Consider the following 54,952-nt stretch of genomic DNA (forward strand, 5'->3'; position numbering starts at 1 on the left):
TGGGCGCTGCGATCGCACCGGGTGGCAGCGGTCTGCTCGGCGCACTGATCGGCGGCGCTGCGGGTGCCGCGGGTGGCGAGGCGATCGATCGCCGCAACGTGCGCTGCCGCTAAGGGATTTGGGGTCGTCGCGTCGTTCAGACGCGGCGGCCCGTTCTCCGTATAACCATATCGGTTATTTGCTTCTGTCAAAGTTGGAATTTTACGGTTAGATGGTCCGCCCTCTGCAACAGGAGGGCAATATGGACATCGACCAGTTGATCGACGCGGTCATCGACCGTGAGGGCGGGTATAGCGACCACCCCGCCGACCGTGGCGGGCCGACCCGCTGGGGTATCACTCAGGCTACCGCGCGCACGCATAGCTATGATGGCGACATGCGCCACCTGCCGCGCACGACAGCGGTGACGATCTATCGCCGAATATACTGGCAGCGCCCAGGCTTCGACCGTGTCGCCGAACGCGCGCCGACGCTGGCGGCCGAGATGTTCGATACCGGCGTCAACATGGGGCCGGCAGTCGCGACCGGCTTTCTCCAGCGTGCGCTCAATGCGCTGAACCGCGGTGCGCGCGACTATCCCGACATCACCACCGACGGCCGCATCGGTCCCCGTACGCTCGGCGCGCTCGACGGCTTCCTGCGGGTTCGGGAGGGGGCGGGCGAGCCTGTCCTGCTGAAGGCGGTCGAGGCGCTGCAGGGCGAGCGCTATTTGCATCTGGCCGAGCGGCGGCCGGCGAACGAGGCGTTCCTTTACGGCTGGCTCGCGAACCGGATCGGTGAAACGCAATAGCGTTTTGGTGTGAACTTCATGAACTTCGACAGGAGCGGAAACATGGGCATTATCGACGGAATCATCGGCCCCATCGCAGGGCTGCTCGACAAGATCATCCCCGACCCCAAGGCGCGCGACGCCGCCAAGCTGGAACTGCTGCGCCTGCAGGGCACGCAGGACATGGAACGGGCCAAGGCGCAGATGGCGGCGATCGTCGCCGAGGCGCAATCTATCGACCCCTGGACCAGCCGTGCGCGGCCGAGCTTTCTCTACGTGATGTACGCGCTGTTGTTATGGGCGATCCCGATGGGGCTGATCTCGGCCGTGCGGCCGGAAATGGCGGAGGCGATCGCAAGGGGCATGAATGCGTATCTGAACGGGATTCCCGAGCCGCTCTATGCGCTCTTCGGGACGGGGTATCTCGGGTACACGGTGGCGAGAGAATGGGGGAAAGCGCGGGCGGCCTGAGCTAGCCAAAGCAAGCTCAGGGCTCGTCACGGCGGGCAGCGGGGTCGGCGCAGTCGGCCCCGTCTGACGGCGTGGCGTCGGGCGTCGTGACCCCTTGTCCCCACCCCGCGTCACCCCCAAATGCCGCCGCATGAGCAAGACACCGGTGTGGCACGGCACCACGATCCTATCCGTGCGCAAGGGGGGCAAAGTCGTCGTCATCGGCGACGGACAGGTCAGCCAGGGCCAGACGGTCATGAAGCCCAACGCCCGCAAGGTCCGCCCGCTGGGTGACGGCAAGGTCATCGCCGGGTTCGCGGGCGCGACGGCGGATGCCTTCACCCTGTTCGAACGGCTCGAGGCGAAGCTGGAACGGCACCAGGGCCAGTTGCTGCGCGCCGCGGTCGAGCTCGCCAAGGACTGGCGGACGGACAAATACCTCCGCAACCTGGAGGCGATGCTGATCGTCGCCGACAAGGACGTGACGCTGGTCGTGACAGGGAACGGCGACGTGCTGGAGCCCGAGGCAGGGATCGCCGCGATCGGCTCCGGCGGGAACTTCGCGCTGGCGGCGGCGCGCGCGCTGACGGATTATGAGCCGGATGCCGAGACACTGGCGAAGAAGGCAATGAAGATCGCCGCCGACCTGTGTGTCTACACTAACGATCGGACGACGATCGAGGTGCTGGACAGCGCGACTTAATCTGCAAGCCCCTCTCCTTCAGGGGGAGGGGGTGGGGTGGGACGGTGCCGCAGGCGTCCCACTCTGCGAGACATCCCCCACCCCAACCCCTTCCCCTGAAGGGGAGGGGCTTGAGAGTTGAAATGAACGACGCCCTGACCCCCAAGACCATCGTCCGCGCGCTCGACGAGCACATCATCGGCCAATCCGACGCCAAGCGCGCGGTCGCGGTCGCATTGCGCAATCGCTGGCGTCGCCAGCAGCTCAGCCCCGACCTGCGCGACGAAGTATCCCCCAAGAACATCCTGATGATCGGGCCGACCGGCTGCGGCAAGACCGAGATCAGCAGACGCCTGGCGAAGCTCGCCGACGCGCCTTTCGTGAAGGTCGAGGCGACCAAGTTCACCGAGGTCGGCTATGTCGGTCGCGATGTCGAACAGATCGCCCGCGACCTGGTCGAGGAAGCGATCCGGCTGGAGAAGGAGCGTCGCCGCCTGTCGGTGAAGGACAAGGCGGAGGCCGCGGCGATGACGCGCCTGCTCGACGCGCTGACCGGCAAGGACGCCAGTCAGGCGACGCGCGAGGCGTTCCGCCAGCGGCTGAACGAAGGGCATCTCGACAACACCGAGATCGAGATCGAGCTCGAGGCGGCACCGTCGACCCCGTTCGAGATCCCCGGCGGCGCGCCGCAGATGATCAACATCGGCGAACTGATGAAGGGTTTCGGGGGCCCGCAACTCAAGCGCCGCAAGCTGAACGTCCACGCCGCCTGGGCCAAGCTGGTCGAGGAAGAAGCCGACAAGCGCCTCGACCAGGACGACGTCAGCCGCGTCGCGCTGGCGGATGCGGAGGCGAACGGCATCGTCTTCCTCGATGAGATCGACAAGATCGCGGTGTCCGATGTCCGCGGTGGCTCGGTCAGCCGCGAGGGCGTTCAGCGCGACCTGCTGCCGCTGATCGAGGGAACGACCGTCGCAACCAAATACGGGCCGATGAAGACCGATCACATCCTCTTCATCGCGTCGGGCGCGTTCCACGTCGCCAAGCCGAGCGACCTGTTGCCCGAACTCCAGGGCCGTCTGCCGATCCGGGTCGAGCTGAAGGGCCTGACCGAGGAGGACTTCGTGTCCATCCTGAGCGACACCAAATCGTCGCTGCCCGAGCAGTACAAGGCGCTGATCGGCACCGAAGGTGTGACGATCGACTTCACCGCCGACGGCATCCGTGCGGTCGCCAAGATCGCCGCGGAAGTGAACGCCGAAGTCGAGAACATCGGCGCGCGGCGGTTGCAGACGGTGATGGAAAAGCTGCTGGAGGAAGTCAGCTTCGACGCCGAGGACCGCGGTGGATCGACGCTGACGATCGACGCCGCGTACGTCGAAAAACAGCTGTCGAGCATCGCGCGAAATACGGATCTCAGCCGCTACGTGTTGTAACTCTTCTCGTCGTCATCCCCGCGGAGGCGGGGATCAATTCGGGCTGAAGGCCGTGAGTTTCGCCGAATTCAGCGACCATTGATCCCCGCCTCCGCGGGGATGACGATTAGGAAGAGGGGGGCTCACTTCGCCCGCGTGTGCGGCACGAAGTCACCGAACCGGCAGTACGGCCCCGGAATACTTGCCCCCCGCGGCACCGTGCGGAAACGGTCGTTGCGGCAGAGGTTGCTGCCATAGACCTCGACGATCAGCAGCGGATCGCCGGCGAGCGAGGGGCAGCCATCCTCTGCGCGGGTCGTCCACAGCCGACCGCCCTGACGGTAGACGAGCGTCTCGCCGATGATCCGCGGTGCCTCCAGGTTCGACGCGTTGATGCACCGCTGTGGCGTGCCCGCCGTCCGGCCCTTCACTGCATCGGCGAGTTCGGCGGCGTCGCTCTGCCCGCCCGTCGCTCCCGGCGCGGCGCAGCCGGCCAGAACAAGCAGCGGGACAAGCAGCGCGGCCTTCATCGCCGAACGCGCGTGTAGGGGACAAAGTCGCCGAACGAGCACGCCCCCGACGGGAAGCCCGCGGTGCGATCGACCGTGCGGACCAGGTCGCCGCGACACAGCTGGCTGCCGAAGCTCTGCGTCACGATGATGTCGTCGCGCCGCAGCCCGAAGCAACCGCCGTTCGTATCCGTCCGATAGCGCCGGGCGCCGTCGTCATAGACCAACGTGTCACCATAGATCTTCACATTGGCGTTTCTCGGCTGGATGCAGCTTTGCGGCTGGCCGGGCGTCCAACCGGCGAGATCGCGGTTCAGCCGCGCGGCGTCTCGCGCGTCGCGGGCTGCCTCTCGGGCGGTCTCCTGCGGGGTGGCGGCGCAGCCGGCGGTCAGGGCCAGCAGCGTGAGGGGAAGGATCATGCGCATCGTCGGGACCTCCGTCTGACAAAGGATAACGCGTCAGCCGCGAAATGCATCCTTGCCGGCGCGCCTTTCGGTAAATTCCTCAAGGCTTTGCGCCCGCAGGAACGGATTGGTCGCGCGTTCCAGCCCGATCGTCGTCGGCAGCGTCGCGTCGCCGGCATCGCGCAGCCGTTCCACCTCGACCATCCGCGCCCGAAGCGCCGTATTGTCGGGCTCGACGGTCAGCGCGAAGCGGCCGTTCGACAGCGTATATTCATGAGCGCCATAGACGATCGTCTCGTCCGGCATCGCGGCGAAGCGCGCCATGTTGGCAAACATCTGTGCCGCCGTCCCCTCGAACAGGCGACCGCAGCCCATCGCGAACAGCGTATCGCCGCTGAACAAAAGACCATCGTCGGCGAAATGGAACACGATGTGTCCCGCGGTGTGGCCGGGTGTCTCCAATACGGTCGCGACATGATCGCCGATCCGCACGGTGTCCCCTTCGCCGATGCCGTGGTCGAGCGTCGCGATCTTCGCGCGTTCGGCCTCGGGACCCGTCACCGCGCAGCCGAAGCGTGCCTTCAGCTCGGCATTGCCGCCGGTGTGGTCGGGGTGCCAGTGGGTCGTCCAGATCGCATCCGCCTGCCATCCGCGCGCGTCGAGCGCGGCGAGGACGGGTCCCGCCTCACCAGGATCGACCACCACCGTTCGGTCGGCGGCGGCATCGTGGATCAGCCAGACGTAATTGTCGCTCAGCGCGGCGATCCGGACGACCTCCAGCATCTTACCACTCGCCGACGTTGGGCATCGACGTCCAGGGTTCGGCCGGCTCCAGCTCCCCCTTCTGCAGCAGCTCGATCGAGATGTTGTCGGGGGTGCGGACGAACGCCATGTGGCCGTCGCGCGGCGGGCGGTTGATCGTGTAGCCGGCGTCGATCAGCCGCTGGCAGGTGTCGTAGATATTGTCGACGCGGTAGGCGAGGTGTCCGAAGTTGCGCCCGCCGGTGTAGGTTTCAGGTGCGGAGCCATCTTCCGCCGGCCAATTGTAGGTCAGCTCGACCTCCGCCTTGGCGCGCTCGCCAGGCGCGTTCATGTCTTCGTCGGCGGCAAGGAATATCAGGGTGAAGCGACCTTTCTCATTCTCCATCCGGCGGACCTCCTTCAGGCCAAGTACCTCGAAGAATTTGATGGTCGCGTCCGGATCGGTCACCCGGATCATGGTGTGGAGATAGTGCATGTGCGGCCCCTTGGTTGGGAATAGGTCAGGCCGCCGAAGATAGGGATGGGGGCACTATTTGCCAGCCTCGAACTGCGCGAGCGCGGCCTTTGCCGATGCGGCGACGGCGCCCTGGCCGATCGCGGCCGCACGCGTCCAGCCGGCCCGTGCGCCGGCCTCGTCGCCCGACAGCGCGGCGATGTTGCCCGCCTCCAGCTGGACCGATGCGTCGTCGTCGGCGCGCTCCAGCGCCTTGGCAATATCGGTACGGGCGCGGGGCAGGTCGCCCATTCGCCGTGCCAGCGTTGCGGAAAGCAGCCATGCCAGCGGATCGTCGCCGGCATCGACCAGCGCGGCGTCGATATCCTTGCGCGCTGCGGCGGTATCGCCTGCTGCGACCAGTGCGCGGGCGCGGTCTAGGTGCGCTTCGCCCAGCGCGAGCCCGCTCAGACTGTTCCCGGTAAGTGCCGAATCAAGTGCCGCCTTGGCTTTCGCCGCGTCGCCGGCCGCCAGCCAGGCATTGCCGGCCTGCGCCCAGAAACTTGCCGCCCGCGCATCCTTGGCATCTGCCGCGCCGCGCGCCGATTCCGCGAACGCCGTCGCCGCCGCGTCGTAGCGCTTCAGGCCGGTGTGCGCTCGCCCGAGACATTGCTGCGCACGGAAACCGCCGCCCGCCAGCACCCAGCGCGAGGCCTCCGTTTGCGCCGCCGCCGCATCACCGATCGCCAAGTCCACGCAGCGCTGCATCCGTGCATCGGCTGAATCGGTGATCGCCGGAGTCACTGCGGTCTGGAGGGCGAGGGCAAGCAGGATCATGACGTCAGCATCTCGATGGTGCTGAGGAGCGTGCCGATATCGGCATCGCGCGACAGCCGGTGGTCGCCGTCCTTGACCAGCACCGTCTGCACATCGGCTGAACGGATGGCGCGTGCGAGCTGGACGCTCAGCTCCCAGGGCACATCTTCGTCCTTCTGGCCGTGGATCAGGCGGACGGGGCAGTCGATCGCGATGCTCGGCCAGATCACGCGGAGGCTCTCGCCCGATTCCCAGAACGCGCGTGTGAAGACCGTCGGCTGATCGGAATAGGGGGAGGGTTGTTCGAGGCGCCCGGCGCGGGCGAGCGTCGATTTCTCGTCCTCGGTAAATCCCCAGCTGGTGAAATCGGGGGCGGCGGCGATGCCGACCATGTTCGCCACCCGTTCGGGCCGGGCGAGGGCGACGAGCAGCATGATCCATCCGCCCATCGACGACCCGACCAGCGTGACCGGCCCTTCGATCAGGTGATCGATCACCGCCAGCGCGTCGTCGCGCCACATCTCCAGCGTCCCGTCCTCGAACCGGCCGGGACTCGCGCCGCAGCCCGAATAGTCGAACCGCAGACAGGCGCGGCCATGGGTCTTGGCCCAGGCCTCAAGCGCCAGCGCTTTCGTGCCGGTCATGTCGCTGGCATAGCCGGGCAGGAACACCAGGGTCGGCCCGCGGCCGGGGGTGTGATGATAGGCAAGGGGTCGGTCGGACATTCGCGGCCTATGGCATTGAAGCCGCGTTAGCGAAACCGTCGCAATGCCGTCGCCGACGCGTCACGCCGTCGTCGCGTTCCCGTAACGATCGACGCCTATTGGAGCGCTCGTCCGACGGGTGCCCGCAATTTCACGAGGCGCCTGCGGGCTCGCTGGACGATCGATGGTCGATCGCTTTCGCGCAGGAGATTTCCCATGAAGTTCGTCATCCCCGCCGCCCTCGCGGCGGTCGCTTCGCTGTGCCCGGTCGTTGTTCAAGCGCAGGACCGCGACGTCGTCACCGTTCGCGTTTCGCGCAGCGGCCTGAACCTTGCCGACGCCGACCACCGCGCGCAGTTCGACGCGCGCGTTCGCCGGGCGGCCTATCGCGCGTGCCAGTTCAATGGGACGCGCCTGATCGAGCAACAGATCGCCAACCGCTGCGTTGCCGAGATGCGCCGCGATGCCGAACAGCAGGTTGCCATGATCGTCGATCGCCAGCAGCGCCAGCTCGCAGCCCGTTGATTCAGAGGGTGGGCGCGGGCGGCCCGATTCTGCCCGCGCCCGTCCGTCACATCGCGAGGAACGCCTCGAGCGCGCGAGCGAAGGCTGCCGGCTGGTCGAGCATGATGAAGTGCCAGCTGTCCGCGATCGGAACCAGTCTGGCGCTCGAACCGGCATAGTCGCGCTCCCAAATTGCCTTCGCCTGCGGGCCCGCGCCGGTTGCGTAGAGTATGTCGAACGGTTTGGCGGTGATCTTGCCGAGATCGGGCCGCAGGTCGGTCGTCATATCCTCGTACATCGCCTGTGCGACGACGCGGGGGTCGGCCTGGCGGCTCCATTCGGCGACCTGGATGCGGCCGGCGGGGGTGATCGACCAGATGCCGCCGGGGTCGGTCGTCACCGGTGTCTTGACGGCCGGCGTAGCGGCGATCATGTCGCGCATCCGTGCGGCATTCGCGGTCACGCTTGCGACGGTCGCATCGGGCTGAAAGATCGTGCCGATGAAGGGCAGGGCATCGACCACCATCACCCGGCCGACGCTGTCCGGGTGCCGCACCGCCAGCATCATCGCGACGAGCCCGCCCATCGAATGGCCGACGACTGCGGGCTTTGTGATCCTGTGATCGCGGACATAGCCATCCACCTCCGCGACGATACCGTCGAGGATGCCGGGCTTCAGGTTCGCCCGCGGCTCGTCGCCACCGAAGCCGTTGACCTGCACCGTCAGCACGTGGTGGCGTGCCTTCAGCCCCGGCACGACGCCGTCCCAGACAGAACGCGGCGAGGACAGGCCGGGGATCAGGATGATGGTCGGCCCGCTGCCGCCCTCGTCGCGGATCGAGATATGGTCGCGCTGGACCAGAGCGGGGCTCTGCCCCTTCGCCGCCATCGGGATGATGACCGCGGCTAGGATCAGGAAGAACAGGCTGGGGCGTCTCATTGGTCGGCATCCTTCGGGTTGACGAAGATCACTTCGATCGGCTGGCCGAACACGTCGGCGATCTTGAAGGCGAGGGGGAGGGACGGGTCGTAACGGCCGGTCTCGATCGCGTTGACGCTTTGACGCGACACCTCGAGCAGGTCGGCCAGATGCTGCTGGCTCCACCCGCGCTCGGCCCGCAGCGCGCGCATGTGGTTGTTCATGCGTCGTCGCCGCTGCCGCCCATCCGGTCGCGCAGCGATTGCACGCATTGCGCGATGCCCCAGCCCATGCACCACAGTATGAATGCCCAATAGGCCGGCGCATGCGGTACCACGCCACCGTCCTCCAGGAACCCCCAGGCGCTGGCGACCGCGAGCATGAAGCCCATGCCGATCAGCATCGCCTGCACCACGCGAGCGCGGATGAATTCGTCGCGTTCCTCGACGATGTACAGGCCGATGACGCCGATCACAGCAATGATCGGCAGCGCCGGCAGGATCGACAGGGTGACGAGCAGCACACCCTCGGGCCGCCAGGTCTTGATCGCCCAGACCGCGAAGAACAGCGTGGCGACATAGGCAAGCATCGTCGGCCAGAAGCGGCGCAGATAGCGCCGCCCGGCGGGAGTGTTCGAACGCATCTCAGACGCCCTCTCATGTGATTCGGTGACAAGCTCACTTTACGTAAAGCGAGCTTGTCATGTCAAGGCCGCTTTCCAATTGCCTCGCGCCAGGCGTCCGGTATGTGCCGCACGACAGTCTTTCGGAGTTTCCCCATGGCCAACACCGCCGGCGGCGTGCCCGTCGTGTCCAACCCGTTTGTGTCCGATGTCTTCGCCGACGAGGCGATCGCTTTTGACGTCCAGTCGGGCACGGTGCGCATCACGCTGGCGACACTGAAGATGGCGGAGCCGGCGGCGCCGTCGCCGATGCAGTTCGTCGCCAATAGTCGCGTCGTCATGACCGTGCCGGGTGCGCAGCGTCTGGCGATCGCGCTGTTCGATTTTCTGAAGAAAAACGGCCTCGACCCCGCCGAGGTCGTTGGTGGCGGTGGCGATACGGCGAAGAATTAGCGGCCGTCTCCGATCACCGATCGTTCGAGCCGAACACCGTTGAAGCGCTGATCGAAGGGCTGCTCTTCGCCTTCGCTCGGCGCGAGCGGGCAAAGTCCGACCGAGGCGCGCCCGCGTCGTGCGCCTACCCTCGCAGCCGCTCCACCATCTCCGCGGCAAGGAGGCTGAGCGTGTCGTCACGCGCACCCATCACGACGATGCGGTCACCGGGGCGGGCCTGTGCAACCAGATGGGCCGCCGCCGCCGCGCGATCGGGGATATGCATCGCCTGACCGCCGCCGACCATCACGTCGCCGACGAATTCCGCGCTGCCGACCTCGCGCGCCACGGTGCCGCCCTGATAGACCGGGTCGGGCAGGACGAGCAGGTCGCCGACCTTCAGCCCCTGGAGGAAGGTTGCGACGAGCTCGCGGCGCATGACCTTCAGCGGGCCGTAGCCATGCGGCTGAAACAGGACGAGCAGGCGGCCGGGGAAGGCGTGAAGCGTCGCCAGCGTGGCGGCGATCTTGTCCGGGTTGTGGCCGAAATCGTCGATGACCGCGACTCCGCCCGCTTCGCCGACCAGATCGAAGCGCCGACGAAGCCCCGTGAAATCGGCGATGGCGGCAATCGCATCGCCCAGCGGCACGCCGGCCGCGCGCACAGCGCCCAGCGCTGCCAGCGCGTTGGCGACATTGTGTCGGCCGGGGACGGCCAGGCGGACAGGGTAGGTTTTTCCGTCGGCCGTCAGCTCGAACGACACGGCAAAGGCCTGCTCGATCAGATTGCGGGCGCTCAGGTCCGCATCACGCGCGACCGCGAAGGTCACCAGCCTGTCGCGATCGAGCGATGTCGCCAGCGCCGCAGCCTCCGCATCGCCGATATTGAGTATCGTCGTCCGCGCCTTGCCCGCGAAATCGCCGAAGAGTTGGCGGAGCTCGTCGAGCGATTTGTGATCGAGACTGACGTTGTTCAGAACGGCGATCGTCGGCCGGTAAAGCGCGATCGACCCGTCGCTCTCGTCGACCTCGCTGACATAGCTTGTCTCGCTGCCGACCAGAGCGCTGGCGAAGGCCCGATCGGGGCGGACGAAATTCTTCATCACCGCCCCGTTCATGACGGTGGGATTGCGGCCGACGCGGTCGAGGATCCAGGCAATCATCCCGGTCACGGTCGATTTGCCGCTGGTCCCGGCAACGCCGATCGACAGTTCGGCCACGTTGAACAGGCCGGCATTCAACTCCGCCCGCGTCATACGCGTCGCGCCCACGCGGGTCGCAGCGACGATGTCGGCGACCGTGTCCTCGACCGCGGCGGAGGCGACGACGGTCTGCTCCGCCGAGACGATCCCGCTGCCGTCCTGGGGATGCAGCGCGATGCCCAATGCTTCCAGCGCGGCGAACTTGGCGGGCACGCGGCCCTGATCGAGCCCACGGTCGGAGCCGGCGACGATCGCACCGCGCGCGGCCAGGATCATCGCGAGCGACATCATGCCGGATCCGCCGATGCCGACGAAGAAGAAGCGTTTGCCGGAAACCATGCGCCCGCGCTATCGACCTGCGCGTACGGGAGCAAGACACGGAACGCCCGTCGATGGGCGATCCAGGACTGAGCGACGAGCGAGGGGCGTTAGGAATGAAGATTGCCGTCTGCGCGCCCGCGCGGTCCATCACCCCGGCCGGTGCCGCTCGCGTTTCCGCCTTTACCGCGCTGTATTACCCGCAGGTCGACCTGATCATCGATCCGCAATGCTTCGCCCAGGCCGGACATTTCGCCGGGTCGGACGAGCTGCGGGCCGAGGCGTTCCTGCGCCACGCCAACGATCCCGGCATCGACGCGATCTGGTTCGCGCGCGGCGGCTACGGATCGAATCGTATCCTCAAGATGGTGATGCCCGAACTGAAGTCGGCAGCGCGCGAGAAGAGCTATATGGGCTTTTCCGACATGGGCTTCCTGCTCGGCGCGCTCTACGCCCGGCGGATCGGGCGGCCGGTGCACGGGCCGATGGCGTCGAACGTCAGCGAGGCGTCGAAGGGAATGCCGGTCGGCCGCGCGCTCAGCTGGCTGGTCAACCGCGACCGGTCGGTGCTGGAGCCGACTTTGGGCGGTCAGCCTGCGGCGGCGTTCAACCTCGTCATCCTGTGCGCCCTCATCGGCACGCCCTGGATGCCCGATCTGACAGACCACGTCCTCTACATCGAGGAAGTGGGCGAGGCCTATTATCGGATTGACCGCTTGCTGTTCCAGATGGCGAATGCGACCCAGTTGAAGGGCATCGCCGGCGTCCGGTTGGGCGCGGTCACCGACGTGCCGGATGGCGATACCGAAACGGATTTCGGCGAATCGCTTGAAGTGATGATGGCGCGCTGGTGCCGCGACATGGGCGTGCCCTATCTCGGCCGCGCGCGGATCGGGCATGCCAGCGACAATCTGGTCATCCCCTTCGGTCTTGCCTGAGCACGCCCTATCGCCCGCCTGGAGCCCAGCAGGATTCGGAAGCCGTCGACGCGCCTTGCCTAAGCCCCCCTCTCCGCGGCATAGGCGCGCCTTCCATTCATCGAAGGTTTTTCCGACATGTCCGCGCATTTCCGCATCTCGCTGCCCGACGGTTCCGTCCGTGAGGTAGCCCCGGGGACTACCCCGGCGGATGTCGCCGCGGCGATCGGGCCGGGGCTCGCCAAGGCGGCGATCGCTGCGCGGGTCGACGGCGAGTTGCGCGACATCATGCGTCCATTCGAGGGCGACGCCCAGCTGGCGCTGGTGACGTCGAAGGACGAGGCCGATGCGCTGGAGCTTGCCCGGCACGATTTCGCGCATGTCCTTGCCGAAGCGGTACAGGCGCTGTTCCCCGGCACGCAGATCACCTTCGGCCCCGCGACCGACGACGGCTTCTACTATGACTTCGCGCCGAAGGACCGGCCCTTTACCGAAGAGGACCTGCCGGCGATCGAAGCGAAGATGCGCGAGATCATTGCGAAGGACGAGCCGCTGATCCGCGAAGTGTGGAGCCGCGCCGACCTGATCGCGCGGTGGCAGCAGCAGGGCGAGACGTTCAAGGCCGAGTGGGCTGCCGAACTGCCCGAGGGCGAAGAGCTGACCGTCTATCGCGCGGGGAAGGGCGAGGACGCCTGGCTCGACATGTGCCGCGGGCCGCACCTGGCCTCGACGGGCAAGCTCGATCCGCAGGCGTTCAAGTTGACCCGCGTGTCGGGCGCCTATTGGCGCGGCGACCAGAAGAACGCGATGCTCAGCCGCATCTACGGCACCGGCTGGCTGAACAAGAAGCAGCTCGACGCGCATCTCCACATGCTGGAGGAGGCCGCGAAGCGCGATCACCGCAAGATCGGGCAGGAAATGGACCTGTTCCACCTTCAGTCGGAAGCGCAGGGGTCGGTCTTCTGGCACCCCAACGGCTTCATCCTGTGGCGCCAGATGGAGGCGTATATGCGCCGCCGCCTCGACGCGGCCGACTATGCCGAAGTGAAGACGCCGCAGCTGATGGATGCGCGCCAGTGGGAACAGTCGGGCCATTGGGGCAAGTATCGCGAGAATATGTTCGTGGTGCCCGACGAGGTGCCCAATACCGAGGACGAGGGCGCGATCGTCTCCGGCGACGCCGACATGATGGCGCTGAAGCCGATGAACTGCCCCGCGCACGTCCTGATCTTCAAGCAGGGCATCAAGTCGTACCGCGACCTGCCGATCCGCATGGCCGAATTCGGCTGCTGCCACCGCAACGAGCCGCACGGCGCGCTGCACGGCATCATGCGCGTGCGCCAGTTCACGCAGGACGATGCGCATATCTTCGTCCGCGAGGATCAGCTGGTCGAGGAGGTGCGCAAGTTCTGCGAGCTGCTGCACTCGGTGTACCAGGATCTGGGTTTCACCGACTATGCCGTAAAGCTGGCGCTGCGCCCCGAGAAGCGGTTCGGTTCCGACGAGATGTGGGACAAGTCCGAACAGGAGCTGCGCGATGCGGTCCAGGCGTCGAACCTGCCGCAGGAGATCAAGGACAAGTTCGAGGAACTGCCGGGCGAGGGTGCTTTCTACGCCCCGAAGCTCGAATTCCACCTGACCGACGCGATCGGGCGGACGTGGCAGGTCGGCACGATCCAGTCGGACCGCGTCCTGCCGGATCGTCTCGATGCGAGCTACGTCGGTGAGGATGGCGAACGTCACCGCCCGGTGATGCTCCACCGCGCGATCCTCGGCACGTTCGAACGCTTCATCGGGATTTTGATCGAACACCATGCGGGGCGCTTCCCGATGTGGCTGGCACCGGTCCAGGCAGTCGTCGCGACCATCGTGTCGGATGCCGACGATTATGCCCGCGAGGTCGCGGCACGCCTGCGCGCGGCGGGCATTCGCGTCGACACCGACCTGCGCAACGAGAAGATCAACTACAAGGTCCGCGAACATTCGCTCGCCAAGGTCCCCGCGCTGCTGGTCGTCGGCAAGCGCGAAGCGGAAGAGGGCAAGGTCGCGGTCCGCCGCCTTGGGTCGGATCGTCAGGAATTCGTGAGCCTCGACGAGATCGTGAGCCGTCTGCGCGACGAGGCGTCGCCACCCGATCTGCGCGGCTGAGCGACACCTTTCGTTCAGACGCGAGTTTCACTATATAGACGTCGGAACAATAACAGGAGAACACCCTATCCGTCCGCCCATGATGCGCCGGCCGATGCAGGCGCCGCCGATGAACGGCCCCCGGTTCAACGAATGGATCCAGTCCCCCAAGGTCCGCGTGATCGATCACGAGGGCGAGAATCTGGGGGTCATGTACACGCGCGCCGCGATCGAGGCTGCCGCGGAGGTCGGGCTCGACCTCGTCGAAGTCTCGCCGAACGCCGATCCGCCGGTCGCCAAGTTCCTCGATGTCGGCAAGTACAAGTACGAGGCGCAGAAAAAGGCGAACCTCGCCCGCAAGTCGCAGAAGACGCAGGAGATCAAGGAGATCAAGATGCGTCCGAACATCGACGATCACGACTATGATACCAAGATGAAGAAGGTCGTGGAGTTCATTGAGGAAGGCGACAAGGTGAAGGTCACCATGCGTTTCCGCGGTCGCGAGCTCAGCCACGGCCAGCTCGGCATGGCAGTGCTTCAACGCGTGGCCGAGCAGGTCGCCGAGGTCGCGAAAGTCGAGGCCTATCCGCGGATGGAGGGGCGTCAGATGCTGATGGTGCTCGCGCCGAAATAAATTTTCGAAAGCTGGGTATCTAATTGCGGCTGTCGACGGGAACCCCGTCGGCGGCCGTTTTCTTTTTTCGGTCGGAAAAAATCCTGTGTTCCCTAGGGGAAGCCTGGCGTCGATCGAAAATCAGTCCTGTCTTGCAACTGTGTCCTCTGCGCACGCCTGTCTCGAAAAAAACGCGTTCGGGTATGGCGGGGGCTAGGCAAGGACGCGGCTTTTTGTCAGCTTGTTCGACAGACGAGGATGGCGAACGATAATGCCATCCCGCAGGAGAGGATTGCCGACCATGCGTAAGCTCGCGCTGCTGATCTCTGTCGCGTCCACTGCAATCGCTTTGCCGGCGATGGCGCAGAGCACGACGACCTCCCCCCAGACGGCCGACGCCAACCAGGCGCAGAGCGATGCCGCGCAGGATGGGGCGCTCGTCAGCCAGGGTGACATTGTCGTAACCGCCACCCGCCGCGCCGAGCGTCTGGCCGATGTGCCGGTCGCGGTGTCGGCGGTGTCGACCGAACAGCTCCAGCTTTCCGGCGCGAACGACATCCGCCAGCTCAACCAGCTCGCGCCCTCGCTGCTGGTTTCGTCGACCGGCACGGAGGCCAACACCTCGGCCCGTATCCGCGGCATCGGCACGGTCGGCGACAACCCGGGCCTCGAAAGCTCGGTCGCGGTGTTCATCGACGGCGTGTATCGCTCGCGCTCGGGCGTCGGCATGAACGAACTCGGCGAAGTCGAGCGTGTCGAAGTGCTGCGCGGGCCGCAGGGAACGCTGTCGGGCCGTAACGCGTCGGCCGGCGTCATCAATATCATCACAAAGCAGCCGAGCTTCTCGGGCCTGAGCGGCATGGCCGAGGCGACCTACGGCAACTACGACCTGTGGCGCTTCCAGGGCGCGCTGAACGTGCCGCTCGGCGAAACCCTCGCGGCGCGTGTCGACGGCGTCTACACCAAGCGCGACGGCTTCTATTACGATCCGACGAACAACGTCGACGTCAACAATCGCGACCGCTATTTCGTCCGGGGCCAGCTGCGCTTCGAACCGTCGAGTGACCTCAGCATCCGCATCATCGGCGACTATACCAAGCGCGACGAGGCGTGCTGCGCTGCGACATATGTGGATCGGCGGACCAACCCCTACGTCGGTGACCTGAACGAATTGGCGACGCTGCCGACGACCGCGGCGACGCCCAGCGCCAACGGCAACAACATCGTCAACGTCATCCGCGACCTCGGCCAGAATCTGTCACTGGTGAACGCGCCGGGATACAGCCGGACGATTTCGTCCAGCCGGGGACGCAGCTTCGACGGGATCACCAAGGACTGGGGCGTGTCGGGGCAGGTCGACCTGAACCTGGGCCCGGCAACTCTGACGTCGATCACCGCGTATCGCGACTATAACTCGACGCAGGGATCGGACACCGATTATTCGAGCGTCGATATCCTCTACCGCGCCGCCAACGGCTTGTCGGGTCGCGCGTTCAAGACCTTCAGCCAGGAACTGCGTCTGCAGGGCGAAGCCTTCGGCGGCAAGCTCGACTGGCTGATCGGCGGCTATTACGCTGATGAAAAGCTCGACGTGGTCGACAATTTGCGCTTCGGCAACCAGTACGGCCGCTTCGCGACCTGCCGTATCGTATCCGGCAGTGCACTCGCCCAATTCTATTCACCCGGCAGCACCGCCTGTCTGTCGGCGACGGGGAACGCCGTCCTGCGTGGTCAGGTCCCAGGTGTCACGTCTAGGTTCGGGCCCGCCGGCAACATCGTCGTCAACGCCCTCACCACGCTGGACGGGATCAACGACAAGGGCTCGATCGCCGATCGCTATCGCCAGAGCAGCCGCAACTATGCGTTCTTCACGCACAACATCATTCACTTCACCGACACGCTCGATCTGACGCTGGGTGCGCGCTACACCAACGAACGCAAGCGGCTGAACGCCAGCTTCACCAACGACAACGTCGGTTGCGTCACCAATCAGCAGAATCTGGGCGCGGCAGGCCTGCTCAACCCGGCGAGCCCCTTGTTCGCGACCGCCGCTGGCATCGTGGGCCTGAGCTGCCAGGGCAATTCGACGTCGGAATTGAACGGCGTCAGCATCAACAGCCAGCGCAATGAGGATGAGTTCACCGGCACCGCAGTCCTGTCTTGGAAGCCAACCGACGCGTTGCTGGTCTACGGCTCCTATTCGCGCGGCTACAAGGCCGGTGGTTTCAACCTCGACCGGTCGGCACTCAAGAATCCGGTCGCAAGCTTCGCGTCGCTCGGTGGGGCGCAGGCGCTGACCGGAAACCTTCAGTTCGATCCGGAGAAGGTCAACGCCTTCGAAATCGGCGCGAAATACGCTCGTGGACCGGTGACGATCACCGCCGCTGCCTTCCGTCAGGAATTCGAGAATTTCCAGCTCAACACGTTCAACGGCACCGTCTTCCTCGTCGCTACGGTCAACTCGTGCAAGACCGGGCTTAACGGCGGCGACCGCGATCTGAGCGCGACGACCGGCAGCTGCGCGGCCGACGACGTGACCTATGGCGTGCGGTCGCAGGGTGTCGAACTCGAAGCCGCGCTGCAGCCGGCGCGTGACATCAACTTCACGCTCGGCATCACCTATACCGATACGCGCTATCGCAACGACCTGGTCGGCTCGGCCCGCGGTCTGCCGCTCGATCCGGCACTGCGCGTGCTGCCGGGCAAGCAGTTGTCGAACGCGCCGGAATGGGTGGCGACCAGCTCGTTCGCCTGGACCCCACGTCTGGGCAATTCGGGCCTATCGGGCTTGTTCTACATCGACGGCCGCTTGAGCGACGACTATAATACGGGCTCGGACCTGTTCCCGCAGAAGGCGCAGGACAGCTTCTTCGTTGCGAACGCCCGCGTCGGCATCCGTGGGCCGAGCGAGCGTTGGGCGCTCGAATTCTGGGGCCAGAACATCTTCGACAAGGACTATGCGCAGGTCGCCTTCAACTCGCCGTTCCAGGCGGGAACGACCAGCGCCCCCTTCGTCGACCCGCAATATCCGGGCGGGCGCCAGATCTTCTCGCAGTATCTGGCCGAGCCGCGGACATATGGCATTACCGGCCGCGTGAGGTTCTGACACAGGCGTCCTCAGCGTGCGCAAGCGCGTTGAGGAGCCGTGACAACGGACGGGCACCCATCAAGGGTAAGATTTGCACCGAATGTCCCAGCGGGGTCGGCTTGGCCGGCCCCGTCTGACGTTTTGGCGGTGCGCTTCAGCGTTGTTCAATCGCGTCGATCGTGGTTTGAGCGAAGCCCGCAGCCTAGGCGATCCCAGCGCGTCACACGCCAATGCCTTGCCGTGCCCCGGGGACGCCGGTTCTCAATTCACGCGAATCACGCGCTAAATGGCTAAGGATCCCGTTGCGAACGCGTGCCGATCCATTGCGTAGATGACATGCCGCGCAACACCGCCATGCAGCGGTACGTCGTGCCACCGGTCGGTCAGCGTCGCACCAATCTTTTCCAACGCCCGCCGCGACCGGATATTCTCCGCGCCGACCAAGAAGATGACGCGCTCATACACGGTCAGTGCGTGCCCGATCATCAATCGCTTTACCGATCGATTGGTCACGCCGCCCCAATGGCTGCGCGCCAGGAAGGTCCACCCGATCTCGATCTCGTTCGCCGCGGCACGGGCCGGATCGAAGCGTGACGAGCCGATGACGGCACCGGTCACGGCGTCGGCGATCACCAAAGCGCCGCCGCTCGACAGCCCATCATCAAAGAACTTGCGGAAGACCGGTTCCTGCCAGCGATCGTGCGCCGGATGGATCGCCCAGATCTCCGGATCGCGCGCCACCGCGAATAGCGCGTCGAAATCGCTCGCCGTCATCGGCCGCAAGCGCACCACCGGGTCGGACAGATGGGGTTGCGCGTCAAAGTCAGCCATGAACAGCGTCCTGCGCGAAATCGCCGCTGAACGCCACCTAGTCGCAGCCGCCGCCGTCCCCGCCGCCACAGTCACCGCCGTCCCCGCCGATATCGGCCCATCCGCCGCCGTCGCCGCTGCCCTCGGCCGTCCGTCGCTCACGCGTCTTGCGAAGCCCGGCCACAACACCGATCAAAACGCCGCCACTCAGAAGCGCGACCATCACCGCGGCAAGCGCCATCCACTCCTCCTTTATGCCGCCAGGGCGACATCCTCGCCGGCCGCGGCCTCCAACAATCGCTTCTCGATCGTCTTCACCCGCGTGCCACCCAATTTGTCGCCGGTCAGGTCGGTGACATAAAAGGTGTCGACCGCGCGCTCGCCATAGGTCGCGACATGGGCGGAATGAATCGTAACGCGCGACTGGAACAGAGCGTTTGCCAGATGGTGGAGCAGGGCAGGGCGATCGCGCGCGTTCACTTCGATCACGGTGAAGCGGTTCGATGCGGCATTGTCGATCAGCACGTTGGGCTGGACTGCGAAAGCATCGGCGCGGGGGCGGGGCGGGGCCTTGGCCTTCAGCCGGTCCCGTAGCTTGACGCGGTTGGCGAGCGCGTCGGCGATGCCGGTACGGATGCGTTCGAGCTGACCGGGGTCGTCGAACGGCCGCCCGAGCGGGTCCTGGACCAGGAAGTTATCGAGCGCCATGCCGTCGCCCGTCGTGTGAATCCGGGCGTCGATGATGTTGCCTCCCGCGGCGTGGATCGCGCCGGCGATACGGTAGAACAGGCCCGGATGGTCGGCGGCATAGACCGTCACCAGCGTTGCGCCGCGCGCGGGGTGCGGGCTGGTGTCGATCGCCAGGTCGGTCATCCCGGCCGCTTCGATCATGCGCAGATTATGTTCCAGCACGTCGGTCGGCTCTGCTACCCAATACGCCTCGGGCAGGCGTCGGACGACAGCCGCAAACCGATCCGCATCCCAGCCGAGCGCCCGGCCCAACTCGGCCTGTTTCGCCGCGATCCGTTCCCCGCGCCCGCGCTGCTTGTGACCCAGACGAAGGACTTCTTCAGCGCCCTCGAACAGGTCGGTCAGCAGCTGGCGTTTCCACCCGTTCCAGACGCCAGGGCCGACCGCGCGGATGTCGACGATGGTCAGCACCAGCAGCATGATCAGACGCTGCGGGCTTTGCACCGCGTTGGCGAAGTCGAGGATCGTCTTGAAGTCGCTCAGGTCGCGTTTGAAGGCGGTTGCCGACATCAGCAGGTGCCAGCGCACCAGCCAGGCCACCGTTTCGGTTTCCGCCGGCGTCAGACCGAAGCGCGGACACAGCCGCGTCGCGACCTCCGCACCCAGGATGGAATGGTCGCCGCCACGCCCCTTGGCGATATCGTGCAGCAATACCGTGACGTAGAGCGCCCGACGCGACACGATCTGGCCGAAGATCGCGGTTGCGAGCGGATGGTCGTCCTTGAGCAGCCCGCGCTCGATCCGGCTGAGCAGCCCGATCGCGCGGATCGTGTGCTCGTCCACGGTATAGTGATGGTACATGTCGAATTGCATCTGGGCCACGACACGGCCGAAGTCGGGCACGAAGCGCCCGAACACACCAGCTTCGTTCATCCAGCGCAACACCATTTCCGGGTCGCGCTCGCCGGTCAGCAGCGCGAGGAACAGCGCGTTGGCCCGTGGATCGTTGCGCACGCCATCGACCAATCGAGCATCGCGAGCGGCGGCGCGCATGGCGAGCGGGTGAATTTCGAGCGCGTTGGCCTCAGCCAGCTGAAACATCTCGACCAGCCGCACCGGGTCCTGGGCGAAGAAATCGTCCGATGGCAGTGCCAGGCGACCACGATCGAGGACGAAGCCGTTGAGCTTCGACGGGCGCCGGCGGATCGTCGGCAGGCCGAAGCGGCGACCGCGCGCGGCGAACTTTTCGTCGATGTGCGCAACGAACACGCCCGTCAGGTCACCGACCGCCTTGGCCTGCAGGAAGTAGAATTGCATGAACCGCTCGACCTTCGATTTGCCCGGTCGGTCGGTGAAGCGCATGCGGTCGGCGATCTCGCGCTGATAATCGAAGGTCAGCCGATCCTCGGCACGGCCGGCAATGATGTGTAGGTGACAGCGCACCGCCCACAGAAAATTCTCGGCGCGGTAGAAGCGTCGTAGCTCGTCGCGGGTCAACAGCCCCGCACCGACCAGCTCGGGCGCAGTGCCGACATTATAGGCGTATTTGCCGATCCAGAAGAGCGCGTGGAGGTCGCGAAGGCCGCCCTTGCCCTCCTTGACGTTCGGTTCGACGACATACCGGCTGTCGCCCATCTTGACATGGCGGGCGTCGCGTTCGGCGAGTTTTTCGGTGATGAAAGCGCGGGCCGTGTCGGCCTGAACTTCGATGCGAAACCGACGTTCCGCCTCGGCGTAAAGCGTTTCGTCGCCCCAGACGTAGCGCCCCTCGAGCAAGGCGGTGCGGATCGTCACGTCCGCCTTGGCCTGGCGCACCATCTCGTCGAGCGAGCGCGACGAATGGCCGACCTTTAGCCCCATGTCCCACAGGGCGTAGAGCATCGATTCGATGACCTGCTCGCTCCACCCCGTCTGTTTCCAGGGGGTGAGGAAAGCGATGTCGACGTCCGAATGCGGCGCCATTTCGCCGCGGCCGTAGCCCCCCACCGCGACCAGCGCCATGCGTTCGGCGGCGGTGGGATTGGTGTTGCGATAGAGCCGCTGGACGGTGAAGTCCCAAAGCAGCCGCAGGAGCTGATCGGTCAGATAAGCACCGGCCTGTGCCGCTTCGAGCCCGCGCGAGGGATGGAGCGTGAGGCGCCGGGCAATCTCCGCCCGGCCGGCGTCTAGCGCGGCCTTCAGTAACTGAGTGCCGGCACGCCGAAGTGCCCCCGTGTCGGCTGCTTCGAGCGCCATCAGTGCATCGGCGATGGCGCGCCGATCGATCAGGGCACGGCGATTGGGGACATGGTCGAAGCGGGACATGGGACGAGGATAAGGGCTCATCCTCGCATCTGCTACTGTCCTGCCGCCGTCATTCTCGCGGAGGCGGGAATAAAATCTGGCTGACGCTGCGCATCATTCGCCACGTCAGCCAGAACTGAACCCCGCCTCCGCAGGGATGATCTGAAATGAGCGCCGGAGTTACCCCGCCTTCGCGACCCCGACCAGCGCCGGGCGCAACAGACGGTCCTTCAGCATGTAGCCGGCCTGGATTTCCTGCACGACGGTGCCAGGCTCGGCATCCGCCGACGGCACTTCGAACATCGCCTGGTGACGATTGGGGTCGAGCTTCTGGCCGAGTGACTCGACCTTGGTGATGCCATGTCGACCGAACACGCTGTCGAGCTCCCGCCCGGTCGCCTCCAGGCCGGTCACCAGGCCCTTCATCTTCTCGTCGGCGCGCAGCTCGGCCGGGATTGCGTCCAGCCCGCGCGACAGATTGTCGGCAACCGACAGCAGGTCGCGAGCGAACCCGGTGACCGCATAGTCGCGCGAATCCTGCGCGGACTTTTCGGCGCGGCGCACCATGTTCTGCGCGTCGGCGCGAGCATAGAGTACCGCGGCCTTGGCTTCGGCCAGTTCCGCTTCGAGCTGGGTGATGCGATCGTGGTCGGCGACTTCGGGGGCGGCATCCGCCGTTTCGCCGCGCAGGTCCACGGCCTCTGCGGTCAGGCCGGCATCTTCGGTCTTGGTTTCTTCGTTCATGACATCCGTTCTACTGAAAACTGTGGCTCACGCCAGCAGTCGTGCGAGCGTGGCGGCCGTGAAATCCACCATGGGCACGACCCGCGCATAGTTCAACCGCGTCGGACCGATCACGCCGACGACGCCCACCACCTGCTCGTCGATCGCGCGCACGGGCTGGGCGATGACGGACGATCCCGACAGCGCGAAAAGCTTGTTCTCCGACCCGATAAAGATACGCGCAGCCTGCCCCTCGCGCGCTGAATCGAGCAGGCGCATGATCTCCTCCTTGCCCTCCAGCTCATCGAGCAGGCCGCGGACGCGGTCCAGGTCGGCGGCGGCGGCAGGATCGATGAGATTTGCCTGACCGCGGACGATCAACACGGGGCGGCGCGCGCCGTCTTCGCTCAATACCGCAATGCCGCGTTCGACCAGCGCGCGAGCGGCACCATCGAGCGCGGCGCGTTCCGCGGCGATCTCGCGACCGATGCGCTGGCGAATGTCGCTCAGCGTTGCGCCGGCAGCGCGGACGTTTAGAAAATTGGCGGCGGCCTCCAGCGCGGACGGCGGAACCTCCCCCGGCAGGTCGATCACGCGGTTCTCGACGGACCCGTCATCGCCGACCAGCACCGCGAGCGCACGGGCCGGGCCAAGCGGCACGAAGCCGAACTGGCGCAGAACCGGCTCCCGGCGGGGTACGAGGACAAGGCCGGCACAGGCCGACAGGCCCGACAGTGCGGCAGTGGTCGCCGCGATCGCTTCCTCGACCGGCCCGCCGCCCCGCGCGCTGGCGTGGATCGTCGCGCGTTCCTGCTCCGACGGGGCGACCGCGTGCATCATGCCGTCGACGAACAGGCGCAGCCCGGTCTGCGTCGGCATCCGCCCGGCAGAAGTATGCGGCGCAGCGAGCAGGCCCGTCTCCTCCAGATCCTGCATGACGCCACGGATCGAGGCGGGCGACAGGTTGAGGCCCGATACCTGCGCGATCGTCTTCGACCCCACCGGCTGTCCGGAATCGAGATATGACTGAACCACCAGCCGGAAGACGTCGCGCGCTCGGTCGCTGAGTTCTGGGAAGGTCGGCGTCACGCGGGAGAAGATAGGGCGTGCCGCTGATGTGCTCAACGCCCCCCGTCGTCATTCCCGGGAAGGCGGGAATGGATTGCGGCTTATTTCGCGATCCAATTCGGTCAGTCCGCCAGGATTGATCCCCGTCCGCTTGGGGATAACGTCGAGAGGGGGGGAGGTCGCCTGTCCTGCACACTGGCGCCGGCTGCGCCGCGCAGCTAGGGCAGGACAAAATCCACGGAGTATCCCATGCGACCTTCCGGCCGTGCGCCCGACGAAATGCGCGCCATCACGATAACCCCGAACTTCACGCGTCATGCCGAAGGATCGGTGCTGATCGCGTTCGGCGATACCAAGGTGCTGGTCACCGCCTCGATCGAGGAAAAGGTGCCGCCGTTCCTGCGCGGTAAGGGCGAGGGTTGGGTGACGGCCGAATACGGCATGCTCCCGCGGGCGACCCACACCCGCGGCGCGCGGGAAGCGGCCAAGGGCAAGCAGTCCGGGCGGACTCAGGAGATTCAGCGCCTGATCGGCCGCAGCTTGCGGGCGGTCACCGACCTGAAGCTGCTGGGCGAGCGTCAGATCGTGCTCGACTGCGACGTCATCCAGGCCGACGGGGGCACGCGCACCGCGGCGATCTCCGGTGCCTGGGTCGCGCTGCGCCTGGCGGTCGACAAACTGATGGCGTCGGGCAAGCTGACGACCGACCCGATCCTGCATAAGGTCGCGGCGGTCAGCTGCGGCATGTATCAGGGTCAGGCGGTGCTCGACCTCGACTATCCCGAAGATTCGAACGCCGAAGCCGACGCCAACTTCGTGCTGCTCGACGACGGCAAGATTGCCGAAGCTCAGGCGACCGCGGAAGGCGCCTGCTACGACGAGGAGAGCCTGTTGCGCTTGCTGCGGCTCGCCCGCATCGGCTGCGCGCAGATTTTCGCCGCGCAGGACAAGGCGACCGGGCGATGAGCGGCGAGGGACCAGAACCCCAGGCGATCCGCAAGCTCGCTCCTGGCAAGCTCGTCATCGCCAGCCATAACGAGGGCAAGGTCCGCGAAATTCGTGAACTGCTGCTGCCCTATGGCATGGATGTCGTCTCGGCGGGCGAACTCGACCTGCCCGAGCCCGAGGAGACCGGCACGACCTTCGTCGCTAATGCCGAGCTGAAAGCGCTGCAGGCGGCCGACCTGTCGGGTTTTCCGGCGCTCAGCGACGACAGCGGGCTGTGCGTCGAGGCGCTGGGCGGTGACCCCGGCATCTTTTCCGCGCGCTGGGGCGGGCCGGACAAGGACTTCGGACACGCGATGCGGCTGGTCGAGGACCGGCTGGCAGAGAAGGGCCCCGAAGCTTCCCGCGATGCGCACTTCATCTGCGCGCTGGCGCTGGCCTGGCCCGACGGGCATGTCGAATGGTTCGAAGGCCGGGTCGACGGCACGCTCGTCTGGCCGCCCCGTGGGGACAAGGGGCATGGCTATGATCCGGTCTTCGTCGCCAACGGTCATGACGAAACCTTCGGCGAAATGGATCAGGCGGTGAAGAACGACATCAGCCACCGTGCGGACGCCTTCCGCCAGTTGGTCGCGGCGGTTTTCTGACCCCGCTTACGCTGCTTCTCGTCGCCTTTCCCCCCGAATGGGTGGCGATGGTGCCGCATGTGGAGGTGGCGGAGGAGCATTACCTGCACGGCCGCACGGTGATCGTCGGTCGGATGGCGGGTCGCGACGTCATTCTGGCGCAGACCGGCGTCAGCATGGTCAACGCAGCGATGACGACGCAGGCGCTGCTCGATCGCTTCGCCGTGTCGCGGATCGTCGTGTCCGGCGTCGGCGGCGGGCTCGACCCGGCGAACGATGTCGGGCGCGTGCTGGCGCCGGCACGATGGGGGCAGTTTCTGGAGGTCGGGATGGGCCGCGCGACGCCCACGGGGCCCGTGCTGCCGCCGCTGCCCGGCGCAACCGATCTGCCGCCCTTCGGCATGATGATCCCGCGCGATGTGATCGTAGGGCACGCGGACGAAGCGGAACGCGGGCGCCGCTGGTTTGATGCGGATCCGGTGTTGCTCGAAGTCGCCCGATCGTTCGAGAGCACGCATGACTTGCGCGTCGGCGGAGCGGGTCTGAGCGGAACGGCGTTCGTCGATAATGCGGCGTACCGCGACTATCTCCACGCGACGTTCGGTGCATCGGTGCTCGACATGGAAAGCGCCGCCGTCGCGCAGGTCGCTTTCGCGAACCGCGTGCCCTTCATCGTTTTCCGCAGTCTGTCCGACCTGGCGGGGGGCGAAGACCATGCGAACCACCTGCCCGACTGGCTGGACCGCGCGTGCGCCAATGTCGCTTCGGTGACACGCGCCTTCATCGCCGCGCTGTCCGACGAATAAAAGAGGCGGCCCGGCAGGGGAGGGGCGCCGGGCCGCACGAGTCTGCGCCTGGTCTTGGGAGCTTCCGAGCGCTGACGTCGGTATATTCCCATCGTGGCGATGGGAGAAGCGAGGGCTCCTTTTGCCGACCCAAGCCCGACTTTCAGCCGCCATAGTCGATCAACGAAAAACCGCGCCGGCTCTGATCGAGCCGACGCGGTTTCGTAATCCGGCGATGCCGAAACGCTTAGAGCGTGTTGGCGACCGTGTTTCCGGCAGCGTCGGCTGCGTTCAGCGTATCCGCTGCGGCGTTGTCGAGCGTCGCGTCGGTCGCATTCAGCGTATCGACCGCGGTCAGGTTTTCCGAAAGCGGCAGCTCTTCGTTCAGCACGACGTCGTTGCTGACGTTGGTTTCGGCCGACTTGTCGCCGCAGGCCGACAGCGCGAGAGCAGCGGCGACGGCGAGCGGAGCGATTGCGAACTTCTTCATCGATTTTCCCCTTCAAACGGCAGGCCGCGGCGCGGCTGCCCCCCACTCGAGGCGCGAGTGTCGGTTGGCGGTCCTAAGCCAATTCCCATCCTTACGATAGGATAGAAAAACTTGAGGGCTCTCGACCCTGGTTAGGCAAATAGCCCTAGCGGCCCGCGCCCGTTGGCGGTCCATGTCGACCAGTTGGGAAGGACATAGCCGAGGTCACCGTCCGCCACCCCGTGCCACTTCGCGATCGCGCCCAGATATTCCTCCTGCGCAATCGTCGGGATGAACCGGCCTTCGGATGAAACGTCGTCGGCCCCCCCCAGCACGGTCGAGGGATAGATGCCATGCGCCAGTTTCGGCCGCAGGTTGCCCGAAACGACCAAATGGTTGCTGCCCCAGGCGTGGTCGGTGCCCATCTGGGCATTGCCTCTGAACGTGCGGCCAAAATCGCTCATCGTGAATGCGGTGACGTTCTCCGCCATGCCCATCGACTTCATCGCCTTGTAGAAGGCGGCGAGGGCCATCGCGAGCTCGCCGAGCAAATTGGCGTGGGTGCCGGTGGACGTATCGGTGTTCACCTGGGTCGAGTGATTGTCGTAACCACCCTGCGTCACGAAGAAGGTCTGGCGGTCGTGGCCCAGAGTCGATCGCGCCTCGATCAACCGCGCGACGCGCAGCAGTTGCCGGGCGACGTCGCTGGTCAGCGTTGCGCCCGTTGTCGGATTGACGAAGAACGCATCGACGCTGCTGGTCGCGGTCAGGATCGAGTTGGCGGTCGTCGCCTGTGTGTAGGCGGACGTGATCTGCTTCGCGGTGACGTCGGCAATGGTGCCCATGCCGGCGGCGCTGGCAAAGGCATCGATCGCGCTGTTCTTGGCCGAAATGCCTGCACTATAGCCGGTGCGCGACAGCGTGCCGGTCGATGGCAGGATCAGCGGCGAACTGCGCTGGCCGATGACCGCCAGGTTCGAACCGCCGAGCGAGATCAACGCCGGCGTCGCTGTCTGCGCGGCGCGATCCGCGATCCGGCCCATGAAGCCGTCGAAATTGTCGCTACGCGCCCGCAGCCCCTGCCAATGCGCCTGCTCGTCCGAATGGCTCTGCAGGTTGGTCGGGCGCAGGTCGCTGCGGCTTTGGTACAGCGACTTGTTCAGCGGGGCGTAGAGCGTGCCGGTGTTGAGAACCACATTCAGCGCGCCTTCCGCCCACACGCTGTTCAGCGCCGACATCGCCGGATGCAGGGCAAAGGCCGAGCCATCGAGCGCGGTCAGCTTGTTCTGCGCGAGCGCCACGGTGCCGCGCGAACTCGCATAGCCCGCGTAGCGGCTGTCGGTCGGCACGACCATGTTCCAGCCGTCGTTGCCGCCGAACAGGAACACGCCGACCATGGCGCGGTAGCTGCCGTTGGGCGCAGCAGAAGCGGTTCGGGCAAGCTGACCAAGTGCGGCCGCCGCACCGGTGCCGGCGATGAAGGTAGCGAAATCGCGACGGGTGAGTTTCATGTCTCGCTTGCCCTTTACCGGTCGACCAGGAACAGCGGGCTGGTGCCCACGATATAGAGCATCATCTGCGCGCGGCGTCGGGCCTGCAGTGTAGCGTCGGCATTGGTGATCGCCGCAGCCGCCGCCTTCAGCGCCGTCTTCTGTGCATCGGTCATCGTGTTGGCCATCATGAGCAGGTTGATCCGCGCGATCATCGCGTCGGTATCGGTGCCCAGTGCCTCCCAAGCGCCCCATTCGGTCTTGCTGCCGACCCAGCCGGGAATGCCCGGATTGGTCGTGAATTCGCTGCGTGTCTGATCGCCCGAGATCGTCCAGTTATAGACGAAATTATGGAAGCGCGTGACGTTCGACGTCGTCATCAGCTTCGACGGACCGCTCTTGAGCGACGTGTTGCCGGGCAGCGGATAGTCGGGTGGATAGAAATTGAAGACGCTCGGCGATCGGAAGACGGGCTGCGCCAGGTTCGAGTCCTGGGTGACGAAGGCATAGCCATCCGTCGTCATCCCGACCGCGCGCATCAGCGAGGTCATCAGCAGGATGGGTTCCTTGACCTTTCCATCGGATGCGCCGGTCCGCGAGGCCCCTCGCGCTTCGCTATCGGTCAGGATCGCGCGAACAACCGCCTTCATGTCGCCGCGCACGCCTGACCCATTGTCGGCGAACTTCGCGGCCACACGACCGACATAGGCAGCCGAGGGGTTGGACGTGACCAGCTGCTGGATCAGCGCCTTCGACACATAGGGCGCGGTCGACGCGTTGTTGAACGCCGCCTCGACCGCCGCCTTGACGCTGTCCGACTGCGACGCGCCGGCGGGAACGGTGGTGCCGAGAAACGTCTTGACGCCGGTATCGTAGCGCGTCGCGATCTCGATCATCGGCTTCGAATAGTCACGCTGATTATTGTCGGTGATCGCGGCACCGGACAGTCGCGGATAGGTCCAGCCGGTCAGCGCTTTGGCGACACCCTTGATGTCATCGGTGGTGTAGGTGGGGATTGCCGCGCCGGTCGCGTCGAGCTTGCGGGTGCCGTCCATGTTCAGCTGGTCGGGACCCATGCTGAAGAGTTGCAGCATTTCGCGCGCATAATTTTCCGACGGCGCGGTGCGATTGCTGTCCGCCATGTCGAGATAATCGCCCATGAAACTCGACATGGTGACGTTCATCAACAGGTCGCGATAATTGCCGAAGGCGCCGTCGAGCAGAATCTGATTATAGGCAGCGATGCCGTTCGTTTCGTTCACTTCGGTCTCGGAAGCGACGAGGATCTGGCTGAGTGCGAAAGCGACACGCTGCTTCAGCTGGTCCGGTGCGACCATGGCGTCCGCGTAGAACCGCATCGCGACAGGCTCGCGGCTGAAATACTTGCGGTTACAGGCGGTGTCGGTGCTGCCCGTGCAGAAATTCTGCGCGACGCCGGTCGATGCGGCGATGTCGTCATATCTGCTGCCGGTCGCTGCGAACTGCTCATCGATCCAGCCGTTGATCCCGAGCGCCACAATGCGGTTCACCACGTCGGGCGTCGGCCCGAACGTCGCCTGCTGGGCCAGGCGCACGGCGTCCTGCGTACTGACCGGGGTCGGGGTGGGGGATGCGGTTGGCGTCGGTGTCGGCGTCACGCTGACGAGGCCGCCGCCCGAACCGCCCGAACTTCCGCCGCCGCCGCACGCGGACAGCGCGGCAAGCGCCACGAAAGATACCACGAGCCGCCCGGCCCGCCGCTGCATCACAGCCATGAGATCATCCCCGCCCGACACGATCCGCGCGCCGGCCCCGAGAGCTACATAACTGAAATCACACGTCGCTGGAAGCGGTTAACGTGGCTAAGTGCTTGTTTACACTATGGTTGCGCGCCGAGAGGTTCGATCAGCACGACCGGCTGCATTGAGGTAGGACGGGACAGTGTCTTAACATTGTCGCGTAAATCATTCGCGACGAACAAAAGGGCGACCCGTTGCCGGATCGCCCCTTCGATAGCTTTGGCCGCGACGCCCATCGGACATGACCGGCATTGCCGATACTGTCGCCCGACGCGGCGAACGCGCGGATTGCTCGCGCAACCCGCAGGAACGCTTAGCGCTTCGAGAACTGGAAGCTGCGGCGAGCCTTCGCCTTGCCGTACTTCTTGCGCTCGACGGTACGGCTGTCGCGGGTCAGGAAGCCGGCTGCCTTGACCGGGCTGCGCAGCGCCGGCTCGTAGCGGGTGATCGCCTGAGCGATGCCGTGCTTGACCGCACCGGCCTGGCCCGACAGGCCGCCGCCCTTGACGGTGGCGACAACGTCATACTGACCTTCGCGACCCGCAACGCCGAACACCTGGTTGATGACCAGACGCAGCGTCGGACGCGCGAAATAGACTTCCTGATCGCGGCCATTGACCGTGATCTTGCCGGTGCCCGGCTTCAACCACACGCGGGCGACGGCATCCTTACGACGGCCGGTCGCATAGGCGCGGCCCTGCTTGTCGAGTTCCTGCGCACGCAGCGGAGTGGTCGGGGCGGCCTGAACGGTCGCGTCGGTCGCGGTGCCGGCAGTCTCGGTCGAGACAGGCTGGCCCTGGGCGATGGCGCCGAGGTCGGCGAGGGACTGGCGGTTATCGGACATTATGCGCCCACCTTGTTCTTGCGGCTCAGCGCGGCCACGTCGAGGACTTCAGGGTTCTGGGCGGCGTGCGGATGCTCGCTGCCGGCGAAGATACGCAGGTTGCGCATCTGCTGACGACCCAGCGGGCCGCGCGGGATCATGCGCTCAACCGCCTTCTCCAGGACGCGCTCCGGGAAGCGGCCGTCGAGGATCTTGTCCGCGGTCACTTCCTTCAGGCCGCCCGGATAACCGGTGTGCTTGTAGTAGACCTTGTCGGTGCGCTTCTTGCCGGTGAACTGCACCTTGTCAGCGTTGATCACGATGACATTGTCACCGCAATCGACGTGCGGGGTGAAGCTCGTCTTGTGCTTGCCGCGCAGCAGGTTCGCGATGATGACCGCAGCGCGGCCCACCACCAGATTTTCGGCATCGATCAGATGCCACTTCTTCTCCACCTCGTGCGGCTTGGCCGACTTGGTGGTCTTCATCAGCGCCTTCATGGGCTAGACCCTCGTCAAATGCAGCGCGCCGCCCCAGACGTGGAGCGGCGCGGACAGGCGGCCAATGGGTCAAAGCGACAAATAAGTCAAGCAAAGTGCGGCTTTGCTGACGGGTATCTAAATACCAGGGTAGATTCAGCTCGTCGCGGTATCCACCCAATCCGCAACCGCGGCGTCGACCTCGGCGATCATTGTCTCGATCACCGGCAGTTCGTAGCTGTGGAGGCGCAGGATGGCGGCGCGCAGCCGTCGGGCACGGATGCCGGCGGTCTTGAACGTCGCGGGCACTTCCTGTCCGCGCTCGACCTTGTCCGCCCAGCGATAGATCGACCGGCAGGGCGGGTGGATCGTGACGCACGCCGCAAGCCGTTCGGTCACCATCGTCGATCCGATCCGTTCGGCCTCCGCGGCGTCGGCGAAGGTGACATGGACCAGCGCGATCGTGGCCATCACGTCCGCGCTCGACCCACGGCATGCGCCCCCGTCACCGTAGCGATCAGGACCAGCGCGCCCACCAACTGATGGAGCGCCGCCAGCCAGATCGGCACGCCCAGCACGACGGTGGCGATACCGAGCAGGATCTGCGTGCCGACCGTCGCGTGGATCATGACCGCCGCGCGTCGGTCGCCCGCCTGCTTTGCAGCGCGCGCCAGGATCATCAGCCCGACGAAGGCGACGAAGGCCCACCACCGGTGGACGAAGTGCACGACGTAGGGATCGTTGATCAGCGCGTCAGGCACGCGGCGCGCGAAGAACTCGGCCGTGGGGAAAACGCGGCCGTTCATCAGCGGCCAGTCGCTGGCGGCAAGGCCCGCGTTCAGCCCGGCCATCAGCGCGCCGTAGAACAACTGGACGAAGAGCAGCACGATCGCGACCGCACCGACGCGCGTCAGCGTCGCTGGCCGGGCCATGGGGTCGGCGGCGAGCGCGCGCAGGTTGCCCGCAACCCAGACGATCGCCGAGAGAATGATCAGCGCGAGGTTCAAGTGGATCGCCAGCCGGATGTGGCTGACATCGGTACGCTCGGCCAGCCCCGAGGTGACCATCCACCACCCCACGACGCCCTGCAGCCCGCCCAGCACCAGCAGTCCGACCAGCGGCCAACCATAGCCGCGCGGGATCGCCTTCTTCACCCAGAACCAGGCGAGCGGTACCGCAAAGGCCAGGCCGATCACGCGGCCCAACAGGCGGTGGAGATATTCCCAGAAGAAGATGCCCTTGAACTGGGCGAGCGTCATGCCCTGGTTCAGCTGCTGATATTCCGGGATGCGCTGGTATTTCGCGAACTCGGCCATCCACTGGGCTTCGGTCAACGGCGGGATGGCGCCGGTTACCGGCTTCCATTCGGTGATCGACAGCCCCGACTCGGTCAGCCGCGTGACCCCGCCGACCACGACCATCGCCACGATCAGCGCAGCGACGAAGTGCAGCCAGCGGACGAGGGCGGCCGGGCGGGCGGTGGGGGGATCGAGCGGGGGACGAAGCATCGCGCAGCGATTAGCCCAACGGGCGAAGCGCGCCAAGTTGGGCAATTTGTCCCAGTGGCGGGCGGCTCAATCAAAACCACCGATATCGCAGATGTGATATTGTAACGTCGCGCGTTCGCGCCTAGATGGACGTTCGGATGGCACAGTCGACTCGCCTTTGGTGGACCTGGCTCGGCCTCGATCGCATCGCGATCGGGTTGTCTGGGCTATGCCTGGTCCATTGCCTGGCGACCGCCGTGCTGCTGGCGCTCGCGTCGGCGGCGGGCGGGATGCTGCTCGATCCCCATTTTCACGAGATCGGGCTGGCGCTTGCCATTCCTCTAGGCGCGGTGGCGCTGGGGCGGGGGATGTGGACTCACGGCTATATGATGCCGTCCGCGGTCGGGGCGTTGGGCCTGGGGGTAATGGCCGGGTCGCTGACGCTGCCGCATGGCGACAGCGAAGTGCTCTACACCATGCTCGGCGTCGGGCTGCTCGCGCTCGGCCACGACCTCAACCGTCGCGCGCACGCCTGACGGCAAAGACCGACGATTGCCCTCGGGCGCGCGTCAATCTAGGTGGCGCGCATGACTCCGCTCGACAAGATCCGTAACTTCTCCATCATTGCCCATATCGACCATGGCAAGTCGACGCTCGCCGACCGGCTGATCCAGCGGACGGGCGGCCTCTCCGAACGTGAGATGTCGGCGCAAGTCCTTGATAACATGGAGATCGAGAAGGAGCGCGGCATCACCATCAAGGCGCAGACGGTGCGCCTGGAGTGGAAGGGCCACATCCTGAACCTGATGGACACGCCGGGCCACGTCGACTTCGCCTATGAGGTCTCGCGCAGCCTGGCCGCCTGCGAAGGCGCGCTGCTCGTCGTCGACGCGGCGCAGGGCGTCGAGGCGCAGACGCTCGCCAACGTGTACCAGTCGATCGAGCATGATCATGAGATCATTCCGGTCATCAACAAGATCGACCTGCCCTCCGCCGAGCCCGAGAAGGTCAAGACCGAGATCGAGGAGATCATCGGCCTCGACGCGTCGAACGCCGTCCTGTCCTCGGCCAAGTCGGGGATCGGCATCGAGGAGATCCTGGACGCGATCGTCGAGCGCATTCCGGCGCCCAAGGGCGACGCCGACGCGCCGCTCAAGGCCATGCTGGTCGACAGCTGGTACGACCCGTATCTGGGCGTCGTCATCCTGGTCCGCGTCATCGACGGCATGATCAAGAAGGGCCAGCAGGTCAAGTTCATGGCGACCGGCACGACCCACCTGATCGACCGCGTCGGCGCCTTCCGCCCCAAGCTCGAGAACCTGCCCGACCTGGGGCCGGGCGAAATCGGCTTCATCACCGCGCAGATCAAAGAAGTCGCCCAGGCCCGCGTCGGCGACACGCTGACCGATGCGAAGAAGCCCGCCGCCGAGCCGCTGGAGGGCTTTAAGGAAGTCCAGCCGGTCGTGTTCTGCGGCCTGTTCCCGGTCGACGCCGCGGACTTCGAAAAGCTGCGCGAGAGCATCAGCAAGCTGCGTCTGAACGACGCCTCGTTCAGCTTCGAGATGGAGACGTCGGCGGCGCTCGGCTTCGGCTTCCGCTGCGGCTTCCTGGGCCTGCTGCACCTGGAGATCATCCAGGAACGGCTGATGCGCGAATACGACCTCGACCTGATCACCACCGCACCGTCGGTGGTCTATCAGATCGAGCTGACCCACGGCGGCGGGCACATCGACCTGCACAACCCCGCCGACATGCCCGAGCCCAACAAGATCGAGACGATCAGCGAGCCGTGGATCCAGGCGGTCATCTACGTCCCCGACGAATATCTGGGCTCCATCCTGAAGCTGTGCCAGGACCGCCGCGGCATCCAGAAGAACCTGACCTATGTCGGCGGCCGCGCCCAGGCGACCTACGAACTGCCGCTCAACGAAGTCGTGTTCGATTTCTACGACCGGCTGAAGTCGCTGTCGAAGGGCTATGCCAGCTTCGACTATGAACAGATCGGCTATCGCGAAGGCGACCTGGTCAAGATGGGCATCCTGGTCAACGAAGAGCCGGTCGATGCGCTGAGCATGATCGTCCACCGCTCCACCGCCGAAACGCGCGGCCGCGGCATGGTCGAGCGGCTGAAGGAACTGATCCCGCGCCACATGTTCAAGATTCCCATCCAGGCCGCGATCGGCGGCAAGGTGATCGCCCGCGAGACGATCAGCGCGCTGCGCAAGGACGTGACCGCGAAATGCTACGGCGGCGACGCGACGCGCAAGCGGAAGCTGCTGGACAAGCAGAAGAAGGGCAAGGCGAAGATGCGGGAATATGGCTCGGTGAGCATCCCGCAGGAGGCGTTTATCGCGGCGCTGCGGATGGGTGACGACGCCTGAGGCTAGCGAGCGGATTGCGCAGCAATCCGGGAGCTAGACGAAGACCAGCGTCGCGCCCGGCCGGCGGCGCCACAAGCGCCGACCGACGACGCGGCTTTGCCGCGTCGGGTTGGATGTCGGCTTTGCGCCCCAATTACTTACGTTTAGTTTGGTTCAGCGCAATTTTGCAACCTGCCGTTCGGCGTCTCGCTTACGGCCGCAATAGTTCTCACCAGAATTCTTATATGGTGGATACATAGTGCCCTTTATGTGAGTTTGGCGTGCTATTCGGCCGGCAATGCGGGAGGGGAAACCGAACCCTGATCAGGCACAATTGGAAACTCCTGCTGAAAGGTGCCAAAATGTATAAGAAGCCGCTGGAGCCTCAATATTCGATGCTGTCGCCCTGGGATACTCATCGCCCGCGCTGCTGCATCTTCACAGTCGAACACTAGGGCGCGAAGCTCGCTAATGCATTCTTCTTCAATCGCCACCCGCTCTTCCGTCCATCGTCGAACATCATCCACCGTTGGCGAGGTCAGAAGGAAAATGTCCGAATAGAGGCGACTCCATCGTTTCATCCATTGAGCATGCGCAGTCCCAGCAGGACCTAGGCGCAAGATGACCTGGACGAGCGATATAACAGTGACGGTGGCGGCACCGATCTTTGCAAGCCAGCCAGGCGAGCCAGCCATCAGATCGCCAAATGCCGAGGCGCCGGCAGCGATGGTTACGAGGGTAAATAGCGTGTCAAGGTTGCTTAGAAAGGCCGCTCGGCGCCGATGATATCTGGAGGAGTACTCTGCGCGATATAGTAGCTGCCAGCGGCACTCCTCCAACTCATCCTGCGTCACTTTTTTGGACGAGGAGGAGGAGCTTGCTCCGATGTGGTGCGGCCCGTCTGACTTTTGTTGCCGTATCCGTCGTTAAGCGGCTTTGGCGGTTGTTGAGGTGAAGGCTGGTTCCGACCGCCGCCACGTTTGTCTTCTGCCATATCCCTATCTCCTAGCGTTGGACAATAAGAGAACATCGCGTCTATGAGTCAAGGGCTGGGGTCTTATAACCGCTCTCTATCCATTCGCTGTTGCTCGTATCGCCCGGAGCGCTCGCCAGTGGACATCTAAAGTCCGTACAATAAGGTTGCCGCGTGACGCACCTCGCCGGGCGTCGTAGCGATAATAGTCCTCAAATACTCTAGAAACTCACTGCCTCGGTTGAGGGAAAAAATACGAGCGCGATAATCGAGCTCAGCGACGCAACGCTTGTGGCGGAGGAGTTCAGCGCACTCATTATCGATGAACATGGCGTCCACGTATGGCGCGTAGGCGGCTATCGCCGACACGTCGCCCATGAAGCCCGCTGACGGCTTCTTCTTCCTCCCGTTTGCGAATTGGTCGGCGAGCGCTGCGAAAAGGTATGCGAGCAGCTTACCGAAGGGCTGCTCGCGATTTTGCGGCCAGCTCCAAAATTCTTGCACCTTAGCATTGAGCTGCTCCTCGGCTATGCCGATTTGACTGAATAGCCGCCGCAAAAGCTGCAGTTCCCGCATGGCGAAGCCCTGCGAAAAATTGAGCAAGGCAAACACGTCGTTGTCGGCCAGCCCCCTCTCAAAGCTGTTCTGAGCGGCTCGTAGCCCCTCGATGCGACTCTCGTGGTACGCGCCGAGTTCTTGGGCAAGCACCTGGTCAAAGCCCATGCCCTGGGCAATCCATCTATCGGTGAGCTGGCTGACGGACTCGCCGATCTGTTGTCTACTTTGACGGGTTTCGCCGGTGAAGCTGCTCCAATCCATCCTCACGCTTACCCGGATGTCCGGCAGCCACTCGTTGCGAGACCCGTCCAAGATCTCGTCAATGTTCGTGTTGACGACCGGCGCTAGCCCCTTCACGTACGCCGCTGCGAAACTCTCGACCTGGCTAAACTGAATTTCACTTGCGTCGGTGAACCGTATGTCGCCGCCAATATGCTCTTGGGTATCGCGAAGCTCCTTGGGAAACGGGCTAACGATGGTTTCGTTATGGTGGATGTCCGAGTGCGGGAGTACGACCTGTTGGAGAAGCACCGCCTGGGTCACCAGATCAGAGAACTCTGTCCAGAACTCGGTTCGCTTGTCTGGTCTACGCGTGCCCGTCCGTAATTTGTGCAGCTCGCTGAAAACGAATTGGTCGAGATAGATTGACCTGCTCCCCGGAAATCATGCCATTGATAAGTTAGCTCGTCAGATGGAGACGAGTGATGCGGCGAGGCCGATTTACCGAGGATCAGATCATTGGCGTGCTGCGCGAGCATGAGGCTGGCGTGAAGACCGCCGAGCTATGCCGGAAGCACGGGATCAGCGACGCGACGTTCTACAACTGGAAGGCGAAGTATGGCGGTATGACCGTGTCAGAGGCGGCGCGGTTGCGGACGCTGGAAGACGAGAACCGCCGGCTGAAGAAGCTGCTGGCGGAGTCGATGCTGGACGTGTCGGCGTTGAAGGATCTGCTGGGAAAAAACTGACCCGGTCTGTGGATCGCTACGCTGCGGTGGAGAAGCTGATGGCCGACCACGGCTTCTCCGAGCGTCGCGCCTGCAGGCTGATCGGGGTCAACCGGTCGGCGTGGCAATATGAGCCGCTTCGCGGAAGGGACGATGCTGTCCGCGCGCGGATGCGCGAGATCGCCAACGAGCGTCGTCGGTTCGGCTATCGCCGGCTGGCGATCCTGCTCAGGCGGGAGGGCAAGGGCATGAACCTGAAGAAGGTGTACCGGCTATACCGCGAGGAGCGGCTGACGGTGCGCAAGCGTGGCGGTCGCAAGCGAGCGCTGGGAACGCGGGCGCCGATGGCGATCCCGCAGGAACCCAACCACCGCTGGTCGCTCGACTTCGTGTCGGATGCATTGGCCTGCGGCCGGCGGTTCCGTATGCTGAACGTCATCGACGACTACAGCCGGGAGTGCCTGGCGTGCATTGTCGATACCTCGTTATCAGGCCGGCGCGTCGTCCGCGAGCTCGCCGCCATCGCCGAACGTCGCGGGCTGCCGTGCATGGTGGTCAGCGACAACGTCCTATGTCGGGAAGCAGCGGCGGGTTTTGGCCAGCAGATATCCATGCGCCGACAACCGTCGGCGCGGCATGCAATCTGAGCCAGATGGCTCCCACCGTCAACGGGATCGCTCCCTGCCATAGCAAACACAGGATCCAGCAGCGCCGAGGCGGCCGTGGTCCTCACCATCCTTAAAACGAGATACGCACCCAGGTGGAAGGCCCGAACATTATCTACAGGGTCGCTCGACGAGCGCCCTCACGGCACTTGCAGAGAGGGGTCCTTCCACCTGGCATCCGACCGTTCGAGGAACGGCCGGTACTCTGTCCCCGTCTTGATGACGGCGTGAGCCACGCGCGCCATCTTGGCGGTGAGCGCCGTCATCGCCTTGCGGCGACGGTCGGCATCGTCCGCGTGCCCGGCGACATATCGTCCGAGCTTGTCGCGGAAGCTGTTGTCGCGCTGACGCGCGGCGACCTGGGCAGCCATCCAGAAGGTCCGGCGCAGGCGCGCATTGCCGTACTTGGACAGCTTCGTGCGGCCACGGAACGTGCCTGACTGACACGTTGCGAGATCGAGACCGCAGAACTTCAGGAACTGACGATGATGGTTGAAGCGCCGCAGATCACCGGCCTCGGCCAGGATGGTCAGCGCGTTGATCGGACCGATGCCCGGAATGTTGCGCAGCAGCTGGTAGTCGACGTCATCGGCGAGCCGCGCATGGGCCAGCCGCTCGATCTCGTCTCGCTGGTGGATGAGGCTGCGGCCCTGCGCGATGACCATGCGGAACATGGTGATGGCGGCTGAGTTCTCCGGCACCGGCAGTGCCGTCGAGGCGGACGCCGTCTCGTAGATGTCGTTGATGAGGCGTGCCTTGGAGACCTTGCGGCCGATGAGCGGCCATGCCGCGGCCGAGAACGCCTCGCGGTCCAGCGCCGTGATGGTGGCCGGCGTCGGAAACCGCTCGATGAGCGCCAGGAACCAGTCGGACCGGCTGTTGCCTGCGAAGCGGGCGATCTCGGGGAAGTACAGCGGCAGGTAGTGGGTCAGGATCCGATGCCAGGTCTGCGTCTTCATCCTTGAGATCGTCTCGTGAGTCTTCGAGAGCTCCTGCAGGTCGTTGATTCCGGCCACCAGCGGGTCGACGTAGCGCTGCGTCGCACCGATCCGCAGCATGTGCAGGATGACCTGCGCGTCCTTGGAGTCGTTCTTGTCCCAGCCGTTGTGCAGCGCCTCGCGCGTTCTGGCGAGCGCGACCGACGAGATGAGGCGCAGCTCGAACCCTGCCGTCAGCAGCCGGTGCGCCAGCGTACGATGGTAATTACCCGTCGCCTCGAACCCGACGATGATAGGGCGCCCGATAGCAGCGAGTTGCTCGGCAAAGCCGTCATAGTCCTGCCTGGTCGCCATGACGGTCATCCGCCGGCGCCGGCCGCCTTCCGGTCGCTCGATGAGAACCTCCTGTCGGCTCTTGGACATGTCGATGGCTACCAGCACGGCGCCGGCAGGCGTAGAGGTGAGCTTGGTCATGGTCGGTCGGCCTCCAAAGTGTTGTCTCGACAACCTCACTTTAGATACCTGCTGACCGGCCATGGCTTGCCCTGATGAAGTCTGCGGCCGCTACGCGGCCTTGTCTTCATCAGGGCCATAGCGGCTCCCGAACCAGCGCTTCCCAATGTGCTACGGGACCGAGCTGACCAGTCACGCCGTCCTTGCCTGGTGCCAGGACACCGGGGTCGAGTGGCATTACATCGCGCCCGGCAAGCCGCAGCAGAACGGCTTTGTAGAGTCGTTCAATGGTCGCTTGCGCGACGAGTGCCTGAACGAGCACTTGTTCCCCTCGCTGGCTGCGGCGAGGCGGATCATCGCGGCATGGCGGGCGGACTACAACACCGTGCGTCCGCACAGCAGTCTTGGCGGGTTGGCACCCGCCGAGTTCACCAACCGCCCCCGCCAAGGGCATAAGGAAAACGAAGCTAACTTATCAGCGGCCTGAAAATGGGGAGCAGGTCAAGATGACACGCTTGTTGAGGGCGGGAAGCAATTCATTATGCGAGTAGCGGCAGCGTTTGCACCGTTTGCGCACGCTGTCCTTGTCTATCGAGAGTCGTCCGAAAGTGCCCGGCGTTTGACACTTGGGGCATGTTTCAAACGGTGGCTGCTCCCAACTGAACCCGTTAGGCAAAGTTGGCCGCTTCATGAATAGAGGCCGGTCGTACGATCCATGTGCGCATCTTTCGCGTTCTAGCTAGTGGGATGCAACTGGAGAGCGCCGCGTCTCCTGTGCAAAGAGCGAGGGCATTACCTTCGTGGGACAGCGTAGCGACGGATCGCGACGGCTTATGCCTGGCACATTTTCCATGTCCGCATTTGCCGACCCTTCTATATGCCGCCGGTCGGCGACTGGCCCAATGGCCCTCACTCCCCACACCACTTCGCCCAAGCCTCATCACTCCCCGTCGCCTCCCACAACGCCTGCGCCTCGGCCATCATCGCCTTCGCCCGCCGCTGCGCCTGCGCCCGCGCGTCCTTCCCGTAGCATTCCACGCCGAACCCGTTCTGCACGCGCGGCAGGCGCACCGGGGGGCGGGGTGGGTCGCCGATGCGGTCCCAGACCTTTTGTCGGATTTCGGCCAGGATGTCGCTCATCGGGTCGGCATAGGGCTCGTCGCCCCGGCGCACGCCGTTTTCGTCGAAACCGGTGCAGCGATCGATCAGCGCGGCGCTGTGCCCGCCGACGACCATGACCAGTTCGAGGAAGCTCAGCTGGCGCAGCGTGTAGTCGGCGGCGACGACGCGACCTTCGAGGCGGAGGTTGCGTTCCTGGATGACCTTGGCCTCATATTGTTTCAGCATCAGGCCGAACAGGCGCTTGTTCTCCGCCTCGTCATTCCGGAGCGCGAGGCGTTCGGCCTTTTCGGCTTCCTTCTTTTCGCGCGCGATCGTGTCGGGGTGTTTGGTGCCTTCGCGTAAGCGCCCCGCCGGCGTGCCGTATTTCGCAGGCATGTGGTGGCGCAGGATGAACATCAGCAGCTTGTCGTTGTACCGCCGCTTCTCGCCGACCTGTTCGCCCTTCCAGAAGATGGGGACAGGCGTGCCTTCGCGTGCGCGGTCGATGGCGATGTCGGCGAGGGATTGGACGCCGTGGTCGAGCGCATCGGCCCAGGCGGCGGCGAATTCCTCGGCGCCCGGCTGGCGGCGCAGATGATAGGCGCCTTCGGTACTCATGTTGATGCGGCGCGCGGCGGCGGTGACCGATCCCGTTTCCGCGAGCGCGGCGATGAAGGCGCGTTGCCGCTCCGCGGTCCAGCCGTCGAAGCGATATTTGCGGGGGACGGGCGTGAAGTCACGCACCGGGCGAACGGAGGGGACCATGTCTTGCATGGCGCGCGTATATAACCAGATAGGTTCGTGTAGGAAAATGGTTTTTGGCGTCACGCTGTAAAAATAAGCGGTGACACCCCTCCGTCAGGCCTGTGGCCTGCCACCTCCCCTTGCAGGGGAGGAAGGGCGGTCAGTCAGGCCGGTGGTGCCGTCGTTCGGGATCGGGCTCGCAGGCGTAGCGGCCGCGGATCTGGTCGTTGAAGAGCTTGCCGGCGGACTCGGCGGTCTTGAGCGCGTCGTACAGGGCGCGGGGGACGGCGTGGTAGAGATATTTGCCGCGGCCCTTGAACCACACGGTCAGCGTGTCGCTGGCGTCGTCATGCGCGATGCGGTCGATCATCGTGGAGTTGAGGCGGCGGGCGCGGAGCATCACGGAGTGGACGCTTTCGCGACTCGAGCTTTCCGCGGCGTGCGGTGGAGCGAATCGGATTTGCGGTGAGGGGAGTCGGGCCGGGAGGTCGGTGCCCCGGCGAAGGCCGGGGTCGAGCTTGGGCGCGGCCGTGCACTACGGACATCGCGTGCACCTGGGCCCCGGCCTTCGCCGGGTACAAAGGGATCGCGTGACGATCATCCGGCTCTCGCGCAGGCGGGAGCTTGGGGTCGCGGGCGGTGCGCCTTGTAACCCCGGGCTCCCGCCTGCGCGGGCGCACGGTAGAGGGATGTGGCGCCGGGGCGCGCCGGCACGACAGGCCCGCCGTTACTTCTTCTCGCCGTGGACGTCGTATTCGGCGGCCGAGTTCAGCTGGATGTAGTTTTGCAGGCCCATGCGTTCGATCATCTCGAACTGGCGCTCCAGCGTGTCGACATGCTCTTCCTCGCTGTCGAGGATGCGGCGGAACAGGTCGCGGCTGACATAGTCGCGGACGCTTTCGCAATATTCGATCGCGTTGCGCAGCTGGGCGCAGGCTTCGATCTCCATGTCGAGATCGGCCTTCAGCACCTCTTCGACGGTCTCGCCGATCTTCAGGCGGCCGAGCAGCTGGAAATTGGGCAGGCCGTCGAGGAAGAGGATGCGCTCCGCCAGCCAGTCGGCGTGCTTCATCTCGTCGATCGATTCGTCGCGCTCGAACTTGGCGAGCTTGTGGACGCCCCAATGGTCGAGCAGGCGATAGTGCAACCAATATTGGTTGATCGCCGTCAGCTCGTTCTTGAGCGACTCGTTGAGGAATTCGATGACCTTTGCGTCGCCCTTCATGGCCGGCACCCCGTTTGGAAAAGACGGGCCGGCTGTAGCGGCTGCGAGCGGTCGGCGATAGTCAGAAAATGGCGGATTTCTGCGGTTTTTTCGCGAATGCGAATGCTACGCAGCCGCGCGTTCGGCGTCGATAATGGCTCGCGCAAACGGGACGCACTGGCCGCATTTCGCCTGTTTGCCGCACAGGGCGTACGCCTGGCAGGCGCTGGCGGCGCCGTTGCGCGCAGCCTCGCGCACTTCGCGTTCCCGGATGGCATTGCAGACGCACACGAACATGACGAACCCTCTCGCTTGACCGCCCGATAGCGCGCATGAGAATGATTCGCAAGTTAATTGCGGATGCGTCGCAATAAGGGGTCAGCGCAGCGCGCCGCCCCGCATCGGCTGGAAGGACGCGCGCGACAGGCTGCGCCATAGCCATTCGAACGGGCCATAGGCGAAGCGCGTCAGCCAGGGCTTCGACCAGAGCAGCATCCCGGCCCATATGACGAGCACTATCAGGTAGAGCTGGGCGCGGTGGAGCTGGCCGTAGAGGCCGAAGCCATAGCCGTAGAAGATCGTCGTGCAGATCAGGCTGGTGACGAGATAGTTGGTGAAAGCCATCCGCCCGGCCGCGGCGATACGCGTGGTCAGCCCAGCCCCGGGGCGCATCAGCAGGACGATCAGGCTCGCCCAGCCGAGGATCATCAACGGGCGAATGGGCGTGGACAGGCCCATCGCGGCGGTGACGACCGACTGGATCGAGAAGTCCTGGTCGACCATCCAGGCGGCAAGTGCGGAATAGGCGGGAATGCCGATGCCGAAGCCGATCGCCAGCCAGCGGACGTAGCGGCGACGCTCCCATGCGCCGGTCAGCATGCCCGACCGCAGCGCAGCCATGCCGAACAGCATATAGGCCAGGGTTTCGAAACCGACGACGAGGACGAAGAAGAACGGCATCCACTTCATCTCGGCAAATCGCGCCGCGACGATATCGTCGTATCCGGCGAGATAGGTCGCCATTTCCTCGGCGATGTGCGCTGTCGCGGGGACGCCGAAACCGTTCTGGAATTCCGCGAGCGCCTTGGCCTGTTCCGCTGCCGACTGACCAGGCAGCGCGCCGTTCGCCAGCATCGTGACCTGTGCGACCAGGCTCGCCATGATCAGGCAATGGACCAGCAGCAGCGCGATGCCGATCCCGATCAGTGTCTTGACGGGGCGGTTGCGGAACAGGAACGCGACCATTCCGACCATCGCGTAATGCGCCAGAATGTCGCCGCGCCAGATCAGCCAGAGGTGCGCAAGGCCGAAGACCAGCAGCCAGAACATGCGGCTGTAATGGACCCTGGCGGGGCTCTCGCCCTTGGCGGTCGCGCGGTCGATGACGAGCAGGGTGGAGGCGCCGAACAGGAAGCTGAACAGCCCGCGCATCTTGCCGTCGAACAGCACGAAGTTGACGAGGTAGACGCCCAGGTCGAGCCCGCTCGCGCCGCCCTGCGCGCGGGGGTTCATGTAAGCCGCCTCGATCAGGCCGAAGTTGACGATGTTCATGAGCAATATGCCCATGACCGCGACCCCGCGGATGGTGTCGAGCGTCAGATAGCGGTCGGTCGGTGGTGCGGTCGTCGCCATGATGTCCCCCCGGACGTGCGTTTCCGGTGGTGTATCGGCTCGTGATGGCGCCGCCAACCTTTCAACCGTCATTCCCGCGACGGCGGGAATCCATTCTGGCTACCTTCGCGGCTCGATCCGCTCGTTCAGCGACCGTGGATTCCCGCCTTCGCCGGAATGACGAAATCAGGTCAGGCCGCGGCCACGGCCTCGCCCATCAGCGCCGGGAAGAATGCTTCATGCCGTGCGCGCAGATCGTCGATCGTCACGCAGAAATCGTTGTCGCGCGTCTCGAACACCAGGCGGCTGGCGATGGTGCGGCCGATGCGCTCGACCGCGACGCCCGCGGCGGTCGAGGCGTGGAGGAAGTCGTTGAGGTGCGCGTCGTCGACGGTCGCGAGATACAGACCCTGGTCCTCGGCGAAATAGGTTGCCGCGAGCCCACGCGGGGTGGGCATCGACACCATCGCGCCGATGCCGCTGGCCAGCGCCATTTCGGCGAGCGCGACCGCGATGCCGCCGTCGGACACGTCATGAACCGCGGTCAGGGCGCCGCGCGTGATCTGGTCGCGGACGAAGTCGCCGGTGCGGCGTTCGGCGGCCAGGTCGACGCGCGGGGGCGGGCCGTCCTCGCGGCCCTTCACCTCGCGCAGCCACAGCGACTGGCCGAGGTCGCCCTTGGGCTCGCCGATCAGGACCAGCACGTCGCCGGTGCCCTTGAAGCCAATCGTCGCGGACTTGGACCAGTCGGCCAGCAGCCCGACGCCGCCGATCGCCGGGGTCGGCAGGATCGCGGAGCCGCCACCGGTCGCCTTCGATTCATTGTAGAGCGACACGTTGCCCGAGACGATCGGATAGTCGAGCGCACGGCATGCCTCTGCCATCCCCTCGATACAGCCGACGAACTGGCCCATGATCTCCGGGCGCTGCGGGTTGGCGAAGTTCATGCAATCGGTCGCGGCAAGCGGCGTCGCGCCGACCGCGGTCAGGTTGCGCCACGTCTCGGCGATCGCCTGCTTGCCGCCCTCGACCGGGTCGGCGAAGCAATAGCGCGGGGTGCAGTCGGTCGTGATCGCCAAACCCTTCTGCGTACCGTGGACCCGCACCACGGCCGCGTCGCCGCCGGGGCGCTGGACGGTATCGGCGCCGACCATGTGGTCATATTGTTCCCAGATCCAGCGGCGCGAGGCGAGATCGGGGCAGCCGACGAGGGTCAGCAGATCCTTGGCGAGGTCGTCGCTTTCCGGCGCGTCGGTGATCGCCGGCCGCGGCGGGGTCGGCACGTGCGGGCGGTCATAGGCCGGGGCTTCGTCCGCCAGGGGTCCGAGCGGGATGTCGGCGACCGTCTCGCCCTTCCACTTGAGCACCATGCGGCCGGTGTCGGTCACGCGGCCGATGACGGCGAAGTCGAGTTCCCACTTGCGGAAGATCGCTTCGGCGAAATCCTCGCGGCCGGGCTTGAGCACCATGAGCATGCGCTCCTGGCTCTCGCTGAGCATCATTTCGTACGGCGTCATGCCGGTTTCGCGCTGGGGGACGTCGTCCATCACCAGTTCGATGCCGACCCCGCCCTTCGACGCCATTTCGACGCTCGACGAGGTAAGACCCGCGGCGCCCATGTCCTGGATCGCGACGATCGCGTCCGATGCCATCAATTCGAGGCAGGCCTCGATCAGCAGCTTCTCGGTGAAGGGGTCGCCGACCTGGACGGTCGGGCGCTTGGCGTCGGCGTCTTCGCCAAAGTCGGCGCTGGCCATCGTCGCGCCGTGAATGCCGTCGCGACCGGTCTTCGATCCGACATAGACGATCGGGTTACCGACGCCGCTGGCAGCCGAATAGAAGACCTTGTCGGTCTGCGCGACGCCGACGGTCATCGCGTTGACCAGGATGTTGCCGTCGTACGCCGCGTGGAAATTCGTCTCGCCACCGACGGTCGGCACGCCGACGCAATTGCCATAGCCGCCGATGCCGTGGACGACGCCCGAGATGAGGTGCTTCATCTTCGGATGATCGGGCCGGCCGAAGCGCAGCGCGTTCATGTTGGCGACCGGTCGCGCGCCCATGGTGAACACGTCGCGCAGGATGCCGCCGACCCCGGTCGCCGCGCCCTGATAGGGTTCGATGTACGACGGGTGGTTGTGCGATTCCATCTTGAACACCGCGCACTGGCCATCGCCGATGTCGACGATGCCGGCGTTCTCGCCGGGGCCGCAGATGACCTGCGGGCCGGTGGTCGGCAGCTTCTTCAGGTGAATGCGGCTCGACTTGTAGCTGCAATGCTCCGACCACATGACCGAAAAGATGCCCAGTTCGGTCAGGTTCGGCGTCCGCCCCATCGCGTGCAGGACGCGCTCATATTCCTCTTCGGACAAGCCGTGGTCGGCGACGATCTGGGGCGTGATCTCGGTCATGGGCGAGCCCTTAGCGTCGTGCGTACGGTTCGTCACCCGTCTGCGGCCATGCCATTTTTACCGATGTGCGTTATGGTGGCACCATCATGGCCAGCTTTGAAAGATTTATACCCGGAGTCCTCAGACCCTCGCCGATCGTGCGCTCTGACGTAGCCAGGCCATCCTCGCTCGATCTGCCGGGTCTGCCGGCGCGGTGGTCGTGCGACCTGTCGAATGATTCGCTGACGTGGGACGGCGGCGTGTTCGACCTGTTCGGCATCGCGCGCGACGAACGGCTGGATCGCCGGGCCGTGGTCGAGATGTATGCCGGCCATTCGCGGCGCGAGCTCGATCACCTGCGCGCCGCCGCCATCGCGGCCCGCGGCAGCTTCACGTTCGAGGCCGAGATCGTCCGCGCCGACGGCACGACGCGGTGGATGCGCGTGGTCGCGGACACGGTCGTGTCGAACGGGCGGGTGACGCATCTCTACGGGACGAAATGCGATATCACGCGGGAGGTTTTGGGATCTGTGTAAATCCCCCCCCCCCGATCACGGGGAGGGGGACCAGCCGTAGGCTGGTCGAGGGGGCGCGCCGATAGGTCGGACCTCGATGAGGCCCCCCTCCGTCAGCGCTGCGCGCTGCCAGTTCGAGCGAGATCATGTCCCCCGGACATGATCCTGGCTTGCCGGGGGCAAGCCACTGCTCGAACTTCCCATGGCCGGGGAGGATCAGGTTTTGAACTTGCGCAGCAGCGACTTGATAACGCCGCCCGTCAGATTTTCGAACGCGTCGTCGGGATCGACCGGATCGAGCACTTCATTGTCCGCGATCCATTCCTCGACGTCGTTCAGGTCGGGGACGACATAGTCGCGCAAGGTTCGACCGGGTCCACGCAGCCCCTCGATCGTCGTGATCAGCGAGCCGGTTTCAGCGAGGCGGCCGGCAACGTCTTCGGGCGATACCCCCAGATGCTCGGCGATCAGGCCATCGCGGATGCGGGCAACGCAGGCTGCTGTGGCGTCGCTGTCGGCGTGAATCGCGACGTCGCATTCGGTGTCGAGGCGCATCGATCTATTGTTGAAGTTCGATGATCCGACGCGGAGCAATTCGCCATCGACGACCAGCACCTTGGCATGGACATAGATCGGCTGCCCGCCCGCGGTGAACGGATGAAACAGCCGAAACCGACCGTAGCGGTCGCGACGGCGGATCGCCTCCACCAATCGGGCGCGCGCGGTATCCATCGCCAGCGGCTCGAGCCAGCCTTCCGCGCTCTCGGGATTGACGACGACGACTTCGGGGCCGTCCGCCTCGTCCAGCCGCTTGGCAATCGCTGCCGCGACCTTGCGCGAGGCGAAATACTGGCTTTCGGCATAGATGTGGCGTGTCGCCGAGGCGATGGCGGTGAGGTAGAGCGACTCGATCTCATGGACCAGCGGTTCGTCATCGCTCATTTCCGGCTCGGTCCGCGCGATGGCGACGGGCAGGTCGGTGAAATCGACCGGCAGCCCGTCGGGCCAGCAGCCGTCCTGGGGCGGGGGCGGATCGATCGGATCGCCGCCGGCGCGGGTCCAGCGTTCGCGCGCCAGTTCGCCCAGCGCACGCGCGACCGGACCCTGAAGCGCCGTCGTCGCGTCGTGCCACGGGCCATAGGGATCGCCGCCCGGCATCAGCCGTAGGGCATCGTCATCGGCATGCGCGCGCGTATCCCAGCGGCCTGCCGTCATGTCGATGCCGCCGCAAAAGGCCAGACAGTCGTCGATCACCACGATCTTCTGGTGATGCGACGCGCCGGTCGGGTGATGACCGTCGAGCTTGGTATGGATCTGCTTGTGGCGCATCCAGTCGACGACGGTCAGCAGCGTCGATCCGCGCGTCAGTGTCTTCAGGGCGCCGACATCCCAACGCAGGATGTGGATGTCCAGCTCGGGCGTGCGCTCGACCAGCCAGGTCATGAAATCGCCGACCGTTTCCGGGCCGCCGTCCTCCGGCGGTTCCTGTCCGCCCAGGCGGATGCGCGCATCGAAATCCCAGCCGATCAGCAGGATCTGGTGCCGCGCCGCGACCATCGCGGCGCGGGCGTAGCGGAAGTAATCGTCGGCATCGACGATGACGGTCGCGCGCGTCGCCTGTTCGATCCGCCAGCAGGTCTCGCCGGGGACGAGCAACGCGTCGGACCCGGTCACAGTATCTCGCGCACCAGATCCTGGGGTCGGCACAAGCGAACGCCTTTCTCGGTTTCGACCAGCGGCCGGTTGATCAGGATCGGATGCGCCATCATCGCATCGAGGATGGTGGCATCATCGGCCTGCGACAAACCGAGTTCCGCCGCCAGCGGTTCCTTGGCACGCAGGCCATCGCGGGCCGTCATCCCCGCACGGGCGTAGAGCGACGACAATCGCTCGCGGGTCGGGGGCGTCTTCAGATATTCGATCACCGAGACATCGACGCCGGGCGTCTGCTCGAGAATCTCGAGCGTCTTGCGCGACGTTCCGCAGCGCGGGTTGTGCCAGATCGTGGCTTTCATAGTGCTGCCGCTCCTTGAAACGATCGTCATCCCCGCGGAGGCGGGGATCAATTCTGGCTGAACCTGTGGAGTCTCATTCCGTTCAGCGACTATTGATCCCCGCCTCCGCGGGGATGACGGAAGGGCATGTGGGGCTCAAGCCTCCTGCTTCGCCAGCCACTCCTCAAGCCACTTGATCGTGTAATCGCCCTCCTGGAACTGCGGATCGTCGAGCAGTGCCTGGTGAAGCGGGATCGTGGTCGTGACACCGTCGATCACGAATTCCTCCAGCGCGCGGCGCAGACGGCGCAGCGCGCCCTGACGGGTCGTGCCGTAGACGATCAGCTTGGCGATCATCGAGTCGTAATAGGGCGGGATGCGGTAGCCCGCATACAGCCCGCTATCGACGCGGACGTGCATGCCGCCGGGCGCGTGATACCCGCGTACCAGCCCCGGCGAGGGCGCGAAGGTGCGCGGGTTTTCGGCGTTGATGCGGCATTCGATCGCGTGACCGCGGAACTGCACGTCCTCCTGGCGCAGCGTCAGCGGTTCGCCCTCGGCGATGCGGATCTGTTCGCGGACCAGGTCCAGGCCGGTGATCGCCTCGGTCACCGGATGTTCGACCTGCAGGCGCGTGTTCATCTCGATGAAGTAGAACTCGCCGGCTTCCCACAGGAATTCGATCGTGCCCGCACCACGATAGCCCATGTCGGCCATCGCCTTCGCGCACACGCCGCCGATCCGCATCCGGTCTTCGCTCGACAGGACGGGGGAGGGGGCTTCCTCCAGCACCTTCTGGTGGCGCCGCTGGAGCGAGCAGTCGCGCTCGCCCAGGTGAATGGCGTTGCCGTTGCCGTCGCCGAACACCTGGATTTCGATGTGGCGCGGGTTGCCGAGATACTTCTCGATATAGACGGTCGCGTCGCCGAACGCAGCCTTCGCCTCGCTGCCGGCCTGCTGCATCAGCGTCTCGAGCTGGTCGGGCGAGGTACAGACCTTCATGCCGCGCCCGCCGCCGCCCGAGGCCGCCTTGATGATGACCGGATAGCCGACGCGTTCGGCGATCTGCGCGGCTTCCGCCACGTCGCTGATCGCGCCGTCGGAGCCGGGGACGAGCGGCAGGCCGAGGGCACCGGCGGTGCGCTTCGCCTCCACCTTGTCGCCCATCGTGCGGATATGTTCGGGCTTCGGGCCGACGAAGATCAAGCCGTGGCTCTCGACGATCTCGGCAAAGCGCGCGTTCTCGCTCAAGAAACCATAGCCCGGGTGGATCGCATCGGCGCCCGAGATTTCGGCCGCCGAAATGATGTTCGGGATATTGAGATAGCTGTCGGTCGCCGCCGGCGGCCCGATGCAGATTGCCTCGTCCGCCAGGCGTACGTGCATGGCGTCGGCGTCGGCGGTGGAGTGCACCGCAACGGTCTTGATGCCCATTTCATGGCACGCGCGGTGGATGCGCAGCGCAATCTCACCACGGTTGGCGATCAGGAGCTTTTGAATTTTTGGCATGGAAACAGGCCTATCTACCCACCCGTTCGCCCTGAGCCTGTCGAAGGGCGACCATCCGCAAGCGTATCGCTCGCGGCGCGCCGGGCTTCGACAGGCTCAGCCCGAACGGGGGGCGGGGGAGCATGACCGCGTCGTTACTCGACGACGACGAGCGGCTGGTCGAATTCGACGGGCTGGCCGTTTTCGACCAGGATCGCCTTGACGGTGCCGGCCGCCGGCGCGGTGATCGGGTTCATGACCTTCATCGCCTCGACGATCAGCAGCGTATCGCCGGCAGCGACCGACTGGCCGACCGAGACGAAGTTCTTCGCCTCCGGATTGGCGGCGAGATAGGCGGTGCCGACCATCGGCGACTTGACCGCGTTCACGCTGGCTGCCGGGGCCGACGCGCCGACTTCGGCGGCGGCAGGCGCGCTCGATGCGACCGGCGCGGGGGCGGGCGCGGCCATGGGCTGCGGCGCATAGGTCATCTGGGCGGGCGCGGCGGTCACGGTGCGCGCGACGCGCACCTTGCGGTCGCCGTCCTCGACCTCGATTTCGGTCAGCTGCGTGTCGTCGAGCACCTGTGCGAGCTGGCGCACCAGTTCGATGTCGACGCTCATGCCGCTGTTGCTGTTGTTCGTTTCGCTCATGGGTCCCCTGAACTTTCCTGGCGAATTTCTGTCGTGATTTCTACGAAAGCGCGCGCCTTTGTCAGAAGCGCGCGGCGGCGTCCAGCGCTAGCCTATAGGACATCGCGCCGAATCCCGCGACCGTTCCTTTCGCGGCCCGCCCGACGAAGCTGACGTGGCGGAAATCCTCGCGGGTGTGCGGGTTCGACAGATGAACCTCGATCACGGGCGTGCGAATGGCCTTGATCGCGTCGTGGATCGCGATCGAAGTGTGGGTGAAGGCGCCGGCGTTCAGCAGCACCGCCTTGGCACCGCGCGCCTGCGCCTCGTGCAGCCAGTCGACCAGATGGCCTTCATGGTTCGACTGACGCAGGTCGATCTCGATATCGATCTCGCGGGCGCGGTCCTCCAGCATCCCGGCAATGTCGTCGAGCGTGTCCGAGCCGTAGATTTCCGGCTCGCGCGTGCCGAGCAGGTTCAGGTTCGGGCCGTTCAGGACGTAGATGAGGTCGGCCATGGTTCGCTTTCGATTGAACGTGGACGCTCCGGCTCCTAGGTGGTGCGCGACCAACCAAGTCCGTTCGCCCTGAGCTTGTCGAAGGGTTGCCCTTCTTCCTACCAACCGGGCCGTAGAAGAAGGGCAGGGCTTCGACAAGCTCAGCCCGAACGGAAGGTATTGGCGTGCACGCTGACGGCACCGTCTCGATCACCCTGAACGGCGAACACAAGCGCGTCGCCGCGGGGCTCACCATCGCGCAGCTGGCCGAGAGCCTGGGCCTTGTGCCCGCCAAGCTGGCCGTCGAGCGCAACCTGGAAGTCGTGCCGCGCTCGACGCTCAGCGAAGTGATGGTCGAGGACGGCGACGAGTTGGAGATCGTGCACTTCGTCGGCGGCGGGGATCATGCCGGCGTGATCACGGACGACAGCTGGTCGGTCGCCGGCCGTACCTTCCGCTCCCGGCTGATCGTCGGCACCGGCAAGTACAAGGATTTCGAACAGAACGCCGCGGCCGTCGCCGCATCGGGCGCGGAGATCGTCACGGTAGCCGTCCGCCGGGTCAACGTCAGCGACCCCAACGCGCCGATGCTGACCGACTATATCGACCCGAAGAAGATCACCTACCTGCCCAACACCGCCGGCTGCTTCGATGCCGAAAGCGCGATCCGTACGCTCAGGCTGGCGCGCGAGGCGGGGGGCTGGGACCTGGTGAAGCTGGAAGTGCTGGGCGAGGCGCGGACGCTCTACCCCGACATGGTCGAGACGTTGCGCGCGACTGAGGTCCTGGCGAACGAAGGCTTCAAGCCGATGGTCTATTGTGTCGACGATCCGATCGCGGCGAAGCGGCTGGAGGATGCGGGCGCGGTCGCGATCATGCCGCTGGGGGCGCCGATCGGATCCGGTCTGGGCATCCAGAACCAGGTCACAATTCGACTGATCGTCGAGGGCGCCAAGGTGCCGGTGCTGGTCGACGCGGGCGTCGGCACCGCATCGGACGCCGCGGCGGCGATGGAGCTTGGCTGCGACGGCGTGCTGATGAATACCGCGATTGCGGAAGCCAAGGACCCGATCCTGATGGCCGCGGCGATGAAGTCGGCGGTCGAGAGCGGGCGGCTGGCCTACCGCGCGGGGCGCATGGCGAAGCGCCGCTATGCCGACCCGTCGAGCCCGCTCGCCGGGTTGATTTAGATCGAAAACCTGGGAACGCCTGTCAGGTCGACGCGTTGGGAGGGGCAAGTACAACGCTTACAGGAGTGACCCACATGGGCGAGCTGATCGACAAGGTTAAGGGCAACGTCAACGAAGCCATCGGCAAGGCCAAGCAGGCCGTCGCCGGCGACGGCCCGGATCGCAACGAGAAGCTGGCCGCCGAAGGCGCCGCTCAGGAAGGCAAGGGCAAGGCCCAGCAGGGCGTCGGTGCCGTGAAGGGCGCCCTCGGCGACGACATCTAAGCTTTCCGATTTGTGGAAGCGACTGGGCCGTCCGGGAAACCGGGCGGCCCTTTCGTTTTACACGCGTCTTGCGCCGATCGGTCGCGTCACGTCGCAGAGACGCGTGGCGAGACGGCCTGATCGCCCGCCCAAGTTGAACGACTATTCAACTCGGCTTGACCGAATCCCTTGCTTCCCCCTAACGCCCTTTCGAAACGTCAGGAGGGATGCCGATGAAGAAGCTCTATCCGGATGCAGCCGCCGCGCTCGACGGGCTGCTCCATGACGGCATGACGATCTGCGCCGGCGGGTTCGGCCTGTGCGGCATTCCGGAGCGGCTGATCGACGCGATCCAGGCCGCGGGCGTCAAGGACCTGACGATCGCGAGCAACAATGCCGGCATCGACAACGAGGGGCTGGGGAAGCTGCTGCGCAGTCGCCAGGTCCGGAAGATGATCTCGTCCTATGTCGGCGAGAACAAGGAATTCGAGCGGCAGTATCTGTCGGGCGAACTCGAGGTCGAATTCTGTCCGCAGGGAACGCTGGCCGAACGCTGCCGCGCTGGCGGCGCGGGTATTCCGGGTTTCTACACCAAGACCGGTGTCGGCACGCTGGTGGCCGAGGGCAAGGAAGTGAAGACGTTCGACGGCGAGGACTATATCCTCGAACGCGGCATCCGCGCCGACCTGTCGATCATCAAGGGCTGGAAGGCCGACGAGGCTGGCAACCTGATTTTCCGCAAGACCGCGCGCAATTTCAACCAGCCGATGGCGACCGCTGGCCGCATCTGCGTGGCGGAGGTCGAGGAAGTCGTCCCCGTGGGCAGCCTCGACCCCGATCACATCCATCTGCCGGGCATCTATGTGAAGCGGATGATTGTCGGCGCACCGTACGACAAGAAGATCGAGTTCGTCACGACCCGCCCGCGGGAAGCGGCATGATCGCGCGTTTCGTCGCCGCGGCGGCGCTCGCGCTGACGCCGGCGGTTGCCACCGCGCAGAACGCGCCCGCTTCCGCCGCGCAGGCTGAGGACCAGCAGGCGATCGATGCCCTGATCGGCAAGGTCTATTCGATCATCTCCGGCCCCGCGGGGCCGCGTGACTGGGACGCGTTCAGGGCGCTGTTCGTCCCCGAGGCGCGACTGGTGCCGGTCGGTGGCAAAGGGCCGCTGGTGCTGGACATCCAGGGCTATATCGACCGCGCCGGCACACTGATGGCCAAGGAAGGCTTTTACGAAAGCGAAGTCGCGCGGCGTGTCGAGCGATACGGCAACATCGCCCATATCTTCTCGACCTACGAAAGCCGCCATGCACCGGGCGAAGCGCCGTTCGCGCGAGGGATCAACTCGATCCAGCTGGTTCGCACGCCCGCCGGCTGGCGCGTGCTGCATATCGTCTGGCAGGGCGAGACACCGGCGCTGCCGATCCCAGGCGATTACCTGCCCAAGACGGATCGGCGATGAGGCTGGGGATGATGCTGCGCGCCGGAACCATCCTGTCGCTGCCGGTCGTGCTGAGCGGTTGCATCGCCGCGGCGGCGCTGATCCCGGTCGCCGCCTCGTCCTCGATGATCGTCAAGACGCAGATGGACGGCAAGCGTCAGAAGCGGCAGGCAAAGGCAGCGGACGAGGCGCCGCCCCCGCCGCTTCAGACCGAAGCCGGCCGCCGCTGGCAGGCGCAAATGGAGGGCGCAAAGATCGTTCCCGGCGCCACCGCCCTGCCGCCGCCCGATGGGTCGCAGCCGTCGCCGGCCGCCGCAGCGGCGGTCGCCCAGCGCACTGGCGTGCCCGAGACGATGCAATATCTTTACGGGTCGGGTGAGGCTGCCGCCGGATCGATTCAGGCGTATCGCGCGCTCCAGCGCTATCTGACCGATTGGAAGGCGTTTGCGAAGCCCGGCAAGGCGCGTCAGGTCGTGCTGGCCGACAGCGCGTCGCTGAACGCACCGCAGTTCGAACCGTGCGGTCCGAAGCCTCCCGCTGTCGTGCTGGATATCGACGAAACGGCACTGCTGAATCTCGGATATGAAGCGGACGCCGCGCGCCGCGGCGAGGCGTATGAGGAAGGTCGGTGGCGGCGCTGGGAAGAAACCGGCGCGGACAAAACAGTCGCGGTGCCCGGCGCCAAGATGGCGCTCGACGCGGCGCGGGCGGCGGGCATCACCGTCATCTTCAATTCGAACCGCACCCGCGAGACCGCGGCGCAGACCGAACTGGCGCTCAATCGCGCCGGGCTGGGGCCGGCCAAGCACGGTACGACCCTGTGGCTGAAGGGTGACGACGGCGGCGGATCGGGCAAGGACGACCGCCGG

The 54,952-nt window shown here is 65.4% G+C and carries 59 protein-coding genes and 1 pseudogene (2 of these 60 cut by a window edge); 25 read left to right on the forward strand and 35 right to left on the reverse strand.

From position 1 onward, the window contains the following. The 5 genes from JW805_05305 to hslU all read left to right on the forward strand — a co-directional run. A protein-coding gene (locus JW805_05305) for a hypothetical protein (protein ID MBN2971434.1) crosses the window boundary here: on the forward strand, positions 1–113 show its end. Its footprint begins 301 nt before the window's first position; the window shows 113 of its 414 coding nt (coding positions 302–414); the start codon falls outside the window, past its left edge; it ends in the stop codon at positions 111–113. 128 nt (positions 114–241) lie between these two features. Continuing rightward, on the forward strand, positions 242–790 hold the full coding sequence (locus tag JW805_05310) for a hypothetical protein (protein ID MBN2971435.1): 549 nt from the start codon (positions 242–244) through the stop codon (positions 788–790). 42 nt (positions 791–832) lie between these two features. Then, positions 833–1,240: a holin family protein gene (locus JW805_05315; protein ID MBN2971436.1), complete on the forward strand. Its 408-nt coding sequence runs from the start codon at positions 833–835 to the stop codon at positions 1,238–1,240. A gap of 130 nt (positions 1,241–1,370) precedes the next feature. Next, the gene (gene hslV, locus JW805_05320; GenBank protein ID MBN2971437.1) at positions 1,371–1,922 is read left to right on the forward strand and encodes an ATP-dependent protease subunit HslV; all 552 of its coding nucleotides are present in this window, start codon (positions 1,371–1,373) and stop codon (positions 1,920–1,922) included. Between the two features lie 122 nt (positions 1,923–2,044). Continuing rightward, entirely contained in the window at positions 2,045–3,337 is a 1,293-nt protein-coding gene (hslU, locus tag JW805_05325) for an ATP-dependent protease ATPase subunit HslU (GenBank protein ID MBN2971438.1), read from the forward strand. Between the two features lie 122 nt (positions 3,338–3,459). On the opposite strand, the gene JW805_05330 is transcribed toward hslU, so the two are convergent. Genes JW805_05330 through JW805_05355 form a run of 6 tightly spaced genes read right to left on the reverse strand, consistent with a single transcriptional unit; the run spans position 3,460 to position 6,965 of the window. Continuing rightward, positions 3,460–3,846, reverse strand: coding sequence for a hypothetical protein (locus JW805_05330; protein ID MBN2971439.1), 387 nt, complete (start codon positions 3,844–3,846; stop codon positions 3,460–3,462). Continuing rightward, positions 3,843–4,244: a hypothetical protein gene (locus JW805_05335; protein ID MBN2971440.1), complete on the reverse strand. Its 402-nt coding sequence runs from the start codon at positions 4,242–4,244 to the stop codon at positions 3,843–3,845. Before JW805_05335 ends, JW805_05330 begins: the two co-directional genes overlap by 4 nt. Positions 4,245–4,283: 39 nt before the next feature. Then, positions 4,284–5,012: a hydroxyacylglutathione hydrolase gene (gene gloB / locus JW805_05340; GenBank protein MBN2971441.1), complete on the reverse strand. Its 729-nt coding sequence runs from the start codon at positions 5,010–5,012 to the stop codon at positions 4,284–4,286. A 1-nt stretch (position 5,013) separates the two neighbouring features. Next, a complete protein-coding gene (locus JW805_05345) occupies positions 5,014–5,466 on the reverse strand; it encodes a VOC family protein (protein MBN2971442.1) in 453 nt (150 codons plus the stop codon). 54 nt (positions 5,467–5,520) lie between these two features. Next, on the reverse strand, positions 5,521–6,261 hold the full coding sequence (locus JW805_05350) for a hypothetical protein (protein ID MBN2971443.1): 741 nt from the start codon (positions 6,259–6,261) through the stop codon (positions 5,521–5,523). Then, positions 6,258–6,965 (reverse strand): alpha/beta hydrolase, encoded by a 708-nt coding sequence (locus tag JW805_05355; protein MBN2971444.1) that lies wholly within the window; start codon positions 6,963–6,965, stop codon positions 6,258–6,260. Before JW805_05355 ends, JW805_05350 begins: the two co-directional genes overlap by 4 nt. Positions 6,966–7,160: 195 nt before the next feature. Here JW805_05355 and JW805_05360 point away from each other — a divergent pair, with 195 nt between their 5' ends. Then, complete coding sequence (locus JW805_05360; protein MBN2971445.1) at positions 7,161–7,469, forward strand: UrcA family protein; 309 nt, start codon at positions 7,161–7,163, stop codon at positions 7,467–7,469. 46 nt (positions 7,470–7,515) lie between these two features. Here JW805_05360 and JW805_05365 read toward each other — a convergent pair whose 3' ends face one another. The 3 genes from JW805_05365 to JW805_05375 are packed head-to-tail and all read right to left on the reverse strand — an operon-like array spanning position 7,516 to position 9,010. Then, positions 7,516–8,388, reverse strand: coding sequence for an alpha/beta hydrolase (locus tag JW805_05365; GenBank protein MBN2971446.1), 873 nt, complete (start codon positions 8,386–8,388; stop codon positions 7,516–7,518). After that, a complete protein-coding gene (locus JW805_05370; protein ID MBN2971447.1) occupies positions 8,385–8,591 on the reverse strand; it encodes a helix-turn-helix transcriptional regulator in 207 nt (68 codons plus the stop codon). The genes JW805_05365 and JW805_05370 overlap by 4 nt, the downstream gene beginning before the upstream one ends. Continuing rightward, positions 8,588–9,010, reverse strand: coding sequence for a hypothetical protein (locus tag JW805_05375; GenBank protein MBN2971448.1), 423 nt, complete (start codon positions 9,008–9,010; stop codon positions 8,588–8,590). The genes JW805_05370 and JW805_05375 overlap by 4 nt, the downstream gene beginning before the upstream one ends. Positions 9,011–9,145: 135 nt before the next feature. Here JW805_05375 and JW805_05380 point away from each other — a divergent pair, with 135 nt between their 5' ends. Further along, positions 9,146–9,442 (forward strand): hypothetical protein, encoded by a 297-nt coding sequence (locus JW805_05380; protein MBN2971449.1) that lies wholly within the window; start codon positions 9,146–9,148, stop codon positions 9,440–9,442. Positions 9,443–9,566: 124 nt separating this feature from the next. Here the strand turns inward: JW805_05380 and JW805_05385 are convergent, their stop codons facing one another. Continuing rightward, entirely contained in the window at positions 9,567–10,961 is a 1,395-nt protein-coding gene (locus JW805_05385; GenBank protein ID MBN2971450.1) for a UDP-N-acetylmuramate--alanine ligase, read from the reverse strand. Positions 10,962–11,056: 95 nt separating this feature from the next. Between JW805_05385 and JW805_05390 the strand changes: the two genes are divergently transcribed. The 4 genes from JW805_05390 (at position 11,057) to JW805_05405 (ending at position 17,703) form a co-directional block, all read left to right on the forward strand. Then, complete coding sequence (locus JW805_05390) at positions 11,057–11,878, forward strand: LD-carboxypeptidase (protein MBN2971451.1); 822 nt, start codon at positions 11,057–11,059, stop codon at positions 11,876–11,878. A gap of 117 nt (positions 11,879–11,995) precedes the next feature. After that, positions 11,996–14,005: a threonine--tRNA ligase gene (thrS, locus tag JW805_05395; protein MBN2971452.1), complete on the forward strand. Its 2,010-nt coding sequence runs from the start codon at positions 11,996–11,998 to the stop codon at positions 14,003–14,005. 94 nt (positions 14,006–14,099) lie between these two features. Beyond that, positions 14,100–14,618, forward strand: a complete 519-nt coding sequence (gene infC / locus JW805_05400) for a translation initiation factor IF-3 (GenBank protein MBN2971453.1) — start codon at positions 14,100–14,102, stop codon at positions 14,616–14,618. A gap of 280 nt (positions 14,619–14,898) precedes the next feature. Then, positions 14,899–17,703, forward strand: coding sequence for a TonB-dependent receptor (locus JW805_05405; protein MBN2971454.1), 2,805 nt, complete (start codon positions 14,899–14,901; stop codon positions 17,701–17,703). Between the two features lie 264 nt (positions 17,704–17,967). Here JW805_05405 and JW805_05410 read toward each other — a convergent pair whose 3' ends face one another. The 5 genes from JW805_05410 to hrcA form a co-directional block, all read right to left on the reverse strand. After that, positions 17,968–18,516 carry a GNAT family N-acetyltransferase gene (locus JW805_05410; GenBank protein MBN2971455.1) on the reverse strand — a complete coding sequence of 183 codons (549 nt, stop codon included), beginning with the start codon at positions 18,514–18,516 and terminating at the stop codon, positions 17,968–17,970. Between the two features lie 37 nt (positions 18,517–18,553). Continuing rightward, positions 18,554–18,736 carry a hypothetical protein gene (locus tag JW805_05415; protein ID MBN2971456.1) on the reverse strand — a complete coding sequence of 61 codons (183 nt, stop codon included), beginning with the start codon at positions 18,734–18,736 and terminating at the stop codon, positions 18,554–18,556. 11 nt (positions 18,737–18,747) lie between these two features. After that, on the reverse strand, positions 18,748–21,489 hold the full coding sequence (locus tag JW805_05420; protein ID MBN2971457.1) for a [protein-PII] uridylyltransferase: 2,742 nt from the start codon (positions 21,487–21,489) through the stop codon (positions 18,748–18,750). 159 nt (positions 21,490–21,648) lie between these two features. After that, on the reverse strand, positions 21,649–22,212 hold the full coding sequence (gene grpE / locus JW805_05425) for a nucleotide exchange factor GrpE (GenBank protein ID MBN2971458.1): 564 nt from the start codon (positions 22,210–22,212) through the stop codon (positions 21,649–21,651). A gap of 27 nt (positions 22,213–22,239) precedes the next feature. Further along, on the reverse strand, positions 22,240–23,280 hold the full coding sequence (hrcA, locus tag JW805_05430; GenBank protein MBN2971459.1) for a heat-inducible transcriptional repressor HrcA: 1,041 nt from the start codon (positions 23,278–23,280) through the stop codon (positions 22,240–22,242). A 228-nt stretch (positions 23,281–23,508) separates the two neighbouring features. On the opposite strand from hrcA, the gene rph reads away from it, so the two are divergent. Genes rph through JW805_05445 form a run of 3 tightly spaced genes read left to right on the forward strand, consistent with a single transcriptional unit; the run spans position 23,509 to position 25,636 of the window. Continuing rightward, a complete protein-coding gene (rph, locus tag JW805_05435; protein ID MBN2971460.1) occupies positions 23,509–24,225 on the forward strand; it encodes a ribonuclease PH in 717 nt (238 codons plus the stop codon). Beyond that, positions 24,222–24,851 (forward strand): RdgB/HAM1 family non-canonical purine NTP pyrophosphatase, encoded by a 630-nt coding sequence (gene rdgB, locus JW805_05440; GenBank protein ID MBN2971461.1) that lies wholly within the window; start codon positions 24,222–24,224, stop codon positions 24,849–24,851. Before rph ends, rdgB begins: the two co-directional genes overlap by 4 nt. Positions 24,852–24,898: 47 nt before the next feature. Beyond that, positions 24,899–25,636, forward strand: a complete 738-nt coding sequence (locus JW805_05445) for a 5'-methylthioadenosine/S-adenosylhomocysteine nucleosidase (GenBank protein MBN2971462.1) — start codon at positions 24,899–24,901, stop codon at positions 25,634–25,636. 226 nt (positions 25,637–25,862) lie between these two features. Here the strand turns inward: JW805_05445 and JW805_05450 are convergent, their stop codons facing one another. The 7 genes from JW805_05450 to JW805_05480 form a co-directional block, all read right to left on the reverse strand. Continuing rightward, on the reverse strand, positions 25,863–26,105 hold the full coding sequence (locus tag JW805_05450; GenBank protein MBN2971463.1) for a hypothetical protein: 243 nt from the start codon (positions 26,103–26,105) through the stop codon (positions 25,863–25,865). Positions 26,106–26,236: 131 nt separating this feature from the next. Next, a complete protein-coding gene (locus tag JW805_05455; GenBank protein MBN2971464.1) occupies positions 26,237–27,595 on the reverse strand; it encodes a DUF1501 domain-containing protein in 1,359 nt (452 codons plus the stop codon). A 14-nt stretch (positions 27,596–27,609) separates the two neighbouring features. After that, entirely contained in the window at positions 27,610–29,328 is a 1,719-nt protein-coding gene (locus JW805_05460; protein MBN2971465.1) for a DUF1800 family protein, read from the reverse strand. 337 nt (positions 29,329–29,665) lie between these two features. After that, positions 29,666–30,196, reverse strand: coding sequence for a 30S ribosomal protein S9 (gene rpsI, locus JW805_05465; GenBank protein MBN2971466.1), 531 nt, complete (start codon positions 30,194–30,196; stop codon positions 29,666–29,668). Next, on the reverse strand, positions 30,196–30,663 hold the full coding sequence (rplM, locus tag JW805_05470; protein MBN2971467.1) for a 50S ribosomal protein L13: 468 nt from the start codon (positions 30,661–30,663) through the stop codon (positions 30,196–30,198). The genes rpsI and rplM overlap by 1 nt, the downstream gene beginning before the upstream one ends. Before the next feature lie 147 nt (positions 30,664–30,810). Next, the gene (locus JW805_05475; protein ID MBN2971468.1) at positions 30,811–31,128 is read right to left on the reverse strand and encodes a divalent-cation tolerance protein CutA; all 318 of its coding nucleotides are present in this window, start codon (positions 31,126–31,128) and stop codon (positions 30,811–30,813) included. Continuing rightward, on the reverse strand, positions 31,125–32,162 hold the full coding sequence (locus JW805_05480; GenBank protein MBN2971469.1) for a COX15/CtaA family protein: 1,038 nt from the start codon (positions 32,160–32,162) through the stop codon (positions 31,125–31,127). Before JW805_05480 ends, JW805_05475 begins: the two co-directional genes overlap by 4 nt. A gap of 137 nt (positions 32,163–32,299) precedes the next feature. On the opposite strand from JW805_05480, the gene JW805_05485 reads away from it, so the two are divergent. Both JW805_05485 and lepA read left to right on the forward strand, forming a co-directional pair. After that, positions 32,300–32,677, forward strand: coding sequence for a MerC domain-containing protein (locus JW805_05485; protein ID MBN2971470.1), 378 nt, complete (start codon positions 32,300–32,302; stop codon positions 32,675–32,677). A gap of 51 nt (positions 32,678–32,728) precedes the next feature. Next, positions 32,729–34,522, forward strand: a complete 1,794-nt coding sequence (gene lepA, locus JW805_05490) for an elongation factor 4 (protein ID MBN2971471.1) — start codon at positions 32,729–32,731, stop codon at positions 34,520–34,522. 1,099 nt (positions 34,523–35,621) lie between these two features. Here lepA and JW805_05495 read toward each other — a convergent pair. Beyond that, a complete protein-coding gene (locus tag JW805_05495) occupies positions 35,622–36,575 on the reverse strand; it encodes a hypothetical protein (protein ID MBN2971472.1) in 954 nt (317 codons plus the stop codon). Positions 36,576–36,736: 161 nt separating this feature from the next. Here JW805_05495 and JW805_05500 point away from each other — a divergent pair, with 161 nt between their 5' ends. Further along, on the forward strand, positions 36,737–37,000 hold the full coding sequence (locus JW805_05500; protein MBN2971473.1) for a transposase: 264 nt from the start codon (positions 36,737–36,739) through the stop codon (positions 36,998–37,000). Between the two features lie 8 nt (positions 37,001–37,008). Then, positions 37,009–37,626: an IS3 family transposase gene (locus JW805_05505; protein ID MBN2971474.1), complete on the forward strand. Its 618-nt coding sequence runs from the start codon at positions 37,009–37,011 to the stop codon at positions 37,624–37,626. Positions 37,627–37,784: 158 nt separating this feature from the next. On the opposite strand, the gene JW805_05510 is transcribed toward JW805_05505, so the two are convergent. Further along, positions 37,785–39,056: an IS110 family transposase gene (locus JW805_05510; GenBank protein ID MBN2971475.1), complete on the reverse strand. Its 1,272-nt coding sequence runs from the start codon at positions 39,054–39,056 to the stop codon at positions 37,785–37,787. 154 nt (positions 39,057–39,210) lie between these two features. Between JW805_05510 and JW805_05515 the strand changes: the two are divergent. Then, positions 39,211–39,522, forward strand: a pseudogene (locus JW805_05515) (transposase). 422 nt (positions 39,523–39,944) lie between these two features. Here the strand turns inward: JW805_05515 and JW805_05520 are convergent. From JW805_05520 to purL, 6 genes are all read right to left on the reverse strand, one after another. After that, on the reverse strand, positions 39,945–40,910 hold the full coding sequence (locus tag JW805_05520) for a hypothetical protein (GenBank protein ID MBN2971476.1): 966 nt from the start codon (positions 40,908–40,910) through the stop codon (positions 39,945–39,947). Between the two features lie 130 nt (positions 40,911–41,040). Then, the gene (locus JW805_05525) at positions 41,041–41,283 is read right to left on the reverse strand and encodes a KTSC domain-containing protein (protein ID MBN2971477.1); all 243 of its coding nucleotides are present in this window, start codon (positions 41,281–41,283) and stop codon (positions 41,041–41,043) included. 324 nt (positions 41,284–41,607) lie between these two features. After that, positions 41,608–42,105, reverse strand: a complete 498-nt coding sequence (gene bfr, locus JW805_05530) for a bacterioferritin (GenBank protein MBN2971478.1) — start codon at positions 42,103–42,105, stop codon at positions 41,608–41,610. 105 nt (positions 42,106–42,210) lie between these two features. Then, positions 42,211–42,381 carry a (2Fe-2S)-binding protein gene (locus JW805_05535; protein MBN2971479.1) on the reverse strand — a complete coding sequence of 57 codons (171 nt, stop codon included), beginning with the start codon at positions 42,379–42,381 and terminating at the stop codon, positions 42,211–42,213. An 81-nt stretch (positions 42,382–42,462) separates the two neighbouring features. Continuing rightward, a complete protein-coding gene (locus JW805_05540; protein MBN2971480.1) occupies positions 42,463–43,716 on the reverse strand; it encodes a DUF418 domain-containing protein in 1,254 nt (417 codons plus the stop codon). A gap of 170 nt (positions 43,717–43,886) precedes the next feature. Continuing rightward, positions 43,887–46,106 carry a phosphoribosylformylglycinamidine synthase subunit PurL gene (gene purL / locus JW805_05545; protein ID MBN2971481.1) on the reverse strand — a complete coding sequence of 740 codons (2,220 nt, stop codon included), beginning with the start codon at positions 46,104–46,106 and terminating at the stop codon, positions 43,887–43,889. A gap of 137 nt (positions 46,107–46,243) precedes the next feature. Between purL and JW805_05550 the strand changes: the two genes are divergently transcribed. Next, the gene (locus JW805_05550; protein MBN2971482.1) at positions 46,244–46,621 is read left to right on the forward strand and encodes a PAS domain-containing protein; all 378 of its coding nucleotides are present in this window, start codon (positions 46,244–46,246) and stop codon (positions 46,619–46,621) included. A 195-nt stretch (positions 46,622–46,816) separates the two neighbouring features. On the opposite strand, the gene JW805_05555 is transcribed toward JW805_05550, so the two are convergent. From JW805_05555 to aroQ, 5 genes are all read right to left on the reverse strand, one after another. Beyond that, positions 46,817–48,274: a phospholipase gene (locus tag JW805_05555; protein MBN2971483.1), complete on the reverse strand. Its 1,458-nt coding sequence runs from the start codon at positions 48,272–48,274 to the stop codon at positions 46,817–46,819. Then, positions 48,271–48,615, reverse strand: coding sequence for an arsenate reductase (glutaredoxin) (gene arsC, locus JW805_05560; protein MBN2971484.1), 345 nt, complete (start codon positions 48,613–48,615; stop codon positions 48,271–48,273). Before arsC ends, JW805_05555 begins: the two co-directional genes overlap by 4 nt. A gap of 135 nt (positions 48,616–48,750) precedes the next feature. After that, on the reverse strand, positions 48,751–50,103 hold the full coding sequence (accC, locus tag JW805_05565; GenBank protein MBN2971485.1) for an acetyl-CoA carboxylase biotin carboxylase subunit: 1,353 nt from the start codon (positions 50,101–50,103) through the stop codon (positions 48,751–48,753). 134 nt (positions 50,104–50,237) lie between these two features. Beyond that, positions 50,238–50,735, reverse strand: a complete 498-nt coding sequence (locus JW805_05570; protein MBN2971486.1) for an acetyl-CoA carboxylase biotin carboxyl carrier protein — start codon at positions 50,733–50,735, stop codon at positions 50,238–50,240. Between the two features lie 61 nt (positions 50,736–50,796). Continuing rightward, positions 50,797–51,231, reverse strand: a complete 435-nt coding sequence (gene aroQ / locus JW805_05575; protein ID MBN2971487.1) for a type II 3-dehydroquinate dehydratase — start codon at positions 51,229–51,231, stop codon at positions 50,797–50,799. 164 nt (positions 51,232–51,395) lie between these two features. Here aroQ and thiS point away from each other — a divergent pair, with 164 nt between their 5' ends. The 5 genes from thiS to JW805_05600 all read left to right on the forward strand — a co-directional run. Beyond that, positions 51,396–52,400: a sulfur carrier protein ThiS gene (gene thiS, locus JW805_05580; GenBank protein ID MBN2971488.1), complete on the forward strand. Its 1,005-nt coding sequence runs from the start codon at positions 51,396–51,398 to the stop codon at positions 52,398–52,400. 74 nt (positions 52,401–52,474) lie between these two features. Next, positions 52,475–52,663 carry a CsbD family protein gene (locus tag JW805_05585; protein ID MBN2971489.1) on the forward strand — a complete coding sequence of 63 codons (189 nt, stop codon included), beginning with the start codon at positions 52,475–52,477 and terminating at the stop codon, positions 52,661–52,663. A 212-nt stretch (positions 52,664–52,875) separates the two neighbouring features. Further along, positions 52,876–53,583 carry a CoA transferase subunit A gene (locus JW805_05590; GenBank protein MBN2971490.1) on the forward strand — a complete coding sequence of 236 codons (708 nt, stop codon included), beginning with the start codon at positions 52,876–52,878 and terminating at the stop codon, positions 53,581–53,583. Then, a complete protein-coding gene (locus JW805_05595) occupies positions 53,580–54,104 on the forward strand; it encodes a hypothetical protein (protein ID MBN2971491.1) in 525 nt (174 codons plus the stop codon). The genes JW805_05590 and JW805_05595 overlap by 4 nt, the downstream gene beginning before the upstream one ends. Positions 54,105–54,112: 8 nt before the next feature. Next, positions 54,113–54,952 carry the 5' portion of a hypothetical protein gene (locus tag JW805_05600; GenBank protein ID MBN2971492.1) on the forward strand. 258 nt of this gene lie beyond the right edge of the window, so only the first 840 of its 1,098 coding nucleotides appear in the window; the start codon lies at positions 54,113–54,115; its stop codon lies beyond the right edge, outside the window.

The organism is Roseomonas aeriglobus (assembly GCA_016937575.1).
GTDB classification, from domain to species: domain Bacteria; phylum Pseudomonadota; class Alphaproteobacteria; order Sphingomonadales; family Sphingomonadaceae; genus Sphingomonas; species Sphingomonas aerigloba.

What these genes read in the sequence shown, in the direction of transcription:
- JW805_05405 (MBN2971454.1), top strand. Translation starts at nt 14,899, where the DNA reads ATGCGTAAGCTCGCGCTGCTGATCTCTGTCGCGTCCACTGCAATCGCT.
- JW805_05380 (MBN2971449.1), top strand. Translation starts at nt 9,146, where the DNA reads ATGGCCAACACCGCCGGCGGCGTGCCCGTCGTGTCCAACCCGTTTGTG.
- JW805_05315 (MBN2971436.1), top strand. Translation starts at nt 833, where the DNA reads ATGGGCATTATCGACGGAATCATCGGCCCCATCGCAGGGCTGCTCGAC.
- grpE (MBN2971458.1), bottom strand. Translation starts at nt 22,212, where the DNA reads ATGAACGAAGAAACCAAGACCGAAGATGCCGGCCTGACCGCAGAGGCC.
- JW805_05385 (MBN2971450.1), bottom strand. Translation starts at nt 10,961, where the DNA reads ATGGTTTCCGGCAAACGCTTCTTCTTCGTCGGCATCGGCGGATCCGGC.
- JW805_05500 (MBN2971473.1), top strand. Translation starts at nt 36,737, where the DNA reads ATGCGGCGAGGCCGATTTACCGAGGATCAGATCATTGGCGTGCTGCGC.
- rph (MBN2971460.1), top strand. Translation starts at nt 23,509, where the DNA reads ATGCGACCTTCCGGCCGTGCGCCCGACGAAATGCGCGCCATCACGATA.
- JW805_05350 (MBN2971443.1), bottom strand. Translation starts at nt 6,261, where the DNA reads ATGATCCTGCTTGCCCTCGCCCTCCAGACCGCAGTGACTCCGGCGATC.
- JW805_05410 (MBN2971455.1), bottom strand. Translation starts at nt 18,516, where the DNA reads ATGGCTGACTTTGACGCGCAACCCCATCTGTCCGACCCGGTGGTGCGC.
- purL (MBN2971481.1), bottom strand. Translation starts at nt 46,106, where the DNA reads ATGACCGAGATCACGCCCCAGATCGTCGCCGACCACGGCTTGTCCGAA.
- JW805_05540 (MBN2971480.1), bottom strand. Translation starts at nt 43,716, where the DNA reads ATGGCGACGACCGCACCACCGACCGACCGCTATCTGACGCTCGACACC.
- JW805_05335 (MBN2971440.1), bottom strand. Translation starts at nt 4,244, where the DNA reads ATGATCCTTCCCCTCACGCTGCTGGCCCTGACCGCCGGCTGCGCCGCC.
- JW805_05415 (MBN2971456.1), bottom strand. Translation starts at nt 18,736, where the DNA reads ATGGCGCTTGCCGCGGTGATGGTCGCGCTTCTGAGTGGCGGCGTTTTG.
- JW805_05390 (MBN2971451.1), top strand. Translation starts at nt 11,057, where the DNA reads ATGAAGATTGCCGTCTGCGCGCCCGCGCGGTCCATCACCCCGGCCGGT.
- JW805_05345 (MBN2971442.1), bottom strand. Translation starts at nt 5,466, where the DNA reads ATGCACTATCTCCACACCATGATCCGGGTGACCGATCCGGACGCGACC.
- JW805_05585 (MBN2971489.1), top strand. Translation starts at nt 52,475, where the DNA reads ATGGGCGAGCTGATCGACAAGGTTAAGGGCAACGTCAACGAAGCCATC.
- JW805_05420 (MBN2971457.1), bottom strand. Translation starts at nt 21,489, where the DNA reads ATGTCCCGCTTCGACCATGTCCCCAATCGCCGTGCCCTGATCGATCGG.
- JW805_05480 (MBN2971469.1), bottom strand. Translation starts at nt 32,162, where the DNA reads ATGCTTCGTCCCCCGCTCGATCCCCCCACCGCCCGCCCGGCCGCCCTC.
- JW805_05450 (MBN2971463.1), bottom strand. Translation starts at nt 26,105, where the DNA reads ATGAAGAAGTTCGCAATCGCTCCGCTCGCCGTCGCCGCTGCTCTCGCG.
- arsC (MBN2971484.1), bottom strand. Translation starts at nt 48,615, where the DNA reads ATGAAAGCCACGATCTGGCACAACCCGCGCTGCGGAACGTCGCGCAAG.
- hslU (MBN2971438.1), top strand. Translation starts at nt 2,045, where the DNA reads ATGAACGACGCCCTGACCCCCAAGACCATCGTCCGCGCGCTCGACGAG.
- JW805_05460 (MBN2971465.1), bottom strand. Translation starts at nt 29,328, where the DNA reads ATGGCTGTGATGCAGCGGCGGGCCGGGCGGCTCGTGGTATCTTTCGTG.
- JW805_05365 (MBN2971446.1), bottom strand. Translation starts at nt 8,388, where the DNA reads ATGAGACGCCCCAGCCTGTTCTTCCTGATCCTAGCCGCGGTCATCATC.
- aroQ (MBN2971487.1), bottom strand. Translation starts at nt 51,231, where the DNA reads ATGGCCGACCTCATCTACGTCCTGAACGGCCCGAACCTGAACCTGCTC.
- JW805_05485 (MBN2971470.1), top strand. Translation starts at nt 32,300, where the DNA reads ATGGCACAGTCGACTCGCCTTTGGTGGACCTGGCTCGGCCTCGATCGC.
- gloB (MBN2971441.1), bottom strand. Translation starts at nt 5,012, where the DNA reads ATGCTGGAGGTCGTCCGGATCGCCGCGCTGAGCGACAATTACGTCTGG.
- JW805_05355 (MBN2971444.1), bottom strand. Translation starts at nt 6,965, where the DNA reads ATGTCCGACCGACCCCTTGCCTATCATCACACCCCCGGCCGCGGGCCG.
- rplM (MBN2971467.1), bottom strand. Translation starts at nt 30,663, where the DNA reads ATGAAGACCACCAAGTCGGCCAAGCCGCACGAGGTGGAGAAGAAGTGG.
- JW805_05535 (MBN2971479.1), bottom strand. Translation starts at nt 42,381, where the DNA reads ATGTTCGTGTGCGTCTGCAATGCCATCCGGGAACGCGAAGTGCGCGAG.
- JW805_05360 (MBN2971445.1), top strand. Translation starts at nt 7,161, where the DNA reads ATGAAGTTCGTCATCCCCGCCGCCCTCGCGGCGGTCGCTTCGCTGTGC.
- JW805_05510 (MBN2971475.1), bottom strand. Translation starts at nt 39,056, where the DNA reads ATGACCAAGCTCACCTCTACGCCTGCCGGCGCCGTGCTGGTAGCCATC.
- JW805_05455 (MBN2971464.1), bottom strand. Translation starts at nt 27,595, where the DNA reads ATGAAACTCACCCGTCGCGATTTCGCTACCTTCATCGCCGGCACCGGT.
- infC (MBN2971453.1), top strand. Translation starts at nt 14,100, where the DNA reads ATGCAGGCGCCGCCGATGAACGGCCCCCGGTTCAACGAATGGATCCAG.
- JW805_05445 (MBN2971462.1), top strand. Translation starts at nt 24,899, where the DNA reads ATGGTGCCGCATGTGGAGGTGGCGGAGGAGCATTACCTGCACGGCCGC.
- JW805_05375 (MBN2971448.1), bottom strand. Translation starts at nt 9,010, where the DNA reads ATGCGTTCGAACACTCCCGCCGGGCGGCGCTATCTGCGCCGCTTCTGG.
- JW805_05330 (MBN2971439.1), bottom strand. Translation starts at nt 3,846, where the DNA reads ATGAAGGCCGCGCTGCTTGTCCCGCTGCTTGTTCTGGCCGGCTGCGCC.
- accC (MBN2971485.1), bottom strand. Translation starts at nt 50,103, where the DNA reads ATGCCAAAAATTCAAAAGCTCCTGATCGCCAACCGTGGTGAGATTGCG.
- rdgB (MBN2971461.1), top strand. Translation starts at nt 24,222, where the DNA reads ATGAGCGGCGAGGGACCAGAACCCCAGGCGATCCGCAAGCTCGCTCCT.
- JW805_05520 (MBN2971476.1), bottom strand. Translation starts at nt 40,910, where the DNA reads ATGCAAGACATGGTCCCCTCCGTTCGCCCGGTGCGTGACTTCACGCCC.
- JW805_05595 (MBN2971491.1), top strand. Translation starts at nt 53,580, where the DNA reads ATGATCGCGCGTTTCGTCGCCGCGGCGGCGCTCGCGCTGACGCCGGCG.
- bfr (MBN2971478.1), bottom strand. Translation starts at nt 42,105, where the DNA reads ATGAAGGGCGACGCAAAGGTCATCGAATTCCTCAACGAGTCGCTCAAG.
- JW805_05590 (MBN2971490.1), top strand. Translation starts at nt 52,876, where the DNA reads ATGAAGAAGCTCTATCCGGATGCAGCCGCCGCGCTCGACGGGCTGCTC.
- JW805_05310 (MBN2971435.1), top strand. Translation starts at nt 242, where the DNA reads ATGGACATCGACCAGTTGATCGACGCGGTCATCGACCGTGAGGGCGGG.
- lepA (MBN2971471.1), top strand. Translation starts at nt 32,729, where the DNA reads ATGACTCCGCTCGACAAGATCCGTAACTTCTCCATCATTGCCCATATC.
- thrS (MBN2971452.1), top strand. Translation starts at nt 11,996, where the DNA reads ATGTCCGCGCATTTCCGCATCTCGCTGCCCGACGGTTCCGTCCGTGAG.
- JW805_05570 (MBN2971486.1), bottom strand. Translation starts at nt 50,735, where the DNA reads ATGAGCGAAACGAACAACAGCAACAGCGGCATGAGCGTCGACATCGAA.
- rpsI (MBN2971466.1), bottom strand. Translation starts at nt 30,196, where the DNA reads ATGTCCGATAACCGCCAGTCCCTCGCCGACCTCGGCGCCATCGCCCAG.
- JW805_05370 (MBN2971447.1), bottom strand. Translation starts at nt 8,591, where the DNA reads ATGAACAACCACATGCGCGCGCTGCGGGCCGAGCGCGGGTGGAGCCAG.
- hslV (MBN2971437.1), top strand. Translation starts at nt 1,371, where the DNA reads ATGAGCAAGACACCGGTGTGGCACGGCACCACGATCCTATCCGTGCGC.